Source organism: uncultured Victivallis sp., from assembly GCF_944391105.1.
GTDB lineage: Bacteria > Verrucomicrobiota > Lentisphaeria > Victivallales > Victivallaceae > Victivallis.
The window spans coordinates 1-53,792 of sequence record NZ_CALXSK010000022.1; the positions used below are offsets into that span (position 1 = coordinate 1).

General features: G+C 59.3%; 61 protein-coding genes. 20 read left to right on the forward strand and 41 right to left on the reverse strand.

Annotated elements, in window-relative coordinates; all coding sequences use genetic code 11:
* The 7 genes from Q0K10_RS08240 to Q0K10_RS08270 form a co-directional block, all read right to left on the reverse strand.
* Positions 1-200 (reverse strand): hypothetical protein (locus tag Q0K10_RS08240; RefSeq protein ID WP_294505712.1); only part of this gene is annotated, 200 nt, incomplete at its 3' end.
* Positions 201-398: 198 nt separating this feature from the next.
* On the reverse strand, positions 399-875 hold the full coding sequence (locus Q0K10_RS08245; RefSeq protein ID WP_294505716.1) for a hypothetical protein: 477 nt from the start codon (positions 873-875) through the stop codon (positions 399-401).
* 18 nt (positions 876-893) lie between these two features.
* Complete coding sequence (locus Q0K10_RS08250) at positions 894-2,312, reverse strand: hypothetical protein (RefSeq protein WP_294505719.1); 1,419 nt, start codon at positions 2,310-2,312, stop codon at positions 894-896.
* Positions 2,313-2,954: 642 nt separating this feature from the next.
* A complete protein-coding gene (locus tag Q0K10_RS08255) occupies positions 2,955-3,359 on the reverse strand; it encodes a YceK/YidQ family lipoprotein (RefSeq protein ID WP_294505721.1) in 405 nt (134 codons plus the stop codon).
* Between the two features lie 32 nt (positions 3,360-3,391).
* Positions 3,392-4,027, reverse strand: a complete 636-nt coding sequence (locus Q0K10_RS08260; protein ID WP_294505724.1) for an IMP cyclohydrolase — start codon at positions 4,025-4,027, stop codon at positions 3,392-3,394.
* 85 nt (positions 4,028-4,112) lie between these two features.
* Positions 4,113-6,137: a beta-galactosidase gene (locus tag Q0K10_RS08265; protein WP_294505728.1), complete on the reverse strand. Its 2,025-nt coding sequence runs from the start codon at positions 6,135-6,137 to the stop codon at positions 4,113-4,115.
* 136 nt (positions 6,138-6,273) lie between these two features.
* The gene (locus tag Q0K10_RS08270) at positions 6,274-7,374 is read right to left on the reverse strand and encodes an aminoglycoside phosphotransferase family protein (protein WP_294505731.1); all 1,101 of its coding nucleotides are present in this window, start codon (positions 7,372-7,374) and stop codon (positions 6,274-6,276) included.
* Between the two features lie 131 nt (positions 7,375-7,505).
* Here Q0K10_RS08270 and Q0K10_RS08275 point away from each other — a divergent pair, with 131 nt between their 5' ends.
* Positions 7,506-8,375: a PocR ligand-binding domain-containing protein gene (locus Q0K10_RS08275; protein WP_294505733.1), complete on the forward strand. Its 870-nt coding sequence runs from the start codon at positions 7,506-7,508 to the stop codon at positions 8,373-8,375.
* On the opposite strand, the gene Q0K10_RS08280 is transcribed toward Q0K10_RS08275, so the two are convergent.
* On the reverse strand, positions 8,372-9,265 hold the full coding sequence (locus Q0K10_RS08280; RefSeq protein ID WP_294505737.1) for an amino acid--tRNA ligase-related protein: 894 nt from the start codon (positions 9,263-9,265) through the stop codon (positions 8,372-8,374). The two genes, Q0K10_RS08275 and Q0K10_RS08280, sit on opposite strands and share 4 nt — an antisense overlap.
* 14 nt (positions 9,266-9,279) lie before the next feature.
* The gene (locus Q0K10_RS08285; protein ID WP_294505739.1) at positions 9,280-10,374 is read right to left on the reverse strand and encodes a hypothetical protein; all 1,095 of its coding nucleotides are present in this window, start codon (positions 10,372-10,374) and stop codon (positions 9,280-9,282) included.
* 167 nt (positions 10,375-10,541) lie between these two features.
* Here Q0K10_RS08285 and Q0K10_RS08290 point away from each other — a divergent pair, with 167 nt between their 5' ends.
* The 9 genes from Q0K10_RS08290 to Q0K10_RS08330 all read left to right on the forward strand — a co-directional run bounded on the left by Q0K10_RS08290 (position 10,542) and on the right by Q0K10_RS08330 (position 21,319).
* Entirely contained in the window at positions 10,542-12,683 is a 2,142-nt protein-coding gene (locus Q0K10_RS08290; protein ID WP_294505742.1) for a protein kinase, read from the forward strand.
* A 94-nt stretch (positions 12,684-12,777) separates the two neighbouring features.
* Positions 12,778-13,695 carry a PTS sugar transporter subunit IIA gene (locus Q0K10_RS08295; protein ID WP_294505745.1) on the forward strand — a complete coding sequence of 306 codons (918 nt, stop codon included), beginning with the start codon at positions 12,778-12,780 and terminating at the stop codon, positions 13,693-13,695.
* A 10-nt stretch (positions 13,696-13,705) separates the two neighbouring features.
* Positions 13,706-15,061 carry an ArsB/NhaD family transporter gene (locus tag Q0K10_RS08300; protein ID WP_294505747.1) on the forward strand — a complete coding sequence of 452 codons (1,356 nt, stop codon included), beginning with the start codon at positions 13,706-13,708 and terminating at the stop codon, positions 15,059-15,061.
* A 21-nt stretch (positions 15,062-15,082) separates the two neighbouring features.
* Entirely contained in the window at positions 15,083-15,781 is a 699-nt protein-coding gene (locus Q0K10_RS08305) for a 16S rRNA (uracil(1498)-N(3))-methyltransferase (protein WP_294505750.1), read from the forward strand.
* Entirely contained in the window at positions 15,778-16,479 is a 702-nt protein-coding gene (locus Q0K10_RS08310; RefSeq protein ID WP_294505753.1) for a LysM domain-containing protein, read from the forward strand. The genes Q0K10_RS08305 and Q0K10_RS08310 overlap by 4 nt, the downstream gene beginning before the upstream one ends.
* A 185-nt stretch (positions 16,480-16,664) precedes the next feature.
* Positions 16,665-17,720: a substrate-binding domain-containing protein gene (locus tag Q0K10_RS08315; protein ID WP_294505756.1), complete on the forward strand. Its 1,056-nt coding sequence runs from the start codon at positions 16,665-16,667 to the stop codon at positions 17,718-17,720.
* Between the two features lie 90 nt (positions 17,721-17,810).
* Positions 17,811-18,584: a type II secretion system protein gene (locus Q0K10_RS08320; RefSeq protein WP_294505760.1), complete on the forward strand. Its 774-nt coding sequence runs from the start codon at positions 17,811-17,813 to the stop codon at positions 18,582-18,584.
* A 45-nt stretch (positions 18,585-18,629) separates the two neighbouring features.
* A complete protein-coding gene (locus Q0K10_RS08325; protein WP_294505762.1) occupies positions 18,630-20,495 on the forward strand; it encodes a hypothetical protein in 1,866 nt (621 codons plus the stop codon).
* A 215-nt stretch (positions 20,496-20,710) separates the two neighbouring features.
* On the forward strand, positions 20,711-21,319 hold the full coding sequence (locus Q0K10_RS08330) for a hypothetical protein (protein ID WP_294505765.1): 609 nt from the start codon (positions 20,711-20,713) through the stop codon (positions 21,317-21,319).
* An 8-nt stretch (positions 21,320-21,327) separates the two neighbouring features.
* On the opposite strand, the gene Q0K10_RS08335 is transcribed toward Q0K10_RS08330, so the two are convergent.
* On the reverse strand, positions 21,328-22,152 hold the full coding sequence (locus tag Q0K10_RS08335; RefSeq protein WP_294505767.1) for an AraC family transcriptional regulator: 825 nt from the start codon (positions 22,150-22,152) through the stop codon (positions 21,328-21,330).
* Between the two features lie 125 nt (positions 22,153-22,277).
* Between Q0K10_RS08335 and Q0K10_RS08340 the strand changes: the two genes are divergently transcribed.
* Positions 22,278-23,603: a hypothetical protein gene (locus Q0K10_RS08340; RefSeq protein ID WP_294505769.1), complete on the forward strand. Its 1,326-nt coding sequence runs from the start codon at positions 22,278-22,280 to the stop codon at positions 23,601-23,603.
* A 16-nt stretch (positions 23,604-23,619) separates the two neighbouring features.
* Here the strand turns inward: Q0K10_RS08340 and Q0K10_RS08345 are convergent, their stop codons facing one another.
* Genes Q0K10_RS08345 through Q0K10_RS08355 form a run of 3 tightly spaced genes read right to left on the reverse strand, consistent with a single transcriptional unit; the run spans position 23,620 to position 26,296 of the window.
* A complete protein-coding gene (locus Q0K10_RS08345) occupies positions 23,620-24,381 on the reverse strand; it encodes a Nif3-like dinuclear metal center hexameric protein (RefSeq protein ID WP_294505772.1) in 762 nt (253 codons plus the stop codon).
* Between the two features lie 16 nt (positions 24,382-24,397).
* Complete coding sequence (gene ispE / locus Q0K10_RS08350) at positions 24,398-25,255, reverse strand: 4-(cytidine 5'-diphospho)-2-C-methyl-D-erythritol kinase (RefSeq protein WP_294505774.1); 858 nt, start codon at positions 25,253-25,255, stop codon at positions 24,398-24,400.
* Positions 25,256-25,279: 24 nt separating this feature from the next.
* Positions 25,280-26,296 (reverse strand): Gfo/Idh/MocA family oxidoreductase, encoded by a 1,017-nt coding sequence (locus Q0K10_RS08355; protein ID WP_294505777.1) that lies wholly within the window; start codon positions 26,294-26,296, stop codon positions 25,280-25,282.
* 177 nt (positions 26,297-26,473) lie between these two features.
* Between Q0K10_RS08355 and pyrH the strand changes: the two genes are divergently transcribed.
* Genes pyrH through Q0K10_RS08395 form a run of 8 tightly spaced genes read left to right on the forward strand, consistent with a single transcriptional unit; the run spans position 26,474 to position 34,119 of the window.
* Positions 26,474-27,193 (forward strand): UMP kinase, encoded by a 720-nt coding sequence (gene pyrH / locus Q0K10_RS08360; protein WP_294505779.1) that lies wholly within the window; start codon positions 26,474-26,476, stop codon positions 27,191-27,193.
* 10 nt (positions 27,194-27,203) lie between these two features.
* Entirely contained in the window at positions 27,204-28,034 is an 831-nt protein-coding gene (gene lpxA / locus Q0K10_RS08365; RefSeq protein WP_294505782.1) for an acyl-ACP--UDP-N-acetylglucosamine O-acyltransferase, read from the forward strand.
* Between the two features lie 14 nt (positions 28,035-28,048).
* Positions 28,049-29,260, forward strand: coding sequence for an ABC transporter substrate-binding protein (locus tag Q0K10_RS08370; RefSeq protein WP_294505784.1), 1,212 nt, complete (start codon positions 28,049-28,051; stop codon positions 29,258-29,260).
* 5 nt (positions 29,261-29,265) lie between these two features.
* Positions 29,266-29,928, forward strand: coding sequence for a carbohydrate-binding family 9-like protein (locus Q0K10_RS08375; protein WP_294505787.1), 663 nt, complete (start codon positions 29,266-29,268; stop codon positions 29,926-29,928).
* A gap of 54 nt (positions 29,929-29,982) precedes the next feature.
* Positions 29,983-30,528, forward strand: a complete 546-nt coding sequence (locus Q0K10_RS08380; RefSeq protein WP_294505790.1) for a hypothetical protein — start codon at positions 29,983-29,985, stop codon at positions 30,526-30,528.
* Positions 30,521-32,218, forward strand: coding sequence for a hypothetical protein (locus Q0K10_RS08385; RefSeq protein WP_294505792.1), 1,698 nt, complete (start codon positions 30,521-30,523; stop codon positions 32,216-32,218). The genes Q0K10_RS08380 and Q0K10_RS08385 overlap by 8 nt, the downstream gene beginning before the upstream one ends.
* Positions 32,219-32,268: 50 nt before the next feature.
* Positions 32,269-33,225, forward strand: coding sequence for a regulatory iron-sulfur-containing complex subunit RicT (ricT, locus tag Q0K10_RS08390; RefSeq protein WP_294505795.1), 957 nt, complete (start codon positions 32,269-32,271; stop codon positions 33,223-33,225).
* 3 nt (positions 33,226-33,228) lie between these two features.
* Positions 33,229-34,119: a hypothetical protein gene (locus tag Q0K10_RS08395; protein ID WP_294505798.1), complete on the forward strand. Its 891-nt coding sequence runs from the start codon at positions 33,229-33,231 to the stop codon at positions 34,117-34,119.
* Between the two features lie 21 nt (positions 34,120-34,140).
* Here Q0K10_RS08395 and argS read toward each other — a convergent pair whose 3' ends face one another.
* The 26 genes from argS to aspS all read right to left on the reverse strand — a co-directional run bounded on the left by argS (position 34,141) and on the right by aspS (position 51,598).
* Complete coding sequence (gene argS / locus Q0K10_RS08400) at positions 34,141-35,931, reverse strand: arginine--tRNA ligase (protein ID WP_294505801.1); 1,791 nt, start codon at positions 35,929-35,931, stop codon at positions 34,141-34,143.
* Positions 35,932-35,942: 11 nt separating this feature from the next.
* A complete protein-coding gene (locus Q0K10_RS08405; RefSeq protein ID WP_294505804.1) occupies positions 35,943-36,965 on the reverse strand; it encodes a type I phosphomannose isomerase catalytic subunit in 1,023 nt (340 codons plus the stop codon).
* On the reverse strand, positions 36,958-37,377 hold the full coding sequence (locus tag Q0K10_RS08410; protein ID WP_294505808.1) for a thioesterase family protein: 420 nt from the start codon (positions 37,375-37,377) through the stop codon (positions 36,958-36,960). Before Q0K10_RS08410 ends, Q0K10_RS08405 begins: the two co-directional genes overlap by 8 nt.
* Positions 37,362-38,051 (reverse strand): (d)CMP kinase, encoded by a 690-nt coding sequence (gene cmk / locus Q0K10_RS08415; protein ID WP_294505810.1) that lies wholly within the window; start codon positions 38,049-38,051, stop codon positions 37,362-37,364. The genes Q0K10_RS08410 and cmk overlap by 16 nt, the downstream gene beginning before the upstream one ends.
* A gap of 91 nt (positions 38,052-38,142) precedes the next feature.
* Positions 38,143-39,528 (reverse strand): preprotein translocase subunit SecY, encoded by a 1,386-nt coding sequence (gene secY / locus Q0K10_RS08420; RefSeq protein ID WP_294505813.1) that lies wholly within the window; start codon positions 39,526-39,528, stop codon positions 38,143-38,145.
* 24 nt (positions 39,529-39,552) lie between these two features.
* Positions 39,553-39,999, reverse strand: coding sequence for a 50S ribosomal protein L15 (gene rplO, locus Q0K10_RS08425; RefSeq protein ID WP_294505815.1), 447 nt, complete (start codon positions 39,997-39,999; stop codon positions 39,553-39,555).
* Positions 40,000-40,023: 24 nt separating this feature from the next.
* Complete coding sequence (rpsE, locus tag Q0K10_RS08430) at positions 40,024-40,563, reverse strand: 30S ribosomal protein S5 (protein WP_294505818.1); 540 nt, start codon at positions 40,561-40,563, stop codon at positions 40,024-40,026.
* Positions 40,564-40,573: 10 nt separating this feature from the next.
* Positions 40,574-40,936: a 50S ribosomal protein L18 gene (gene rplR, locus Q0K10_RS08435; protein WP_294505820.1), complete on the reverse strand. Its 363-nt coding sequence runs from the start codon at positions 40,934-40,936 to the stop codon at positions 40,574-40,576.
* 24 nt (positions 40,937-40,960) lie between these two features.
* Complete coding sequence (rplF, locus tag Q0K10_RS08440) at positions 40,961-41,491, reverse strand: 50S ribosomal protein L6 (protein ID WP_294505823.1); 531 nt, start codon at positions 41,489-41,491, stop codon at positions 40,961-40,963.
* 22 nt (positions 41,492-41,513) lie between these two features.
* Positions 41,514-41,909, reverse strand: a complete 396-nt coding sequence (gene rpsH / locus Q0K10_RS08445; RefSeq protein WP_294505824.1) for a 30S ribosomal protein S8 — start codon at positions 41,907-41,909, stop codon at positions 41,514-41,516.
* 14 nt (positions 41,910-41,923) lie between these two features.
* Positions 41,924-42,109 (reverse strand): type Z 30S ribosomal protein S14, encoded by a 186-nt coding sequence (locus Q0K10_RS08450; protein ID WP_294436527.1) that lies wholly within the window; start codon positions 42,107-42,109, stop codon positions 41,924-41,926.
* A gap of 15 nt (positions 42,110-42,124) precedes the next feature.
* A complete protein-coding gene (gene rplE / locus Q0K10_RS08455; RefSeq protein WP_294505827.1) occupies positions 42,125-42,661 on the reverse strand; it encodes a 50S ribosomal protein L5 in 537 nt (178 codons plus the stop codon).
* Between the two features lie 6 nt (positions 42,662-42,667).
* The gene (locus Q0K10_RS08460; protein ID WP_294505838.1) at positions 42,668-42,925 is read right to left on the reverse strand and encodes a KOW motif-containing protein; all 258 of its coding nucleotides are present in this window, start codon (positions 42,923-42,925) and stop codon (positions 42,668-42,670) included.
* Positions 42,925-43,290: a 50S ribosomal protein L14 gene (gene rplN / locus Q0K10_RS08465; protein ID WP_294505840.1), complete on the reverse strand. Its 366-nt coding sequence runs from the start codon at positions 43,288-43,290 to the stop codon at positions 42,925-42,927. Before rplN ends, Q0K10_RS08460 begins: the two co-directional genes overlap by 1 nt.
* Positions 43,291-43,308: 18 nt before the next feature.
* A complete protein-coding gene (rpsQ, locus tag Q0K10_RS08470; protein WP_294505842.1) occupies positions 43,309-43,587 on the reverse strand; it encodes a 30S ribosomal protein S17 in 279 nt (92 codons plus the stop codon).
* Positions 43,588-43,595: 8 nt separating this feature from the next.
* Positions 43,596-43,793: a 50S ribosomal protein L29 gene (gene rpmC / locus Q0K10_RS08475; protein WP_294505844.1), complete on the reverse strand. Its 198-nt coding sequence runs from the start codon at positions 43,791-43,793 to the stop codon at positions 43,596-43,598.
* Between the two features lie 15 nt (positions 43,794-43,808).
* Positions 43,809-44,222 carry a 50S ribosomal protein L16 gene (gene rplP / locus Q0K10_RS08480; RefSeq protein ID WP_294505846.1) on the reverse strand — a complete coding sequence of 138 codons (414 nt, stop codon included), beginning with the start codon at positions 44,220-44,222 and terminating at the stop codon, positions 43,809-43,811.
* On the reverse strand, positions 44,170-44,877 hold the full coding sequence (gene rpsC / locus Q0K10_RS08485; protein ID WP_294505849.1) for a 30S ribosomal protein S3: 708 nt from the start codon (positions 44,875-44,877) through the stop codon (positions 44,170-44,172). The genes rplP and rpsC overlap by 53 nt, the downstream gene beginning before the upstream one ends.
* Before the next feature lie 17 nt (positions 44,878-44,894).
* A complete protein-coding gene (rplV, locus tag Q0K10_RS08490) occupies positions 44,895-45,278 on the reverse strand; it encodes a 50S ribosomal protein L22 (RefSeq protein WP_294505852.1) in 384 nt (127 codons plus the stop codon).
* Positions 45,279-45,305: 27 nt separating this feature from the next.
* A complete protein-coding gene (locus Q0K10_RS08495; protein WP_294505855.1) occupies positions 45,306-46,124 on the reverse strand; it encodes a hypothetical protein in 819 nt (272 codons plus the stop codon).
* Positions 46,125-46,186: 62 nt separating this feature from the next.
* Complete coding sequence (tatC, locus tag Q0K10_RS08500) at positions 46,187-47,125, reverse strand: twin-arginine translocase subunit TatC (RefSeq protein ID WP_294505858.1); 939 nt, start codon at positions 47,123-47,125, stop codon at positions 46,187-46,189.
* Positions 47,122-47,346, reverse strand: a complete 225-nt coding sequence (locus Q0K10_RS08505) for a twin-arginine translocase TatA/TatE family subunit (protein ID WP_294505860.1) — start codon at positions 47,344-47,346, stop codon at positions 47,122-47,124. Before Q0K10_RS08505 ends, tatC begins: the two co-directional genes overlap by 4 nt.
* Positions 47,347-47,425: 79 nt before the next feature.
* Positions 47,426-48,166 carry a DUF3047 domain-containing protein gene (locus Q0K10_RS08510; RefSeq protein ID WP_294505862.1) on the reverse strand — a complete coding sequence of 247 codons (741 nt, stop codon included), beginning with the start codon at positions 48,164-48,166 and terminating at the stop codon, positions 47,426-47,428.
* A gap of 34 nt (positions 48,167-48,200) precedes the next feature.
* Positions 48,201-48,785, reverse strand: coding sequence for a lytic transglycosylase domain-containing protein (locus tag Q0K10_RS08515; protein WP_294505865.1), 585 nt, complete (start codon positions 48,783-48,785; stop codon positions 48,201-48,203).
* Complete coding sequence (locus Q0K10_RS08520) at positions 48,782-49,789, reverse strand: hypothetical protein (RefSeq protein WP_294505868.1); 1,008 nt, start codon at positions 49,787-49,789, stop codon at positions 48,782-48,784. The genes Q0K10_RS08515 and Q0K10_RS08520 overlap by 4 nt, the downstream gene beginning before the upstream one ends.
* Before the next feature lie 3 nt (positions 49,790-49,792).
* Complete coding sequence (aspS, locus tag Q0K10_RS08525) at positions 49,793-51,598, reverse strand: aspartate--tRNA ligase (protein ID WP_294505870.1); 1,806 nt, start codon at positions 51,596-51,598, stop codon at positions 49,793-49,795.
* A gap of 98 nt (positions 51,599-51,696) precedes the next feature.
* Between aspS and Q0K10_RS08530 the strand changes: the two genes are divergently transcribed.
* Positions 51,697-52,395 carry a hypothetical protein gene (locus tag Q0K10_RS08530; protein WP_294505872.1) on the forward strand — a complete coding sequence of 233 codons (699 nt, stop codon included), beginning with the start codon at positions 51,697-51,699 and terminating at the stop codon, positions 52,393-52,395.
* Positions 52,396-52,398: 3 nt separating this feature from the next.
* Here the strand turns inward: Q0K10_RS08530 and thiH are convergent, their stop codons facing one another.
* Positions 52,399-53,496 (reverse strand): 2-iminoacetate synthase ThiH, encoded by a 1,098-nt coding sequence (gene thiH, locus Q0K10_RS08535; protein WP_294478504.1) that lies wholly within the window; start codon positions 53,494-53,496, stop codon positions 52,399-52,401.
* A 17-nt stretch (positions 53,497-53,513) separates the two neighbouring features.
* On the reverse strand, positions 53,514-53,792 hold a 279-nt coding region (locus Q0K10_RS08540), incomplete at its 5' end, for a HisA/HisF-related TIM barrel protein (RefSeq protein ID WP_294505874.1).

Genomic DNA, 53,792 nt, shown 5'->3' on the forward strand with positions numbered 1-53,792 from the left:
AGGATTTTACTCAATTCAAACTCGTAAAAAATTGAGTTTTTCCCGGCATCGAAGTGGAATTTTATCATAGGAGAAAGAGTATGAACAAGATCGCAAAAACTTTGCTGCTGGTCGCCGTGCTGGTTGTTGGAGCAACCTGTGTGCAGGCGGGGGATCATGGACCGAGCGACGGGGTGGAAATCACCCGGGCGATAGTACACGGGATCACGCAGATCCTGAGCCCGCGGCCGACACCGCCGCCTCCGCCGCCGAGATGGGCCCCACCCCCGCCGCCGCGGCACCACCATCCTGCACCGCCGCCGCGGCATCACCAGCCCGCACCTCCGCCGAGACGTTGACGATGATGCGGAAACATCAGAACAGGCGCGATCGGGAAATCCCGGGTCGCGCCTGCTGTCTCAATGGCAGCGCCAGTCGGCATTGCAATCGAGCGAAACGAAGGAGTAACGCAGAAAATAATTTCCCTTCTGCCGGGACAGTTCGGCGATCTCCTCTTTGAGCTGGGCGATGAGGCCGTCGATGTGATAATGCGACAGGGCCTCCAGAATGATCGTTTCGTCGTCTTTCAGAAAATAGACGGATTCTCCGAATCGGTCATAAAACATGCGAACCTCCTCCCTGCTCAACCCGGTTCTGAAAATAACCAGCTGAAAAAAATCGCAATGATTTCCGTTTCCGGTCAGAACTCCGATTTCAGAGAAGGTTTTGCAGACGGCCGTTCCGCCTCCCGGCTTCAGGCATGTCAATTGATCCAGAAAATAGTCGGAGAGAACATCATTCCGGAATCGGGCGGCAAACAGAGGCCAGATCAGAAGCAGCAGAAACAGGCATGCTCCGCCGATTGCAAATTTACGCCAGTGTTTTCGAACGAACAAGATCCCCCCACCTTCCCATTAAAAATTTTCACCGGAAAGCCCCGCCCTTCTCCGTGTTTTTCGGGCAGGCAGCAGGCACGCCTGCGCGGAGAAGCGTGGATCGATCGCGTCGGCCAGCGCCTCGAAAAGCTCGCCGGTCATCGCCCGAATCTCGTCGAGGCCGAGTTTGCTCTGCGTATTCGGATCGACCGCGATCGCGTGGAAAATCGCACAACGATCGCCGGTCAAAGCCCCCTGCGCCCCGAGGATCTGCGCATTGATCATGCCGCGGTCGAGCGCGGCAAGCTGTTCCGGAAAATCTTCGATCCGTCCCGGCACGATGCCGCCGCCGTCAACCAGGCATGGAACTTCCACGCAGGCTTCCGGCGGCAGCGTGGCAATGAGACCGTGATTCATCACGTTCAAATTCGCGCAAATCGGTTCGTTCTTCTCAATCGCCGCAATGATCCGGACGCCATACTCGACGCTCGCGGAGAGATCAGGTTCGCGGCTGCCGTCGAGACAGGCCCGGATCATTTTCTCGTTGCGAATCTGAAGTCCGCGGCAGATCGCGACCGACGCACCGGAGACGCCGCACCCCATCGCCGACCAGTCGATGCCGTTCTCATCCACCTCCGGGAAATCGTTGCAGCAGAAGCGGTCGATCAGATCCTGCCGCTTGCGGAAATAGGGCAGATATTCGCTGTTGTGGCCGCTGCTCTCGGTCGGGAAGTATCCGAAATTGCGCATGATCTCGAACCGAACCTTCTCGCGTCTGTAGATCTCCGGCCTGTCAAGGCATGCGAAGAGCCGGGGATAGACATCCTCCCCGTCAACTTCAAGTTTCAACATGAAAGCCAGATGATTCACGCCCGCGGCGCGGAAGTGGAGTTTTTCGACAGGGACTCCGATCCATTCCGCGATCTGCCGCGACGTGTGCTGCACGCTGTGGCAGAGTCCGACCACTTTCACGGTTTTCGCGCGTTTCGACAATGCGATTGTGTTCATCGACATCGGGTTGACGTAATTCAGCAGATACGCGCCGGGACAGAGCTCCTCCATGCGGTCGAGCACCTCGAAGAGATCCCGCAACGTACGCAGCCCCCGGAAGATGCCTCCGGGGCCGAGCGTATCGGAAACCACCTGATCGACGCCGTACTTCATCGGAATCTCGTACTCAAGCTCCTGATGCCGGAGCGTTCCGCAGCGGAAGATCGTGATGACATAATCGGCTCCCGCGAGCGCCTCGCAGAGATCGGTCGTCGCCCGGGGATGGAATTCGACCCCGAACTTCTTCGCAAGCAGCGCGGCCATGGCAACGGCGTTCGCCAGCCTGCCCGCATCGATGTCCATCAACACCACCTCGTGTGTGCGCAAAACCGGGTCAATCAGAATATCCCGGATGAAGTTCTGCGCAAAAATCACGCCACCGGCCCCGACCAGAACGATCTTCGACATACCAACCTCCTGCCGCTTGTACTGTTCGTGTGTACGGTAGCATGAGTTTCTCGCAAAATCAAGCCCCTGTCGAAATCTCTGTCACGCATTCGCAGCCCGGGATGCAACAGCATCGATGAGGGCGGGTTTCAACTTTTCCGCAATCAGTGAAGAAAAAAAGAATATTTTTAATTTCAGTATAACAAGGTATCCAGAATTACGTTATATGATCAGGCTCGATCCAGTGAAGTCATCAACCTCATCGCATAAGGAGAAAAAGTATAAACAAGATTGCCCAAACACTGCTGCTGGTCGCCGTGCTGGTTGTCGGAGCTGCCTAAAGATCGCGAGCCGGGCGACGGAGTACAGATCACCCGGGCTGTTATGGGCGGAATCGCACAGATTCTAAGCCCGCGTTCCACGCCGCCTCCGCCGCCGAGACGCCAGCAATGATGCGGAGAAATCTGAAAAGACGCGATCCGGAATCCCCGGGTCGCGTCTTTCGTATCAATGACAGCCCGGTTCTCGTTGCCATTCTGAGAGACGAAGGGGCATCACAGAAAATAACACTCTTCCTCATTAAGAATTTTTCATGATTCCTGAAAGCCCCCTGTCTCCGGGGTCGGGGAAACGGTCACACCTGCGCGGAGAGAAACTTTCCGGTCATCGCACGGGATTCTCATCGTCCGCGGGTTTTCCGCTGTATCGGGAATGAACCCGTTCCGCCCGTTCCGCACTCTCCCACAAGTCAACAGGAATCCAGACTGTGTCAAAAGCCAGACACAGCGGAAGATCCACGAGAAAAACCAGAGTCGCAGCCGGAGCAAAACAACAGTAATACTCCCACTCCGGATCACGGCCGCGCGGGATTCCCGGATGAAGCCCCTTCCCCTGCCAGACATAACCGATCGTCAGCGCATCCCGGATGGTGGATCGGAACAGCAGGTCGGAACGCTTTTCCGTATTCAAATCCCGGAAAACCACCCCGCAGCCGGCGACGGCCAGCAACAGAATCGCAATCGCCCCGGCCCCAAGCCGGGAAATAACTCTGCCGGCAAAACGACGCATTTTCGTACCGAAGCCAAATTTTCGCGTCCGGGTCAGATCACGCGGACGGCGAGTTCGTAGCCGTCGCCCGATTCAACCGCCGCGGCGCTCGTGACCGGGTTCGTGAACTCCGCGAAGATTCCACCGTCGACAATGTAGTTCACCGCGCACTTCGCGCAGACACCGTCGAAACCGTCGGTCACCTGATCGTCACAGGGACGGTTCTTCTCATAGGTCGAAAGGTAGCGGATCTGCCCAGGCACAAGATCAAATTCACGCACAAGCAGCGCGTCCTTGCGGATGATGCCGAGATATCCCTTGCGCACCTTGCGTCCGACCACCGCGACGATGCGCGGCGTGTCGAGCGAATCCTTCTCGTAATCCATCGCCAGAAGCGAAAGCGAAATCGCATCGCGGGCAGGATACCCCATCGCGAGCTTCTCGACGATCGGATCGGTCTGCGAACCGTTCGTCGCAACCGCCCACTCCCCCGCGAGCCGGATGCAGTTGTAGGTGATATACGGGTTCTTGCGCAGATCGCCCTCGAATCCCGCCCGCGGCATGATCGAAATTTGATTGTTGTTCAACACCGCCTCCCGATTCGGAAACGAGCGCGAGGATACGCGGTACATCGCCGCGGCTTTGCCTTCCGGCGTCATGCCGATCGCCACAATTCTGCCAAGATACATATTCCAACACCTTCCTGATTGAATTTGAAGTTCGTTTGTCAGCCTATAAAATACGGCAGAAACGGTCGAAATTCAAATTTCCCTCTCACTTTTTCAGGATTTCCGAGCCGAACGGCGCCAGAGTGAGAACCCCGCTCCGGACGGAACCGTCCGCAAGCACCGTGAAACTGCCCTCCGGCAACCGCACTTCACGCTCCTCCGGGGTGTAGTTGAAGAGGAAGAGATACTCCTCCTCCCCGTTGCGGCGCAGAGAAGCGCTGATTCCGGGATTGTCCGCGGGAATGACCGGTTCGATCCCGGCCTCGGCGGCGAGTTTCCCGAGAAACTCCGCGAGAAAATCCTCCTTCGTGCGCACGGCGATGTAATACGCCTTCCCTTCTCCGAAGCGGTTGACCGTCACAGCGGGTTCTCCGGCATAAAGCGGATCGACGGTGCAGGCCGCCAGAGGCTCGGCGCCGCGCAAGTGAATGCGCTCGGCGTAGTCGACCACTTCGAACTCCCGCCCCTCCCAGATGATCGACTGGCGGTCGAACGCGGGAATCCCGCCCATCTCCTCGTTCCAGATGCCGAAGAGCTCCATCAATCCGTCGCCGGGCCAGCCGCCGAGGAAGCAGTTCGCGTCGCGGTCCTCGTAGCCGGAGAGATAACTCATCACCAGCGTTCCGCCCGCCGCGACGAATGCCTTCAGACGTTCCGCCACGCCGGGTTTGAGCATCATCATCATCGGACAGATCAGCAGCCGGTATTTCGAAAAATCCGACAACGACTCGATCACGTCCATCGGAAGGTTCTTCGTCCAGAGCGCGCGGTAGAAGGTCTGAACCGTCTCCGTATATTTCTTCTGCTCCTGGCTGCCGGGCCCCTGGCTGACCTGAAGCGCCCAGAGACACTCCCAGTCCCAGACGACCGCCGCCTGCACCGGATAGGCGCTGCCGCAGATCCCGCCGCATTTGCGGTAGAGTGCCCCGAGTTCGGCGACATCGCGGAACACCCGCGTATTCTCCGTGCCGACGTGATCGACGACCGCGCCGTGGAACTTCTCAAGGTTGCCGCGGCTCTTCCGCCACTGGAAGTAGAGCGTCCCGTCGGCGCCGTGACCGATCGCACAGAGCTCCTCAAGTTTATGTTGATTCGGCCGCTTCAGCCGGTGTCCCGGCATCCAGTTCGTCGCACTCGGAGCGGACTCCATGATGAGAAACGGCCTGCCGTCCTTCATCGCGCGGTGCATGTCGTGCCGCATCGCGCATTCGGACAGGATCTTGCGGACATCCGGCTCGATTCCCCAGCCGGGATAGACGTCGTCGGAGATGAAATCGCACACCTCCGCCACTCTCCAGTAGTCGAGCCCGTCGAAAAAGCCCATCATGTTCGTCGTCACCGGAATATCCGGCGTGTAAGCGCGCAACGCGTCGACCTCAAACTTCATGAAGTCGCAGCACTGAAAGGTCGTGAACCGTTTCCAGTCGAGCGTATTGCACTCCGAACACCCCCAGGGGGTGATCTCGGCCCAGTCGGTGTGAATGTGGCTCCAGAACGCATTCCACCACGCGCGGTTCAGGTTCTCCAGCGTGCCGTACCGTTCCCGCAGCCAGCTGCGGAAGCGGTCGAGGCAGAGGTTGCAGTAACAGCTGCCGCTGTATTCGTTCGAGATGTGCCAGCCGGCAAGAGCCGGATGATTCGCATACCGCTTCGCGAGCTTCGAATTGATCTCGCGCACTTTCGCACGATAGACCGGCGAACTCCAGCAGTGGTTGTGGCGCCAGGAGTACGGCTGTCGCAGTCCGTTTTCATCGACGCGGCAGACTTCGGGATGCGCAGTCGCGAGCCAGGCGGGTTTCGCACCGCTCGGCGTCGCGAGAATCACGTGAAATTTGTGCTCGGCCATGCGATCCATGATCCGGTCGAGCCATTCGAAACGGTACTTCCCCGGCGCAGGCTCCAGCGCGGTCCAGCTGAAAATTCCGACCGAAAAGGTGTTGCAGCCGGATTTCTCCATCAGCTCGAAATCCCGGTCGATGATCTCCGGCGTCTCCAGCCATTGATCCGGATTGTAGTCGCCCCCGTGCAGAATCTCCGCCGCATTGCGGATGACCGGCCCGAATTTTTCCATGATCCCATCTCCTTCATAAAACGGTTTCTGGTGCGGTGCTCCATCGTAACGTATCACGTCTCGCAGCAAAAGGAAATAGGCTCTTTGGGAAAGTTCCTGTGTTTTCCGGGAAACAAGCGGAAAAACCGGAGAAAAATCACAACTGTTCCGCAAGACGCCGCATCGCGTCGTACTGCGACTCGATCGATTTCACGAGCGCAAGCTGTGTCCGGCAGCGGTCGAGGTTGTGACCGGGGCGGTGGACGCGGAAGTAGACGTCCCCTTCCAGATAGTCCGTCAGAAACCGGATTCCGATCTCCAGCGTGATGAGCTTCCCGGAGAAAGGCAGCAGCGACTTCTCCAGCGGTGAGAGGAAACTCCCCGCTCCCGCGAGGTAGCCGCGCAGCAGCGCCTCGTACATGGGGAACCGCATTGTCACTTTCGAAACATCGCGCTCATCCTCGGCCGCAGGGCTCGTTCCGGTGCGCACCATGTCGCCGAAGTCGTAGTGCGGAAGCCCCGGCATAACCGTGTCGAGGTCGATCACGCAGCAGCCGGTTCCGGTCAGGTCGTCAATGAGAACGTTGTTGAGTTTCGTATCGTTGTGGGTGGTCCGCTCGCGGATCTCGCCGGCGGCCTGGAGATCGAGCAGGGTCGAACACTCCGAAGCGCGGGCGCGGATGAAGTCGAGCTCCGCAGAAACTTCCGCGAGGCGTCCGGCGCGGTTCTCCTGCACGGCTTTCTCAAGCGCACCGAGGCGCGACACCGTGTTGTGAAACTCCGGAATCGTTTCGTTCAGCCGTCCGTCGAGATCCGCGAGGTCGGACTGAAAACCGCCGAACGCCGCAGCCGCTTCATACGCCTGCTTTTCGGTCTCGAGAATGTCGTAGGTACGGGCGTTTTCGACGAAGACGTAGCAGCGGAAGAAGTTCCCCGCCGCGTCGCGCACGAACGGCCGACCGTCCTTTGCAGGAACAAGTTCAAGCGTCCGGCGGCGGGTCGCGGGATTCGTCTCGCGTTCGCGCCGGAGTTTCCCGCGGATGTGCGAAGTCACGCGCTCGAAGTTCTCCATGAGCTGTTCCGGCTGCCGGAAGACATTCGTATTGATCCGCTGCACGATGTAGCGCACGAGCGTGCCGCCCTGATCGAAGGTCACGGCGTTGGTATCGTTGATGTGCCCGGTTCCGAACGGCATACCGATCACGTAGTCGCCCCGGAGCTCGAAATTTCCGCATACGTCCCGCAAATCGTAATTCATCGAAAAATCCTTTCCGTTATTTCGTTTTCAAACAATATAAACCGGAGAGGCCGTTTGCAAAATGGAAATTTTCACATCTCCTATGGATTTTTCCGCATTCAAAGGATATAGTAGAGAAAAAGGAGGCAACCATGTTCACGGCGTTTGAGCTGTTTCTGAGCGACGAGGTGCAGTCGCTGATCGACCATTTTGCGGCGGTGCTCGATCTGCGCGTGACCTTTTTTTCGGCGGACGGACGGGAACTGCGCCGCGGCCGCCACATGCGCAACAGCGACTACTGCGCGATGGTTCAGCAGGAGATCGGCACGCTGAAAGAGTGTCTCTCCATGGATACGGCGAAACGGGCCGAGGCGGTCGCAAAGCGGGGCATCATCGACTACCGCTGCCACGCGGGGTTGCGCGAAGCGATCGCACCGGTCTTCATCCACGACAAGCTCGCGGGCTTCCTGATGATTGGACAATTCCGGACCGGAGACGAAGTGCCGGGCTGCATGCTGAGCCGCTGCACGAGCGCCGAACAGCGTGAACGGCTTGAAAAGGCGTTCCACGATCTTCCGGAGTTCAACGCCGAAAAGCTCGAAGACATGCTCGGACTCTTCAAGATGCTGATCGACTACATCGTCGTGCGCGAACTGGCCGTGCTGCAGGGCGACCGGCTCCGCCACGAGATCGACCGCTATCTGGAACTCCACTGCACCGAGGATATCCGGCTGCCGGAAATGGCGCGCAAACTCGGGCGCAGCGTCTCGACCATTTCGCAGTTTCTGCGCCGCAACTACCAGACGAGCTTCAAGGAGCTGCTCATCGAGCGCCGGCTCGAAAAGGCCGAGGAGTTCTGGCGCGCAAATCCGGAGGCAACCGTCGGAGAGGCGGCATTCGCGGCGGGATTCACCGACCAGTTCTACTTTTCGCGCGTGTTCCGCAAACGGCGCGGGATTCCCCCCGGCGAATACCGCGACCGCAAACGCCGGGAGTCTCAACCCGACAAACGCGACAATTAGGCCCGCACCATGCCGATGTCATCCGCGTCGCAGAAGATCATCGCGAGCCGGTCGAGACCCATTGCGCAACCGGAACTCGCGGGCAGTCCGCGCTCCAGCGCGGCGAAGAACTCCACGGGTTCAGGGTATGCGTGCATGCCGGCTTCGGCGCGGAACTTCAGCGCAGCCCGGAACCGCGCCTTCTGTTCGGCCGCATCGGTGAGTTCGCCGAACGCGTTCGCCAGTTCGATCCCGGCGATGTAGAGTTCCCAGCGCTCCGCCACCGTCGGATCCGAGACGCTCAGCTGCGCGAGCGAGGCGCGGTTCGCGGGGTAGTCGCAGAGAAACGTGAGCTTTCCGCGCCCGAGTTGCGGTTCGATCTTCGTAACCATGAGTTCATCGAAACGATCCGCCGCATCGGCTTCGGCGGCCGTACATCCCGCATAGCGCCGGAACGCTTCGTCGACCGTGACGAATTCATAACTTCCGAGGTCGACGGGCATGCCGCCGTATTCGATCCGGGTGGAGCCGAGCACCTGTTCCGCCGCGCGGCGGACAAAATCCGCGGTGAAAACCGCCTGTTCACGGTACGCCATGCCGCGGCAGTAGAATTCGAGCATCGTGAACTCCTCGCGGTGTTTGCGGCCGAACTCATTCGCACGGAAGCAGACGCCGATCTGGAAGATCTTCTCCATTCCGTCGGCCAGCAGTACCTTCATCGCAAGTTCGGGGCTGGTCCGCAGAAAATCCCCCTCGGCGCGCACCGATTCGATGTACTCCTCCGGCGCAGGCGCGTGGATCTTCACCGGAGTCTCGACCTCAATGTAACCGGCGTCGTAGAAAAAAGCCCGAATCGCCCGGAAGAGTTCGGAACGAAGTTTCAAATTCCGCAGTTTTTCCGCATTCATCATCGTCCCCCTCGCCGTCACTTCCGGTTGCGCCGGAAGCAGTCCGTGTAAGGCTTCGCGGCAGGAGCGGGCGTCACCCACTCCCAGCCGTTCTTCTCGGCCTCGTCAATGAACCGCTTCGGCTTCTTCACGTCGAACGCGCGCAGAAAAATCCGCGCCCCGTAGCGACGCTGAAACTCCAGAACCGGTTCAACCGCCTCCTCCGCAGAGCGCGGAACCGCAACCGTGTAACTCACATCCGCAAGCGGCAACGGCCGGAACTCCCGGAAATCCTCCGCCACGCCGAACGGCGCGGGAGCGACGAAGAGCGGCAGATGTTCCGCCCGGGCGCGCACGATCCGCGCCCGTTCCAGGGCGTCCGGAGCCGCGCCGAGATCGATCCCGGCCAGAGCCGGATGTTCTCCGACCTGCTCCGCAACCACCGCGAGCGAAGCGGCCGGCAACGCCGAACAGTCGAGCAGCGCCGGGACGCCCGCGGCCTGCGCCGCATCGAGCCGCGCCAGCGGATTCTCCCCCGGCGTGAAACGCAGCAGATTCGCACCGGATCTCACTGCGCTCCGCACCGCTTCCGCCGTAAACGGTTCCGGCAGCGTGCAGCCGCGCCGCAGCGACGGGCCGGTCACGCGCGCGGAATATTCCGACTTGAAGTGTTCCGGCAGCTCCCAATCGGCAAGCTCCGCGTTTACAAGACGATAAAACGCCTCACGCACATAGGGTGCGGCGAACGGATCATCCGGGAACTCACCGAGCGCCTGCTTCAGCCGCTCGCTTTCCGGAAGCAGACAGACCAGCTCTCCGACCTCCCCGTAAACCTCTCCGTCATACAGAAAGAGACGCGCCGCCGCAACCGGATATTCCACGAGGAATTCCTGGCCGTCTCCGGCCGGGAGAAACCTCCGGCGCATCAACGGGACCGTCTCTTCGGCGGAAGCGAGAAACCGCCAGGGGCGCGGCCCCGGTTCCACCAGCCACAGCACCGGGCAGGAGTCCGCAAGGCGGCGGAGCGCCTCCCGCTCCGCTTCCCCGGGCAGCGTGCAGCGAAACTGCGCCGCGGCCGCGGCCGGAACGGCGGCGGCAAACATGGCGAACAACAGCAGCAGCGGGATCTTCATGATCGAAACCGGATTCCTTTCTTTCGTTTCGACTTAAGATAACGTTTCTCTCCCTGAAAAGCAAGCCGCACCACGGATTTTTATCTCCTCATCTGCAGGATTTCCGGTTGTAATTCCGCCAAAAACGATTATACTATTCTGAATAAAAAGACGCAATAGGAGGAGAAATGAGGCAGGACGATGCGACACAACCGGTCGGGACGGCACAGAACGACGCCCCCGACGCGACACTCGTGCTCGCCCCCGGAAAGGAATCCGTGACAGCGGGAGCCTCCGCCGATGAGATCGATCAGATCGATGCGCCGGATTTCGCGCACCGGTTCGAATTCATCTGCAACTTCGCCGCCGGCGGAATGGGACGGGTCGCCAAGGCGCGGGACATCGTATTCAACCGCATCGTCGCGGTAAAAACGCTCAAGGAGCCGTTCAACCACGATCCGCATGCGATCCGGGCGTTCATCGAAGAGTGCCGGCTGAACGCGAGTCTCGACCACCCGTCGATCGTGCCGATCTATGCGATGGGACGCGGGCAGGACGGCAGCTGGGAAGCGGTCATGAAACTCATCAACGGCGCTTCGCTCCATGCGCTCATCGAGTCGGCCCGCGCCGCGGAAGAGAAGACCCGCCTCTCCTTCCGGCAGCGGCGCGCGGCGGTGATCGGCCGACTCGAATATTTCCTGAAGGTATGCGAAGTGATCGAATACTGCCACAGTCTGAAGATCGTCCACGGCGACATCAAGCCGGCCAACATCCTGACCGGCCGGTTCGGCGAAGTCTACGTCATGGACTGGGGATGTGCGAGGCCGTTCGGAACCGTCCCGGAACGGCTCAGCGGAACCCCGAACTACCTGCCGCCGGAATTTCTGCGCGACCGGAAAGTGACGCCGCAGGTCGACGTGTTTTCCCTCGGCATGCTGCTTTTCGAAATGGTCACGCTCCGACGCGGCTGGAACGGGAGTCCATCCGCAAGGGAGGAGGATGCCGACAGCGGGACCCGCTGCGACGTGCGGGCTCAGGCGGCGTTCCGCCGTTATCCGGACAATGCGAAAATCAACCGGCAGCTCGAAGCGATCATCCGCAAGGCGGTCCATCCCGATCCGGCACAGCGATACGAGAACGTCCATGAACTTGCTGCCGACGTGCGCTGCTGCATCTACGACGAGGAGGTCAAGGCCGCGCCCGACAATCCCGTCCGCAAACTGTTCCGGACCCTCTACCGCCACCGCACGACGACGATCCTTGCCGCTGCGGGAATCGTGCTCTTCTTCTGCGGCTGGCTGTTCCTGCTCTACTTTCACGCGAACGAGCGCGAACAGGAACGGACACGCAACCTGATGCAGCGCCTGAAATTCCAGTCCTACAACGACGAACTTGCGATCGCGGTGGAGAAGAACGTTCTGCTCGCCCAGGCGCAACTGCTTTTGTTCGCAGACAATCTGATCGAGGACATGCAGGAGCCGAAGGAACGCGACAGCCGCTTCATCGACAACGAACATTACCGCGATCCGGCGGCAGCTCCACCCGGCATGACCGTCTCGGAGCTCTATGCGCGCCCGGTCAATCTCGACTACATGGTGCGGATCGCCCCGGAAAATGCCGCCGCGTCTCCGCTGGAACTCCCCGGGGCGAAGCAGTACGTCGACATCTGCCGGAAAATCCTCTGCTACAATTTGAGCAGCCACGACGTGAATGAAAACCGTCCGGTCGCGGACGAGCTTCTCAGCGGGAAGCGGCCGATTCTGCGCCTTTTCGTGCGCTGGGCGAATCAGATCTGTTACAGTTATCCGGGCACGTACGAGGATCCCCGCGAACGCTCTTGCCAGCTGCGCTGGCGGGAACCGGGGGATTTCGGAAAAGGCAAACGAATCGTCTGGTCGGAACCGTATCCGGGCGAGAACGGAGAACTGCGCGTGAACTGCCGTTATCCGATGTTTGACCGCAAGGGAGAATTCCTCGGCGTCGCCGGGCTGGAACTCCGGCTCGACAGATTGTTCGAACCGGTCATACGCGGCTACACGCTCGACCCGATTCACGAATTCTATTACGTCGGCGAACGCAATACGGTCGTAACGGTTCTCGACGACCGGCTGGGCGTCTGGAAGGAGGGGGACGCACTCCCCGGGAAAGTTCCTGCCGCCGAAATCATCGCGATTGCGGACAAACTCAGACGGAGCGGTCGTCCGCAGCTTGAGACCACCGTCGGCGGCGCGAGCTACTTCGTCTCGGGAGCGCCGGTCGCCACCACGCGCGGAATGCTTGTGCAGCTGATCGAAACCGGCGTAATGGCGACCCACCATCATCAGGATTGAAGACGGAACAGGAACTTGAAAACAACCGCATTTCATGGTAAAGTAAAGGAAAAAACGGAATCCATCCCAGTTCTTCCGCGAGGAGTCTGAAACGATGAGTGAAACCCCATACAACATCGCCTGGAACATCATCAACCGGCTTTCAGCCGCCGACCCGGCGGAACTGTTCCGGAAACTCGCCTCGGATGCGGCCAAACTCGAACCGCTGCGAAAACGGGGAATCACGTCGAGCGCGATTCTCGACCTGGTCTGGGAACGCGAAAATCAGAGTCCTACCACAATCGGCTGCGGCCTGATCCTGCCGCACGCCCGGATTCCTCAGCTGGAATCGCTCTGCGCGGTCTGCGCCGTTCTGGAGAATCCGCTCGACTGCGAGACACCGGACGACATTCCGGTGATGTTCGGCTGCATGCTGCTGATTCCGGAGGAACGTCCGATGGAAGGGCTCCGCTTTATGGCGGACATTGCGGCGGTCATGCACAACCCCGCCCGGCGCGACCGGCTGCGCAGCTGCGATTCGGCCGACGAGATGCTGCGTTTGTTCCGGGAGGTACGGAAACAGCGGCCGCCCGTGGTCATCGCTTCAGACATCATGGCTCCGCCGCGTCTTGTGCTGCCGCCGGAGATGCCGCTGCATGAGGCGACCCGCATGATGGCCGACATCCGCGCGTCGGCGGTTCCGGTTCTCGACGGAGAAACGCTCGTCGGAGAAATTCTGGCGGACGATCTCTTCAAGATCGGGGTCCCGGATTTCTTCTCGCAGCTCAAGAGCGTCGGATTCATCCGTTACTTCGATCCGTTCGAGGAGTATTTCTCGGTGGAGGCCGCCTCGAAGGTGGCCGACGTCATGAACAAGAGGTTCCACACCCTTCCGGAAGACGCGACGCTGATCGAAATCGTCTTCGCGATTTCGGTGCTGAAGTGTCCGCTCGTCTACATCGTCGGCGAACGCAACAAGCTGCTCGGAATCATCGACCGCACACTGCTTCTGAAACGAATCATTCATCTCTGAGGAGTCTGCCATGTTTCTCTCATCCGCTATGACAACCGGAGCGATCGAAGCTGCGAACGGCGCCGGAACCGGCACTCACATGTGGCTGGGGATTGCGATCTTCGTTCTCGCCTATATCCTCATCGCCTCCGAAAAGATCGACAAGACGATCGCCTCCATCCTCGGTGCGGGACTCATGGTCGCGGTCGGCGTCGCCGGTTTTTCCGAGATGCTCGGGAAAATCGACCTGAACGTGCTCGGGCTGCTCATCGGCATGATGGTGATGGTGAACATCATGGCGACCACCGGGGTCTTCGAATACCTCGCCGTGAAAATCGCGCGCCAGACGCGCGGCAACGGCGTGCTGGTCGTGCTTGAATTTCTGGCCGTAACCGCGTTCATTTCGGCCTTTATGGACAACGTCACGACGGTCATTCTGATGGCCCCGGTGACGATCCTCATCACGCAGCTGCTGCGGCTGCCGACGGCGCCGGTCCTGATCCTCGAAGCGATCTTCTCGAACATCGGAGGAACCGCGACGCTGATCGGAGATCCGCCGAACATCCTCATCGGCGCGAGCTGCGGGCTTTCGTTCAACGACTTTCTGCTGAACCTCACTCCGGTGGTGATTCTCATCGCGGCGGCGAGTCTCGCGGTCGTGCTTTTCCAGATGCGCAAGAGTCTGCGGACCTCCCCGGGCGCCGTCGCCCAGGTTCGGATGACCGAACCGAAACTCGCGATCCTCGATCCCGGACGGCTCTCGCGGTCGCTCTGGGTGTTCGCAATCGTGCTGCTCGGATTTTTCACGAGCCGGGCGACCGGGCTCGAACCGGGACTCATCGCGATCTGCGGTTCGTTCATCATGGCGCTGGTATGCAGAATCGAACTCTCCCAGATGCTCGAAAAGGTCGAGTGGAACACGATCCTCTTTTTCTGCGGGCTCTTCATGATGGTCGGGGCGCTCGAAATCGGCGGCGTATTCGAGAAACTCGGCGCCGAAATGATCGGCCTCACCCGCGGCAATTTCGCATTGACGATGATGGTCATCCTCTGGGGCAGCGCGCTGCTCTCGGCCGTGATCGACAACATTCCGCTGGTCATCTCGATGATTCCGCTCATCACGTCGATCATCCCGGAGCTGGCGGAAAAGACCGGCATGAGCCCGGACCAGGTCCGCGAACCGCTCTTCTGGGCGCTCGCGCTCGGAGCCTGTCTCGGGGGCAACGGAACACTCATCGGCGCATCGGCAAACGTGGTTGTCTGCCAGATTGCACGCCGCAACCGATATCCGGTCAACTTCCGGCAGTTCACGCGGTACGGGTTTCCGCTGATGATCCTGTCGGTGGTGATCAGTTCGATTTATCTCTATTTGCGGTACATTTACTGAAAGGCCCGGAACTTTTTCGCCATGCACACCTTTTTTACGGAAAATCTTCTCGCACCGGGAGCGTCCGCGGAACTCAATGCGCGCGAGCGCGATCACCTCTTCAAAACGCTGCGGGCGCGGCCCGGCGACGCGGTCGAACTCCTCGACGGGCGCGGCGGCCGCATGACGGGCGTGGTTCGCGAGGGGCGCACGATCGAAATCCTCACGGCGGAACGGACGCCGGAACCGGAGAAAAAACTCCATCTCTGCTGCGCCGTGCCGCGCCGTGCGAAATTCGACGTGCTGCTCAAACAGGCCGCCGAACTCGGCGTCTGGTCGATCCGGCTCATCGAGTGCGAGCGTTCGGTCGCCAAACCCGAGGGCAGCGACCGCTGGCAGACGCTGCTGCAGGAGGGGTGCAAACAGTCGAAGAACCCGTTTCTTCCCCGCATCGCCGCGCCGGTTTCCCTCGCAACGCTGCTTGGGCAGCTCAAGGCGGAACGGATCCGGGGCTTTTTCGGCGCGATCCGTTCCGCGGGGAGCTGCGCGTGCGCGGATGATGCCGATCAGTTCGCCTGGCTGGTCGGCCCGGAAGGGGGATTCACCGACGAAGAGGAAACCGCAATGCGCTCCGCTGGCGTATGCGGACTGAATCTCGGCCCATACGTACTCCGGCTCGAAACTGCCGCGGTCTGCGGACTGGCGGTACTGCGACAGAAAATGGAGGCAACGCAATCATGAGAATTCCGGCTGTGACGGGAGCGGTTCTGGCCGCTCTGCTGCTCGCGTCCGCAGGGGGGTGCGGGCAGAACGATCCCAAAAAACATCCGCTCTATCTCAAGGGGCTCCAGCTGCGGGACGAGGGAAATCCGCTTGAGGCGGAGACCTATCTGAAGCGTTACGTTGAGAAGGAGCCGGACTCGCCGCACGGGCATCTGGCCCTCGCGAGTCTCTACGATGAGGCGCTGAATCATCCGACTGCGGCGCTTTACCATTACGACGAATACCTGCGCCTCGCGCCGAAAGACGATCCCGACCGCCCGACGGTGGAGAATTACCGTCTGCTGACCCGGGCAAAACTCCTGAAGCTGCTCTCGGGCGAACCGCTGCCGGAGCTTCCGGCCGCCGCTCTCGCCGCCGAAAACCGGCAGCTGCGCAGAACCATCGAACAACTCCAGCGCTACATCCGGAATCAGAACCGGCGTCTTGCAGAACTCCGGAATACACCGGCCGCCGCCTCCGGACGGCAGCCGGCGGCCGGAACAACGGCGGGAAACCGGCTTTACACGGTGCAGAAGGGGGATACGCCCGGCAGCATCGCGCGCCGTTTCTATGGTTCCGCCTCGAAGTATCCGCGGATCATGGAGGCGAACCGCCTGACCGGAAACGGCAACCTCCAGGTCGGCCAGCAGCTCGTGATCCCCCCGGCCGAACCCTAGCGCGAAACAAAGTTCCCGGCCTGAGCCGCACTTTTTTTCATCATTTTTCAATCTGTGCTCTTGACAAGTGCACAGAAGTTTGGTATAATATTTGTGTATCGATCAGAAATACAGGATTGAACCTTTTTTATTTCGCCAGCCTGTATCTCTATTCGATACACAAAGAGGAAAACGGAATCGAAGTGATGGAAAAAACAAGTAAAAGCGATCTTCTGTACAGCCGGCTCTATCGCCGGGTGGCGGCGATGGCGGACGGCTCTCCGTTTCCGACCGTGCGGAAGCTGATGGCGGAATATGGAGTGAGCCAGGCGACGGTCGCTCCGGCGATCGCGCAGTTGAAGGAGCGTGGCTTTCTGGAAGCCGTACCACGGCAGGGTTTTTTCGTGCGCCGGAACCGGAAACCGAAACTTCTGCTCGTACAGTCGAACTGGAACAGCAGCGACCAGCGCTGTATGGCTGAACTGTTCGCCGAGGCGGCGGAACGGTCGGGATTCACGTTTGAACGGTTTCTGTTCGATTATCACCGGGAAATATGCGACTATCTGGATGAACTCTCCGCGGATGTGATCGTGGCCGATTCGATCACGAACGACCTCTTCACGCCGGAGCAGATCATGGGCATCGTCCACTCCCCGGCGCCGGTGATCCTCTGCCGCAACGCGGTGCAGGTCAGTCAAATCCACTACGTCTGCGGCGACAATGCCGCGAGCGGTTCACTGGCGGCACGTTACCTGCGCCGCTGCGGTCACACGAAGATCGGCGTGCTCCACTGCGAGCCGCATCTTCTGACGCCGGAGACAATCGTTCGCAATTTCCGATCCGCAACCGACGTTCCGGAGTGCCGGCTCACCCTGCTCGACTGCAACCTCCATTCCGGCGAAACTCCGGATAAGAAGATCCGGGAATTCGCGGCGCGCTATGCGCGTGGGGAGTATGATTTCACTGCGCTTTTCGCGGTCTCCGACCACGGGGCGCTGATCGCGCTGCGGGAGTTCGAGGCGCTCGGAATCTCGATTCCGGACGAGCTCAGCATTCTCGGCTTCGGCAACATCAAAGAACCCGGCATTGAACGGCTGACCACCATCGACACCCCCCGCGACCAGATGGTCGACGCGGTAATCCGCATGGCGACCCGTCTGGTGAACCATTCCGAAGAAACCAGGGAATATCAGGTGGACATCATGCCGAAACTGGTCGTACGAAAAACCGTCAAAGAACGCCTTGTTCCGCAACTGGTGTAAAAGTGAGTGAAGGGTTCCTCCCCTCAACAAAAACACGATGGGGAAAACCCTGCTGAATCATAAAAGGACCTTAACAGAAGGAAAAGAACGATGAAAAGAAGTGACAAAACGTACTCCATGCTTCCCGGAACACGATCAAACTTCACATTAATCGAACTTCTTGTCGTAATTGCAATTATCGCGATTCTTGCGTCGATGCTGCTCCCGGCGTTGAATCAGGCGCGCACGAGAGCCAAGAAGATCAGCTGCACGAACCAGCTGAAACAGTGGGGAATGGTTCACCACTCCTACGCGTCGGACAACAACGGATTCTTCATCTACACGGGCGCCTCCCAGTACAAGAACAGCGAAGACGGCAATGGAACGATCGAATACACCCAGCCGCTGTGCGTAGTCGGACGGTTCGCCTGGTTTGCCCTGCCGTATCAGAACAACCGCAAGATGCTGCGCTGTCCGCTCGACAATGTTACTCCGCTTTACAGCGAAAGTGAATGGGCCAATCTGGAAAACAACCAGTGGTCGACAGTCGGCAACAAAAAATGCAGCTATGCCTACAACGGCGTGTTGAATCCCGACAAAGGCTTTGGCGTTCCCCGCCGCACCGGAGAAAGGTACATCACCGGCCTCATGGTTGACGGTCGCAGCTGGGACAAATCGATTGGATTTTACAATATGCACACGCAATACTACAATTCATTCAATTTTTCGTCGGATGTGAATGTGCTCTTCTCCGACGGTCGCGTTCAGAACGCCCGGATCGGCAATCAGTACTGGTCGTTCTGGTGGGCATTGAGAACCTCTGTTACGGATTCTACAACCCTTCCCCGCAAAGGTGATGCCTGGAGCGGTACCATCACGCCCTGAGTTTCATGCTGAAATCAGAAAATTATCCAACATCAAGGAACTGAAATGAAATTTGCTTCCTCTTTCGTAACTCTATTCTCCTTATTCTCTCTCATGCTGAGCGCGGGTGACACCATCTCCCCCTGGGGGGTGTGCGCCCATTTCAACCGAGCGGACGCGGAGTTCAACTATCGCACCGACGAACAGCTCAAGCTGATGAAAGAGGCGGGAATCAAATCCGCCCGCATGGACATCGGCTTCGGATTGATCTGCCCGCGCAAGGGGGAGTTCCATTTCGAGCACATGGACAAGGTGTATGAGAAACTCCATGAGAACGGCATCACGCTTCTGCCGATCCTCTCCGGCTACGCCTGGGAGCTCCAGAACAGCCGCCCGGATGTCGTCCCGATGCACGATCACCCGGAAGAGTGGCGCAATTTCATCCGTGCACTCGCGGAACATTTCAAGGGGAAGATCAAGGTCTGGTCGTTCTGGAATGAGCCGCACGGAGGCTTCTGGCATCCGAAACCCGATCCGGAACAGTATGTCAAACTTCTGAAAATCACCTGCGAGGAGTTGAAGAAAGCCGATCCGGCCAACCAGGTCATGCTTGGCGGCATTGATGCGAATTTTCTCAGAGATGTCTGCAAACTGGGCGGGGACAAATACTTCGATCTGGTTTCGTTCCACCCCTACGGGTGGGGCGGAGACCGCAACCCGGGCTTCGACCGCGCCCTCGACGAAATGCGGGAAACGCTGCGCCGCTACGGCTGCGCCGACAAACCGGTCTGGTTCACCGAATGCGGCTCCTCCTGCGCCCGCAATGAATTCCTCGAACAGCAGCCGGAGGCGATCGCTGACGCCCTGCGGATCGCGTCGGAAAAGATCGGCCGTCCGATCGATTTCACGAAGCCGGTCAAAATCGGAGTGCCGTACCTCACCGACGTCACCACCGCCCGGGTTGAGGGAGGCCGCCCGTGGCTGCCCGACGCCGAGTTCGTCCCGGTCTCGCTGAACCAGCTCAAAAACCTCGATCCGGCGGAAATCCCGGCGGTCGTTTCCTGCGAATCAGAATCCATCGATGAAGAGTTCGTCGAGCCGTTGCGCAGCTACATCCGGCGCGGCGGAATCGCGCTCGCGTTCGGTCAGATTCCGTTCTATACGCTGCGTTACACGAACAAGTTCGGCAGCCGCGCAATGCGTTCCGCCGCAGACGAGCTCTACCCGGCATTCCGCATGGGGTGGCACGCATTCTGGACGCGGCCCGGAACGCCGGAGTCGACGTTGAACGTCAAACCCGCTCCCGGGATGGAGAAGGAGGGATTCAAAGCTTCGCTCGGCCACGTGAACCGTTACCTGAACGGCGACACCAGCGACAAAAAGATGCACTACACGCCGCTCCTGCAGTCCGTCGCGAACGGGAAGGTGGTGGGAGACGCGCTCTCGATCTACACCTACGACGACTGGAAAGGTGCGATCATCGGCAGCACGCTCATCAAATTCACGGATTTCGTCACGCCTCAGCAGCAGGCGGATCTTGCGCAGACTTTCAGCTGCCATGCGCTTTCGCGCGGTGTGCCGCGGTTCTACTTCTACGTGTTCCGGGACACCGGAATCCGTGTCGGCGAACGGGAAGACAACTTCGGAATGGTGACCCGCGACCTGCGGCAGAAGCCGTTCTACAAGGCGTTCAAGGCGATGACCGAAGCGCTCGGTTCCCGTCCGGTCTTTGTGGAAAATCTCCCGGCCCCCGAGGGATTCCGGATGATGCGCTTCAAACGCGCCGAGGACGGAAAAACGGTCTGCGCTTTCTGGTCGATCAACCCGAAAAAAGCGTACTCCGTCGAGGGCGTCGGCACCTTCAAAGACGGCAGCGTCCACTTCGTCATCGAGGATGGCGCGCCGAAAGAGTACCGCCTCACGCCGCAGTGATCCTGAAACGGACTCCATTTCCGCCGGAATCCGGATTTTTCCGGACTCCGGTGGTATTTTCCGGCCCTCCAGCCGGAATTTGAAAAATATTATTCCCATAATTTGCAAATTCCTCCCGAACCCATTTGAAAACTACGACAATCAGGATTATTTTAAAAGAGGGAATTTTCGTTTCTTTGTTGTTTCGGTATCGCAAATTTGAGCAGTAGCGCTTTATGCTGAAGAAAATCTGGACACCCATGCTCGTCGAGGAACATATCCTTGCGAGAGTGGGGAAGGAGCCTTTGAACTCCTACTATTACGCCACACACTATCCGCGCGTCTATGCCGCAGCAGAACGTCTCTTCGGCTCCTGGCGCGATGCGATCACCTCCTGCGGACTCGACTACAACGAAATCCGCAAATACAAAGCCTGGAGCCGGGAACGGATCCAGGAGGAGATCAAGAAACTGGCGGAAGCCAACGAGCCGCTCTCGAGTTTGCTTGTCCAGAACAATCACAAGGCGCTCTACATGGCCGCCGTCCACCACTTTAAAAGCTGGGGGAAGGCCATCCAGAGTTCCGGAATTTCCTATAAGAAAGTGCGCCAGCGCCGCAGCATGACTCCGGACGAAGCGAAGGAGGAGATTCTGTCGCTTTTCCGTCAGGGCGTCGACCTCGCCTATCCGAACATGCGGAAAAACCATCAGTATCTGCTCGCCTGCGGCATGAAGAAACTCGGAGAAGGCAGCTGGGTCGCCGCCCGTTACGCCTGCGGAATCCGGATCAACTACCGGCTTTCTCCAGAAAAACGCAAGCTCCAGATGGAGAACTTCTCCGCCTGAACATTCCGCTACCGGCTTTTGCGGCGGAACTCCGCGGGAGAACAGCCGTGCTTCCGGCGGAAACTCTGATAGAAATAGAGCGGAGTGCTGAAGCCGCATAATTCCGAAATTTCCTTGATCCTCAGCGGGCTTGTCGCAAGCAGATGTTCGGCGGCGGCCATGCGTTTTTCCTGGAGCATCACGATCGGAGAATCCGGGAAACAACGCTTCCAGAGCCGATAGAAGGTTCGCACACTCAATCCGCTGCCCTCGATCAGTTCCGGAATCGAAACCTGCTCCTGAAAGCGCCCCGTCAACCGGGAGGCGATGCCGCGGATGATCTGCTCCTCCCGGCTTTCGCTCTCCCGCCGCTCCTCAATCCGAACTTCCAGAAGCAGCTGCAGGACGAGGCAGTCGAGTGCATCCGCCTGCCCCGGCTCATGCAGATGACTCATGCGCTCGAAAAACTCTTCCAGAAGCTGTTCGAACCGCCCGCCCCGCCGGAACCGGAGCTTCCCTTCCGGGAAAAACGCCCGCCAGAACGACGCCGTTTCCGGCGGATAGGAGAAGAACAGTTCATCATGACGCACCGCCTTCAGCGTGGTGATCACGCATCCCGGCCAGACCGCCGACACGCGGGGAGCCGGCGGCACATCCTCCTGCAACAGGCCATTCACAATGGAGCGGCATTCCCCCGGCTCCTCCTCCCGGAGACAGAAACAGAGGAACATCTCATCAATCCGTCCGCCCGTATGGTAATAAATGTGATCCGGCATCCAGCCGACCGAACGGATCGCCGGAACTCCCCGCGTCAGACGCGGAATCGCGGCAAGCTGGTAAACTCCTTTTTTCATTCACTCCCCGATTCGGCACAAAATCGATATTTTTTGGCAAACATTGTTCTTGGAGAATCTCGCAATGTTGTCTATAATATAGATAGATCCCGAGCGGAATCAACCTCCACAAAAGGAAAAAGAACATGAAAAATGAAATTCCGACCGTCGACTTCACCCGTAAAAACGGCCTTATCCGCCGGTTGAACGGCGGTAATCTCGGTCCTCAGTTGACCCGGGGAAACATCGACAACGGGCAGAGCGTAACCGATTTTGCCGAACTGGAAGTGCCGATCACCCGGCTGCATGACGCGCCGCTCGGGAACCCGGGCATGCGGCTCGTCGACACGCAGCACATCTTCGGAAACTTCCGCGCCGACGCACAGAATCCGGACAACTACTACTTCATCGCGACCGACGACTATCTGCGCGCAATCCGTGCCGCCGGCTCGGAGATTTTCTTCCGGCTCGGCACTTCCATCGAACACACGGCAAACAACTATTTCGCGTTCCCGCCGCAGGATTTCGAGAAGTGGGCGGAGGTCTGCGTAAACATCATCCGCCACTACAACGAGGGTTGGAACAACGGATTCTCCTGGAACATCGTCTACTGGGAGATCTGGAACGAACCCGATGTCGTCAAGCAGATGTGGAACTCCTCCATGGAGGAGTACTGCCGCTTGTACGAGGTTGCCGCCAGAAAAATCAAAGCCCGTTTCCCGAACGTCAAGGTGGGCGGCCCGGTGCTCTCCTACGTTCATCCGGGCGGCAACGACACACTTGCCAGAATCTTTCTCGAATACTGCCGTGACCACCAGGTTCCGCTTGATTTCTTTTCCTGGCATCGCTACGCCTCTGATATGCAGGAGCTTTCCGTCGAACCGACGCTTGTCCGCGGAGTTCTCGATGAGTACGGATTCACAGAGACCGAACTGCATCTGAACGAATGGCACTACTGGATCGGCGGCTTCAGCAAACCCGCCTATTTCGATCCGGTCGACGGGCTGCCCGGCATCAACGCCGCCGCATTCGCCACGGCGATACTCACGGCATGGCAGGATACGCCGCTGACCATGGGGTATCACTACACCATCGGCCAGCTCTCGAACGCCTGGGGCGCCTGGAACAACTGGGGAGAACGGCTCAAACTCTTCTACACGCTCAAGGCCTTCGCGCTGACCGCCCGCTGCAAAGAACGCGTCGTCTCCACTTCGGACGACATCAATGTGCAGATTCTCGCAGGAATCGGCCCGGACGGGAAACGCGCCGTGCTCGTCTCGAACTTCAAATCCAACCGGAAGGAGATCGAGCTGCAGCTCAAAGGCGCGGAAAACACCCGCTTCTCCCTGGTGCGGATCGATCTCGACCACGACTGGGAAGAGTCCGAATGCTCCACCGATGCCCGGGGAACGGTGAAACTCCCCGGCGCCGGCACGGGACTCTCCTGCGTGATTCTGCTGCAGGAGCGCTGATGCAATCCGGCCGGGCTCAAAGCCCGGTCGGCAGATCCGCAAATTCGCATTCGAGGCCGAACACCTCGCGGATTCTCGCCATGACCGCCTTCGGACCGACCGTCTCGGTCGCATAGTGACCGAGAGCGAGCACCGGAATCCCGAGCTCGTACGCGGGATGGAACATCACGTGTTCGAGCTCGCCGGTGATCAGCAGATCCGCTCCTGCGGCCGCCGCCTGTTCCAGAGCGTCCATGCCGCCGCCGCCCGAAACGACCGCGACGCGCCGCAGCATGCGGCCGGTGTCGGCAATGAGCCGGGCGTGACCGTTCAACGCGGTTTCCAGCTCGGAAGCGAGGTCGGAGGCGGTGACGATCTTCCGGGTTCGCCCGAGAAAGCCGATATCGTAACCGTGATAGTTGCAGAACGGTTCAAGTTCAACCAGATCCGCGAGCGCGGCAAGCTGCGCGTTGTTGCCGAGTTCCGGATGCGCGTCGAGCGGCAGGTGAACGCCGTAAAGGCTGATGTCGTTCCCGAACATCGTGCGGAATCGCCGGGCGTGCATGCCGGTCCAGCGGCGCGGCTCTCCCCCCCACGAAATCCCGTGATGAACGAAGACGAAGTCGAACTTCTCCTCCGCCGCGCGCCGGAAGAGCGCCTGGCAGCCGTCCACACCGAAGAGCACGCGGTTCACCTCATCCCGTCCTTCGATCTGAAGTCCGTTGTTCGAAGCGTCGCCGGAAAAGGCGGCAAGGTTCAGTTCCCGGTCGAGATAGGCCGTCAATTCAGACCGTTTCATAACGGATTCTCCTTCTTCAATTGGTGAAAACTGTGATCGAACGGAACGCGCCGGAGAGCGCCAGAGCCAGCTCGTCGCGCTCCTCCACCGTCGCGCAGACGGCGAAGATCGACGGCCCGCTGCCGGTAATCTCCGCATTGAGCGCGCCGTTTTCGCGCAGGAAATCGCGCAGAATCGCCAGCAGCGGAAATTTTTCATAGAGCGCGAACGCCAGATCGTTGTGCAGATTCGCCGCGACGCCCGCCGGATCGTTCCGCCGCAGTGCGTCGATCAGCTTTTCGAGCCGTCCGGTGCAGTCCGACCCGATATGTTCCGGAGCGAGATGGGTGTACGCCCACTTCGCACTGACCGGAAAATGCGGATTGGCCACGAGCAGCGGCGGAGCGAAGAGCGTTCCATCCAGATACCGGAACACCTCCCCGACACCGGTCGCGACCGCGGGACGCCCATGCAGGAAAAACGGCACATCCGCGCCGAGCGTGAGGGCAAGTTCCGCAAGCGCACTCTCCGGAAGTGCTCCGTACTGATCGTTCAGAAGGCGCAGCACGGCGGCGGCATTCGAACTGCCGCCGCCCATTCCGGCGGCAACGGGAATCTCCTTCTCGATCCGGATCGTCCAGTGAGCGGGGATTTTCGCCATGTCGGAGTAGGCGAGCGCGGCACGCCCCGCAAGATTTTCGAGATTTTCCGGCAACCCCGGGATTGTGGAGGAGACCCGGATTCCCGGCACTCCTTCAAAATCGATCTCGACCCGGTCGGCCGGCGTGTCGAGCGGAAGAAACAGCGTCTCAAGCTCGTGATACCGGTCCGGCCGACGCTTCAACACCTTCAAATAGAGATTGATCTTCGACTTCGAGAGCACAGCAGCCGACATGGGACACCCCCTTTCCCGACCCGTTCAGTTCAGTTCGTTCGGGGTGCATGGGGCGAATTTGAAACCGTACTGCTCATTGTACCGCCGGGCTTCAGCCTCGATCTCCAGAGCGATCCGCAACGCGCGCAACCCGGCCTCACCGGGAACCTTCGCGTCGCAGAGGCGTCCCATGACCCGGCTCTTGTTCACGGCGAGGATGAAATCCTCCAGCTCGGCTGCGAGCGCGTTCTTCTCGTCGAGATTCACATCCTTGCGGGCGAGCCCGATCCGGTTGCGTTTGAGCACCATGCCGAAGTGCTTGCCGTAATCCATCGAGATGTAGCAATCCTCCTGGAACACGCGGAAACGGCGCATCGGCTCCTGGCTGACACGGCTGGCGGTGAGACTCGCGCAGCTGCCGTTTTTGAACTTGATTCTGGCATTGACGATATCCTCGGTCTTGCTGAGCACAGGGATTCCGACCACGTCGAACCGCTCAATTTCCGAATCGACCATGGTCAGCACGAGATCGATGTCATGAATCATCAAATCAACCACGACGCTGACCTCGGTTCCGCGGCGCGGCAGACCCGGGCGCGGCGGCGGATACTGTGCGAGCCGGTGCGCCTCGATAAACCGGGTGTTGGCGGCATATTTCTCCAGAAAATCCATCGCCGGATTGAACCGTTCGACATGGCCGACCGCCAGCACGACATTGTTCTTCCGGGCGGTGGCGACCATCTGTTCGGCAAGTTCGAGACTCGCCTCGATCGGTTTTTCGACAAGCACATGCTTGCCCATCTCCAGAAGCGGCAGGGTTGTGGCCGCATGGAAATTGGCGGGGACTGCGACACTCAAAGCGTCGCACTTTTCCGCAAGTGAGCGCCAGTCGGAAAAGACCGGCAGATTGAATTCGGCCCCCACTCTCGCGGCAGTTTCGGGCTGAACGTCGAAGATTCCAATCACTTCCGCGTTGGGGCTCTGGGCATAGAGCCGTGCATGATGTCTGCCGAGCGCGCCGACGCCGAGAACACCGACTTTGAGCTTTGTATCGCTTTCCATTCTGCTTTTCCTGTTGCGTTCCGGATTTGTTTTGTGTTCTGTTTTCAATAATATACACGTTTTTTTCATAAAAACACCTTTCCGACGCGCTTTTTCTTGGCGAAATCGGGTTTGACGGGGTATATTGCTAACAAAAGAAGAAATCCACCCCTTTTTCGGGAGTGAAAGGAGCCAGTCATGAATGAAAAATTCCGATTCAACCGGGTATTGCTGAAACTCAGCGGCGAAGCCCTCAAGGGTTCACAGGAACACGGGTACGACGCCGACGCGGTCAGAACCATCGTCGAGCGGGTCAAAGCGGTCGCCGATCAGGGCGTGGAGATCGCGCTGGTCGTCGGCGCCGGCAACATCTGGCGCGGCGTAATGGGGCGCGCCGGCGGGATGGACCGGGTCAACGCCGACTACATGGGAATGCTTGCAACCGTAATGAACGCGCTCTGCCTGCGCGATTTCTTCCGCTCCGCCGGAATCGAAGCGATCGTGCAGTGCTCGATCGGGATGGAGCCGATCGCTCCACGCTTCAACCGGGAAGAGGCGATCCGGGCGCTCGAGGCGGGAAAGATCGTGATTTTCGCGGGCGGCACCGGAAGCCCGTTCTTCACAACCGACACCACCAGCACGCTGCGGGCGCTCGAAACCGACTGCGACGCGGTTCTCAAAGCGACGAAGGTCGACGGCATCTACACGGCCGATCCGTTCAAGGATCCCGATGCGATCCGGTTCCCGGAACTGAGTTTCGACGAGGCGCTCGCCCGGCAGCTCAAGGTCATGGATTCGACGGCGTTCTCGATGTGCCGGGACAATGATCTGCCGATTATCGTATTCAACTTCTCCGACCCGGACAGCCTGGAGCGAATCCTTGCAGGAGACACCGGGGCCGGAACCATCGTAAGCTGAGAGGCGGATCATGACCGACATTCATCCAACCGCGGTCATCAGTCCGAAGGCGCAGATCGGCGAAGAGGTCAGGATCGGCCCCTATTCGATCGTTGAGGACGATTGCGTGATCGGCGACGGCTGCGTGATCGATTCGCACGTCAAAATCGCACGCTACACGACGCTCGGGCCGCGCTGCCGGGTCTACCTCGGGGCACTGGTCGGCGAGGAGCCGCAGGATCACCGGTTCACCCCCGGAACCGTCGCCTGGACGACGGTCGGAGCCGATACGACGATCCGGGAGTACGTCACGATTCACCGCTCCCCGTTCGCGGAGCGTTATACCCGGATCGGCAGCGGCACGCTGCTCATGTCGTTCGTCCACATCGGCCACGATGCGCAGATCGGCGACCGGGTCACGATCGCGAACCAGACGGCAGTCTCGGGGCATGTGATCATCGAGGATCAGGCGGTGCTTTCCGGATACATTCTCATTCACCAGTTCTGCCGGATCGGACGGCTTGCGATGGTCGGAGCGCGTACCATCATCCGTCAGGACATCCCGCCGTTCTGCATGCTTGCCGAGAACGAATGTGTCTGCGGGCCGAACGTCATCGGACTGCGCCGGGCGGGCTTCGACAGCTATGCGCGGTCGGCGATCCGGCGCGCGATCAAGACCTACTTCTTCCGCGGACTCAATGCGACCAACGCTCTGGCCGAGATCGAAGCCATGCCGATGCGCCCGCCGGAGGTCGACCATTTTGTGGAATTCATCCGCAAGACGGAACGCGGCATCATGCCGGGTGATCCGGAACTTGCCGCTCTCGGAATTCGCGGTGCGGATCCCGAGGAAAAAGAGTGAAGGAGCCTTTTGCAATGATGAGACATCTGATCGTATTGTTCACTGTTGCAGTTGCCGCGGCATTCGCGGCGGGCTGCAGGCAGGTCACGCCGCTGCCGAACCCGACCGTGCAGGGCTCGCTGAACCAGCCGGTTCGGATCGGCGTGCTGCTTCCGCTCACCGGAGACGACGCGGAGTTCGGGGAGCGGACGCTGCGCGGCATCAGACTGGCCTGTGACGAACTCAACAACGGGCGCGGGATCTCGGATCGCCGCGTCGAACTTCTGATCCGCGATACGAAAAGCTCGCCGCTGGAAGCGCGACACCAGACCGAAGAGCTTTCGGAACAGGGCATCGCCGGACTGGTCGGACCGTACAGCACGAACGAGGCGCTCGCGATCAAACCGGTTGTGGAGGCGCTCCTGATTCCGACCGTCATTCCACTGGCAACCAACGATGAGGTCACCAATGGGACAAGGATGATCTACCGTGCCTGTTTCACGGATTCCCAGCAGGGGGAGGCGATTGCGGCCTACGCGTGGTACTGGCGCAAGCTGCTGCGCATGGCGATTCTGGTGAATGTGGACAAACAGGCGACCTACTCCCGCAGCGTCGCCCAGGCGGCGGGGAAGGCCTTCGCGGAACTTGGAGGCGAGGTCGTTCATTCGGTCGAGTTCAAGGGGGACAAGGAGGAGTTCGTCAAAAAACTTCAGGAACTGGTCTCCTACGGGCCGCAGGCGATCCTGGTTCCCGGAGAACCGGGGAATTCGGGCCGGGTGGTGAAATACATCCGTGAACTCGGCTACCGCGGATTGCTGCTCGGCCCCGAAAGCTGGGACGATCCGGCCTTTCTGCGGGAGTGCGGGCCGCGGCCCGGCGACTGTGCATTCATCGGTTTTTACTCGGATGAGTTCGACCTTCCGGAGCAGCATGCATTCCGGAAGGAGTTCCGACGCACGAATTTCATCTTCCCCGGCAGTTGCGAGGCCCAGGGGTACGATGCGTTGAAACTGCTCGCAATCGGGCTCAGCCGGGCCGCCAGTGTGGAGGATTTCAATCGGAACATGCTTTCGATCCGCAATCTTCCGGGCGCGGCCGCACTCTACACGATGAAACCCGGCGGCGGAATCGACCGGACCATGTTCATCAAGACGATCCGCCCGGCCGCGACCCCGACTTCGGAAGCGGAATTCCGGCTCGGCGGAAGTTTCAATATGAGTAAGATCTACCAACTCAAGGAAGATTGAGCAACATGGGTTATCTGATTTGTCGCACTTCGACTCCTCCGGAGCTTTCTGCCGGATTCGATTCCGATGCCTGGAAGAAATGCGGGACGATCCGCGTCGCATGTTTCCGGCCGGAGGGCAGCGGCCATCGGCCGGAAACCAGACTCAAACTGCAATATGACAATGCGGGACTCTACGGGCTTTTCTCGGTCCGGGATCGTTTTGTCCGCTGCGTGGCGGAGCGTTTTCAGGACATGGTCTGCGGGGACAGCTGCATTGAGCTCTTCGTGCAGCCGGCCATCGGGACAGGCTATGTGAATTTCGAATTCAATGCCTCCGGCGTCCTGCTCGCACACCATGTCATGGACCGGCGGCGGCGCCCCGGTTCCGATGACGTTCGTCCGCTTTCCGACCAGGAGGCGGAAGGGATCCGGATCTTCCACACGCTCCCGAACCGGGTGGAGCCGGAGATTGCGGAAGCGACGGATTATGAGCTCGGCTTCTTCATTCCGTTCGCGCTTTTCGAAAAAACCCATCATGCACCGGTTCCGGTCTCCGGCACAGTGTGGCGCGGGAACGCGTTCAAGTGCGGAGACAACACGAGCCATCCGCACTGGGCATCATGGCGGCCGGTCCGCCGGGTCAACTTTCACGAGCCGGACTGCTTCGACATCCTGGAGTTCGAATAATCCCTCCGGGCAGCAAAACAGCGGCTCCACAACGCATAAGGATTCTACACAAACATGGCAAACGGATTCAGCCGTTCGATCGTCTCGCAGGCAGTCGCTCTCGCGATGGTCGAAGCCGCCCGGAAAAGCGGCTGCATCAAGGGGGCGCTGGTCGCCTCGCCCGTGCTGGCGGAGGCGGAGAAGGAGCTCTTCCTCAAAATGCTCGCCCGGCTCAATGAACGCAGGAAAAACGGCAGCGACACACTCTCCGATGATGAGATCGCTTCGCTCTTCACCTTCGTCTACGCAAAAGCCGCCGAAGCGGTTACGAATCTGGTCAACGGCCAGCCGGACAACTTCGAGCTGCTCGGCATGCTCGACGGCAAGATTCCACTCTACGCCGACGAGCGGCTGACCGGATATTTCAAGAAGCTCAATCTGGCCACGGAGTGCGCCCAGGCCTACGTCGACTGGCATGCGGCGAACGCCTCCGGGGAGCAGCTTCAGGCCTACGACCCGATGCTGCCGCTCTTTGAAGCGCTGAAATGGTGTTTCCGACTGAGTTGCACGGTCGCAGTCGAAAAACTCGAAGCCGACGGAAAGGTCGTTCCCGGTGTCTGAACGCTGGAGACGGCGGATTCCGATTCTTACGGGAGCACTGGTGCTGCTTCTGCTGGAGGCTGCGCTGTTGCCGTCCGGTCCGGTCTGGATCACGGACAATGGGAACAAGTACATGATCCTGCGCAACCTCGCGGAACACGGGACGCCCGCGATGGAGAATCCCGCAGCGGAACTCGACCCGGAAAACCGGTTCTTTCCGGACGGCGGATTCCATTTTCAGCGGCATGGCGGCAAGATTTTTTCGGTCTACCCGGAATTTTTCTCCATTCTCGCGCTGCCGGGATATCTGCTGGCCGGCGACGCGGGGCTCCTTCTGATTCCGATCGCCGGCACGCTGGCGATGCTTGCGCTCTTCCTCGCGCTGCTCGATCCGCTGCGGCTCACCACCCGAATCGAAGCGCTGCTCGCGGTACTGCTTCTCTGCGGAACGCCGTTTCTCTTCTACTCCGGAACCTTCTGGGAGATGACCGTTTCGGCAGTGTTTCCGCTCGCGGCGCTCCTTGCCGCACGCAGAAAAAAACTCTTTCTCGCGGGCATCTGGCTCGGGCTGGGACTCTGGCTGCGGGAAGAGTTTTATCTGATCGCGCTCGTTTCCGGCGCAGCAGCTCTGGTGTTCCTTCCGCGGCAGTGGCGGCGGAACATTCCGTTCGGGGCGGGATTTCTCCTCTGCGCCGTGCCGCTCTGGCTCTGGAATCTGCACAGTTACGGGCATATCCTCGGTCTGCACGGCGCGCTCTACTACACGCACAACGCCGAAACGACGCAGACACTCGCGCAGCAGATTGCGGGAGTTTTCGATGGATATTTCATCTATCTCCTCCAATTCAACTCGGGCAATCCGGAGATGGTCTGGTACTACTACCTCCTGCTGCTGCCGATGGTTCTGCTGCCCGCAGCGGGAGCGTTCGATTCCCGCCGTCTCCAATGTGCGGCGGCTGCGGCGGCCGTGGTCTCCTGGGCGGTTCTGCTCGCACTCTACTGCGGAAATCCGGAACCGGCCGCGGCGGCGGGGCTGACGGTCGGCTTCATCACGGCCTCCCCGCTGCTGGCGGGATTTTTTCTCAAATGGAGAGATCTGCTCACGCGTGGACCGTACCAGATCCGGCTGCTCACACTCGCGGCACTGCTCTACTGCGTGGTGCTTCCTCCGGTCCTGACCAGAAGCGACATCGGGATCATCTGGGGGCCGCGTCACTATCTGCCGGTCTATCCGCTCCTTTTTCTCCTGAGTTTTCTCGGATTTGCGCGGCTCGGCTGGTTGTCGCACAGGAGGCGTCTGCTGCTTGCGGCGATTCCGGCGGCGGCGCTGGTTCTGCAGCTGATCGGGATGCGCTGCCTCTTCGGAGTATCGGCCGACGCGGCCGCGGCGGAACGGGCAGTCGCTGCAAGTCGGACGGAAACGATCGTTTCCGATGTGTTCTTTCTGCCGGAGATGACACCCCGGCTCTTCTTTGAAAAGCGGTGGCTCTTCGTGAAGAACGACGCCGACCTGGAAGCGGTTCCGGAACTGCTCCGCGCCCGGGGAGTTCATGAGTTCACGCTCGTCCTTTCCCCGCGTTTCCGGCAAGTGAGCGACCAGGCGGTTGCCGCATTGCTCAAGCGAGCCCCGCTCGCAGCGCCGCCCCGGGTTCAGGAAGCACCGGGCAGCGGATTTCTTGCGCTTCTCATCGGGGAGTGTCGTTTGCAATAACCCCGATTCCTGCTATATTTATAGAAATGAATTTTAACTGGGAGACCGGAATGGATCGACTCTTCATCATAAAACTCGATAACGGCAGCACGTTCGAGGCGAAAGCCCCGTCCGGGGTCGAAGTCAAACTTCACGACACATGCGTGTTCCGTCGGGATTTCTATACCGATTCGGGAGAGATCGTGCGCGAAATCGCCGAACCTCCGGCGGAGACCGCCTGGAGCGAACTGCCCTCCATCCAGCATGTGGCCGACAATCGGGAACTCGCGACCGCGAATGATAATTATGTCCGCTCCCGCAGCGCCATGCGTACCGCGCGGGAGCTGGTCGGCAACCTCGGGCTCGCAATGAAACTGCTGAATGCCCACTATTCGCTCGACGGAAAACTTGTGGTGATCCAGTTCAGCGCGGACGGCCGTGTCGACTTCCGCGAACTGGTCAAGGAGCTTTCGCGTACGCTCTGCACCCGGATTGAACTGCGTCAGATCGGCGTGCGCGACGAAACCGGCATCTACGGCGGAATCGCCGTCTGCGGCCAGAAACTCTGCTGCTGCCGCTTCCTGAAGGAGTTCAACTCCATCAATGTGAAAATGGCCAAGGAGCAGGACCTCTCCCTCACGCCAGCAACGATTTCCGGAGCCTGCGGCCGTCTGAAATGCTGTCTCAAATTCGAGCATGAGGGGTATCAGGAGCTGGAAAAAAATATGCCCAAACGGGGCAACTGGTGCGAAACGCCCCAGGGACGCGGCCGCGTCTGTGACCGGAATCTGCTCACGCAGAAAGTCTCCGTTCAGCTTGAAACCGGCAACATCGTTCATTTCCATCGTTCGGAAGTGACGGTATTCACCCCGGAACAGCGTCCCCGCATCAGCAACGAACGCCAGCTCGGACGTAACGGCGGCAACAACAACCGCAACCGCAATCAACAGCGGACCAACCGGAACGACAACCGGCAGCCCAGACCCGAAAATGCGCAACCCGCCGAAAACGGGAAGCAGGAGAAATAACCCATGGAGCCGCATCCCGAACTCGAACGCTATGCGGAGCTCGATGCCGCCGGGTTCCTGCCCGGCGTCGGAGAAGCCGCCGCCGACTTCGAGTCGCGAATCGCCGCCATCCGCGAAGCGCACCGGCAGTTTGAAGAAGAGCTCTCGGCCAATGGGGAAGTCAAGGTTTTTCAGGAGTTTCTGCTGAAGGAGTCCGAGCGGATTCCGGCTGAAATCATCGCCGAAGCGGACGACCTGACCGGAGAGCTCTACGATTTCCGGACGGTTCACGTGCCCGGATTCTTTCTCTCGCGCGACGTCGGGCTGCTCTGGGGCGGCTGCATAATCAGCGATACGGAGTTGCCGTTTTCCTTTTTTCTGATTCGCGGGGCGTTTCGCAAACGGCAGAAATGGTTCCTCTACAACCGCAAGGAGCTGCTCGCGCATGAGCTCTGCCATTCGATGCGGCAGCCGTTGCGCGATGTACCGCTGGAAGAGTTCTTCGCCTACCGCACGAGTCCGAGCCGTTTCCGCCGTTACCTGGGCAATTGTTTCATCCGTGATTACGATGCGCTGCTTTTTGTGATTCCGGTGTTCATTCTGCTCGGCGCGGTGATTGTGCAGTCGTTTCTGCTGCCGGCACTGCCGGCCTGGCCGTTCTGGATTCTTGCGCTCGCGTATCCCGCCTATCTGCTCTACCGGAACGCCCGGGCACGCCACTGGGTGTTCAAAGCGGCAAAGGCTCTGAAGGGATTCGGCGTTGAAAAACCGATGGCCGTACTGTTCCGCTCCACAACGCCCGAGATCCGCGAACTCGGCAAACTGAAAAGCCCGGAGAGTCTCCGGGCTTATGTCGATGGGAAACAGGAGCTGCGCTGGCAGATCATCCGCCGGCGCTTCCTCCCGAATCTGTGAGGCCGCAGCGCGGCGAATGCGTCACATCGCGTCGGGGATCCCGATGGTCAGGGTACCGAGCCCGTCGGCAATGATTTCCCGTACGGCGCTCGAAAGCGCGAGCCGTGCGGCTGCGAGTTCCGGCGTCTCCGCCGCAAGCACCGGACACTCCCGGTAGAAGCTGTTGAACGCCTTCCCGAGATTGAGCAGATACTCGACAAGACCCGAGCAGTCACGCCGCTCGGCCGCAAGCTGAAGTACGCTCGGATAAAATGACGCCGTGACGGCCAGAAATTTCTCCGTCTCAGCCCCGAGCAGACTCCAATCGACCTTCTCCGGGCTGAACTCTATGCCGCGCTCCGCCGCCTTGCGCCGGATCGACTGGATTCGCGCCGCGACATACTGAACATACGGCCCGGTGTCTCCTTCGAACCGCAGCGATGCGGCCGGATCGAACATGATCGTGGTTTTCGGGTTGAATTTCAGAAGCATGAACTTCAACGCGCCAAGCCCGATGATTTCGCCGCGGGCCTTGAGCTCTTCCGGAGAAAGCTCCTCGCCACCGCGTTCCCGGCACGCCTCCATCGCAAGCGAAGCCATCTCATCGAAAAGATCGTCCGCATCGACCACCGTACCCTCGCGGCTCTTCATCTTCCCGGTCGGAAGATTGACCATACCGTAAGAGAGATGATAGAGATCCTTCGCCCAGGAGTATCCGAGCCTCTCCATGATCGTAAACAACATCTGGAAATGCAGATTCTGCTCGTCTCCGACCACCCAGATCATCGACTCGGGATGGTAATCCTCATACTTGCGCAGCGTCGTGCCGATGTCCTGCGTGATGTAGACGCTTGTGCCGTCGCTGCGCAGAACCACCTTCTTCCCGAGCTTGCCGAGGTCACAGATCACCGCGCCGTCCTCGCGCTTCGTGAACACCCCCTTCTCCAGTCCGGAAGCAATAATGTCCTTGCCGAGCAGATAGGTCTCGCTCTCAAGATAGGTGTGGTCAAAGTGAATCCCCATGCGCTCGTAGGTTTCGGCGAAACCCGCAAACACCCAGTCGTTCATCTTGCGCCAGAGCGCCCGGACCTGCGGATCGCCCGCTTCCCACTGCTGAAGCATCTTCTGAGTCGCCGCCCCGAGTTCCGTATCGAGAAACAGCTCTTCACTGCTCTTTTCCGCGAGTTCCGGGTGTGCCTCCTTCAGAGCCTTGATCTCCTCAGACAGCGCTTTATTGTAGTCGACGTAGAATTTCCCGACCAGATGGTCGCCCTTCATGCCGGTCGACTCGGGAGTGCAGCCGTTGCCGAACCGCTCGTAGGCGATCATCGATTTGCAGATATGGATTCCGCGGTCATTCACAAGATTGATCTCGATCACATCGTGCCCGACCCGTTTCAGCAGCGATCCGAGCGACATGCCCAGCGTATTGTTCCGGACATGCCCGAGATGCTGCGGCTTGTTCGTATTCGGCGCGGAAAACTCAATGAGGATTCGGCGGCGGCACTCCTCCGGCAGCTTCGCCGATGCGAGCAACGCAGTCACATCCGCCACCGAATCCCGGTAAAGCGCGGCCGGTTTGAGCGTCACATTCACAAACGCCTTGACTGCCTCGGCATGAGCCACGTCGGCATGTCCGTTCAGATATTCCGTCACCTCCGCCGCAACCGCCATCGGATTCCCGCAGCTCTTCGCAAATCGGAAACAGTTGACCGTAAGATCACCGTTCATCCCCGCGGGACACGGTTCCGGAGCGATCACGCTCCCGGCCGGAAACTTCTCATACTTCCCCCGGAGAAACCCTTCGAGGTCCGCCACAAACTTGTATGCCATCCTGCTGCCTTTCAAAGCGTCGTTTTCACCACGGTGGTCTCGCCCTCACTCTCAGGGACAATGACGTAACTGCCGAAACAGGCCGGAATCAGCGCCGTTTCGCCCGCCGCAAGGCGAACGCTCCGCTCCGGATCATCCGGTTTTCCGAGCGTAACCGCACCATTGATCGCACTGATCATGTGAAAGCTGCCGAACGATCCCGTATCATCCGACCAGAGCGATGTCAACCGCAGATCCGTCACAGTGAAGAACGGGCAGTTGCTGACCACGTCGAACTTGCGGTTGTGCGAAACATAATCGGTCACGCCGACGATCCGCGGCGAAGTACGGTTCATGAAGTTGATCGACTGAATCCCCTTTTCAATGTGCAGTTCACGCGGATTGCCGTGCGCATCAACCCGTCCCCAGTCACTGACCCGGTAGGTCGTGTCGCTGTTCTGCTGGATCTCGAGAATCAGATTGCCGCCGCCGATCGCATGCAGCGTCCCGGAAGTGATGAAATACGCATCACCCGGCAGCGACGGATAAACCTGAAGCAGATTCTCCACGTCCGGCGAATCGAGCCGGCTCACAAGTTGCTGACGCGTCGCCCTCCCCTGAAGTCCGGCAAGGATCTGTGCTCCCTTGCGCGCCGCGACGATGTACCACATCTCAGTCTTGGGCTCGGCTCCCTCGCCGATCCGGGCACAGGCCGCCTCGTCCGGATGCACCTGCAAACTCAACCGGTCACCCGCATCGATCAGCTTCACCAGCAGCGGAAAACGCTGAATCGATTTCGCGCGCCGCCCGACCAGCTCCCGGCCGTAATGCTGAAGAAGCTCATGCAGACTCTTCCCCGCCATGGGGCCGTTGGCCAGCACACTGTTCTCGTCCTCGCGGTCGACGATCTCCCACGACTCGCCGATCGGTTCCTCCGAGGCGGGAACCTCGCGGTGAAGCACCTCGGACATCTGCGTTCCACCCCAGATGCGCGCCTGATAAATCGGGACGAACTTGAGGGGATAAAGCTGATTGCTGTTCAGAAAATCACTCATTCTTGCTCTCCGGTTCAAAGGAAAACTGTCTGCACGTATCGATAAAGTCACCCGGCATACGGGTCACCTTGCGGTCGCCGTTCACGCTGACCAGAACGACATGTCCGGAAACCAGCAGCTCATCGCCACGACGAACTTCCGAGGCGATCACCATGCGCACGCCGCGCACCTCCTTCACCCATGAGCGGAATGTCAGCAGATCGTCGTAACGAGCCGGAGCGTGGTATTTGCAGTACGCCTCCGAAACCGGCAAAAACAACCCGCGCTTTTCAAGTTCACTGTACGGCAGCCCGGCCGAACGCAGCATCTCCGTCCGGCTGCGCTCGAAATACTCCAGATAGTTCGCATAATAGACCACTCCCATCTGATCGGTGTCGGCATATGGAACCCGGTACTCTATTTCATGATACATATTCCACTCTCCTGCAGCTTGCGGGCAGTCAGCCCGATGATCGTTTCCACCGCTTTGTCAAGCGAAAATCCGGTCGTATCGACCAGAATCGCATCCGGAGCTGGCTTGAGCGGAGCTACCGCCCGCTCCGAATCCTGCTTGTCGCGCGCAGCAATCTCGCGGGCGACTTCCGCAAGCGTCGCACCGTCGGGCGATTCACCATCCTGGGCAAGCCGCCGCCGCGCACGCTCCTCCGGCGAAGCCGTGAGAAAAATCTTAACCGCGGCATCCGGAAAAATCACCGTCCCGATATCGCGTCCTTCCATCACGACCATCCGCTCCCCGGCAAATCCGCGCTGAACTCCGAGCAGAAAATCGCGAACCACTGGTTGCGTCGCCACCAGACTCGCCCCGGCCGCCACCTCCGCAGTCCGCAGTGCCGCCCCGGGAAACGCCCCGTTCAACTTCAACTCATAAGCACCTGACTCATTTTCCGCATATTCGAGCTTGAGCGTATCAAGAAAACTCCGGTCAAGCGACGAGAGATCGCGACCCGCCCGGATCGCGGCCAGAGCCACGGCCCGATATAAGCTGCCGGTGTTGATATAGGCTATATTCAGTTTTTCGGCGACCCGTCTGGCTATGGTGCTCTTCCCGGATGCCGCCGGGCCGTCGATCGCAATACAATTGCTCATGAAACCATCTCTTCCAGAATATAAAAAGGACTGATTCGACCAGCCGCAACCGGTCGGACCAGTCCGACATCTCAAATGTTCGTCGCGGAAATCAGTTTCCGCTGCGGCTCCGCAACCGTCCGCTCTTCAGGAATCCCTCATAATGCCGCATCGTAAGATGGGATTCCAGCTGGCTGACCGTATCGAGCACCACGCCGACCATAATGAGCAGCGACGTACCGCCGAAGAACTGGGCAACCATGAACGGAATGTTGAAACTGCTGTACAAAAACATCGGGAACAACGCCAGAATCATCAGGAACACCGCCCCTCCGGCAGTGACACGAGTCATCGCCGTATCAAGATAATCCGCGGTCGGCTGTCCGGGGCTGATGCCCGGAATGAAAGCACCCTCCTTCTTGAGGTTGTCCGCGATCTGAATCGGGTTGAACTGATTCGCCACCCAGAAGAAACTGAACGCGAGAATCAGAACCGCATAGGCGATCATGTACCCGGTTCCATCCTGCTGAAACGTCTGCGCAAGCGTAATCCAGATGCTGCTGGCATCCGGACGATTCGCCATATAGCGGAACAAATACTCCGGCAGCATCAGGATCGCACCGGCGAAAATGATCGGCATGACGTTCGCGTAGTTGACCTTCAACGGCATGTAAGTGCTGCCACCGGTCATCTGCTTGCCGACCGTTTTGCGAATCATCTGAATCGGAACCCGGCGATACCCCTGCGAAAGAAGAATCGTCGCAGCCGTCACAACACAGAACACCACCAGCAGCAACAACAGCTGAACCGCATTGAAGCTCGTGCCGCTCGGAGTCTCTCCAGCCCAGGCCATCTGGACCAGCTCGATAACCGACTGCGGCAACCGCGAGACGATGTTGATTGTGATGATGAGCGAAACACCGTTGCCGATGCCCCGCTCCGTGATCTGCTCACCGAGCCAAGTGAAAACCATCGTCGTCGTGGTCAGCACCAGAATCGTCATCAGAATGAAGATCTGCTCATTCCCCAGAAAAAGGGGACGCCCCGGCGCCGGCAGACCAATCTTGGTCGGGTTGATCATCGCAAGCGCAACCATCATCCCCTGAACCACACAGACCAGCAGCGTCAGGTAACGGGTATACTGGGAGATCTTCTGGCGACCCGTCTCCCCCTCGCGCTGGAGCTTCTCCAGCGAGGGGATCACAGGCACCAGAAGCTGAACGATAATCGACGCGGTGATGTATGGCATGATACCGAGAGCCCCCAGCGCGAAGTGCGTAAGCGCTCCGCCGGAAAACAGGTCGATAAACGCCATCAATCCGCCGCCGTCCTTGTTGCTGGCACTCAGTTCAGCCATAAAACTTTCCAGTGCCGCCGGATCAACCCCGGGACACGGAATGCTGCTCGCAAAACGCACCAGCACAATAATCAGTGCGGTGAACATCAGGCGATTCCGCAGATCTTTCACCTTCAATGTGTTGACAAATGCCTGCAACATAACTTACCGTCTTCCCCGGTTTTTTTATTCCACGACTTCGACTTTCCCGCCGGCGGCTTCGATCTTGGCCTGCGCCTGCGCGGAGAATTTCTCCGCCTTGACGGTCAGCGCCTTCGTGATCTCACCATTCGCAAGAATCTTGATCATCTGGACCTTCTTGCCCAGAAGATTCTTCGCACGGAGCGCCTCCTGATCAACCACGTCACCCGCGTTGAAATTCTCTTCGAGAATGTTCAAGTTGACCAGCTGGTACTCGATATGATCCGGGCTGTTGAAGCCGCGCTTCGGCAGACGACGGAACAACGGAATCTGTCCGCCTTCAAAGAACGGACGCACCGACGAACCGGTACGGGACTTCTGCCCCTTCTCTCCGCGCCCGGCCGTCTTGCCGAGACCGGAGCTGTCGCCGCGCCCGACCCGCTTGCGCCGCTTCCGCGAACCGGCGTTGGGGCTGAGTTCATGCAGTTTCATAATCCAAAACTTCCTATCTGTAGATTAGTTGTTTTCCGTCGCGGGAGCAGCAACCGGCGCAGCCTGCGGCAACGCAATACCACGCCGCGCATACACTTCCTCGCGGCTCGAAAGCTGCGAGATCGCCTTGAACGTCGCCTTCGCAACATTCGCCGCATTCGCCGCACCGAGCGACTTTGCAAGCACGTCCTTCACACCGGCAAGCTCGAGAATCGCACGAACCGCACCACCGGCAATCAAACCCGTACCAGACGAAGCCGGACGGAGCAACACACGCGCTCCACCGAATTTCACCTCAATCTCATGCGGCAGCGTCTGACCGTTCATCGGAACCGTCACGAGATTGCGCCGGGCGGCCTCGCCACCCTTGCGGATCGCATCGGAAACCTCGTTCGCCTTGCCGTAGCCGTAACCGACCCGGCCGTTGTGGTCTCCAACCACAACAAGAGCGCCGAAACTGAAGTTCTTGCCGCCCTTCACGACCTTCGCACTGCGGTTGATCGAAATGACGTTCTCGTCGAATTCGCTCTGAACCGCTTCATTGACATTTTCACGTTTCGCCATGGGAATTCTCCTAGAACTTGAGTCCGTTTTCGCGGGCGGTCTCGGCAATCGCCTTCATCCGGCCGTGATAGTTGTAACCGGAACGGTCGAAAACAACTTCCGTGACGTTCGCAGCCTTCGCAGCCTCCGCCGCGAGTTTCCCGAGCAACACCGCTCCAGCCATATTCGGCTTGGCATTCTCCGCCTTGAACTTCGGATCCAGGCTGGAGGTGCTCGCCAGCGTCACACCCTTCACATCGTCAATAAACTGACAGTAAATATGATTGGCGGTGATGCTCACGCAAAATCTCGGACGGGCCGCCGTGCCGGAAATCTTCTTGCGAATCCGGAGATGGCGGCGCACACGCATCGTTTTTCTATCTTTGACAGCCATGTTATAAGCTCCTTAAACCCGGGATCAACCCACGGATTTGCCTTCTTTGAGGATGATCCGCTCGTCGGAATAACGAATGCCCTTGCCCTTGTACGGCTCGGGCGGACGGAAACGACGGATCTCGGCGGCAACTTCGCCCACCGCCTGCTTGTCCGCACCCTCGACCGTGATCTTCGCGCCTTCCACAGCAACTTTCACCGTGTCAGGAATCATATATTCGATCGTGTGCGAATAACCGAGGTTCAACACCAGCTTCTTACCGGAAAGCTGCGCCTTGTAACCGACGCCAACAATCTGAAGCTCCTTCTTGAATCCCGCAGTCACCCCGATCACCATGTTGTTGATCAAACTGCGGGTCAACCCCTGCATCGCGCTCGCCTTGCGGTCGTCTGAAGCCATCGCGACGTGGACGTGCCCGTCCTTCACCTCAACCGCAACCAGCGGCGGAAGCGGCATCGAAAGCTTCGACTTGCCTTCGACCGTCACCCCGGCAGCGTCGACCGACACCTTCACGCCGGAAGGAATCGCGATCGCCTTATTGCCAATTCGAGACATATTTCAAATTCCTGTTCTTTAATTACCAGACGTAGCAGAGAATTTCACCACCGACGTTCTCTCTGGCTGCGGCACGACCCGAAAGCACACCCGAGGGCGTCGTCAGAATCACCGTGCCGAGGCCGTTGCGCACCCGCGGAATCTCCCGGCTGCCGCAATGGATCCGGCAGGAGGGCTTGCTCACGCGCTCAATGCCTTCGATCACAGACTTGCCGTTCGCATACTTGAGAACAATCGACAGAACCTTCTTGACTCCATCCTCGCTCACAGCATAGTCGCTGATGTAACCCTCTTCCTTCAGAACCTTCGCGATGGCCGCCTTCTCACGCGAACTCGGCATCTCGACCTTCTTCAACCCCGCGGAACCCGCGTTGCGGATCCGGGTCAGCATATCAGCAATGGGATCTTGCATGCTCATTTGTCATTCCTCCCTTACCAGCTGGCCTTGGTCACACCCGGAATCTGGCCCTTCGACGCCAGTTCGCGGAAACAGATACGGCAAAGCTGGAACTTGCCGATATATGCACGGGGGCGGCCGCACGCCTTGCAGCGCGTGTAGTTCCGCACCGGGAACTTGCTCCCGCGTTCGGCTTTCACTATCAGACTGAGTTTCGCCATAATGCAATCCTTCCTTTATTCCTCGAACGGAACTTCCATCATCTTCAGAAGTTCACGCGCCGCCTCATCGGTCTTCGCCGTGGTCACAAACGTCAGATTCACACCGAGCGGATACTTCAGCTTGTCCGCATCAACTTCCGTGAACACCGACACGTCCGCAACTCCGAGATTGTAGTTGCCGACCCCATCGAACCCGGTCTTCGGAATCCCGCGGAAGTCACGCACACGCGGCATCGCGTTGTGAACGAAACGGTCCAGAAACTCGTACATCCGGTTGCCGCGAAGCGTCACCATCACACCCACCGGCATGCCGACGCGCAGCTTGAAGTTCGAAACGTTCTTGCGCGCCTTCGTGATCACCGGCTGCTGACCGGTCATCGCCGCAATGTGCTTCTTCGCCTCAGTGAAAGCATCCCGCTCGGCATCCGTTCCGATACCGGTCGAAACCACGATCTTCTCAAGCTTCGGAATCTGCATCACGTTCTTCAGACCAAGCTTGGCCTGCAGAGCACTGCGCACTTCCTCGTTGTATTTTTTCTTCATATCAGGCATTTTTCACTACTCCGTCTTGTCCGCAGCAACGGGATTGACGTTCGAGACATGCACCGACACCGAACGCTCGATCATCCCTCCGTTCGGATTGAGCTTGCTCTTCTTCAACGTCCGCTTGCCGATCTTGCGATCCTTGCTGGACGTGAACGAGAGAACAACCCGGTCCTTCTTCGTGAGAATCGCGGAAATCGTCGCTTCCTCACCCTTGAAGTTGCCGGAGTTCACCACAACTTTGTCGCCTTTTTTGACGTGATATTTTTTCATCAAAGCACCTCCGGCGCAAGCGAGATGATCTTCATGAAATCCTTGTCCCGCAACTCACGCGCCACCGGCCCGAAAATACGCGTACCGACCGGGTTTTTGTCCTTGTCGATGAGCACAGCGGCATTCTTGTCGAAGCGGAGATACGAACCGTCCGGACGACGAATCTTCGCCGCAGTACGGACAACCACCGCCTTCACCACCTGCCCCTTCTTCACCGAACCGTCCGGAAGAGCCTCCTGCACGGCGCCGGTGATGATGTCACCAACTCCCGCAATCGTACGACCCTGGCCCAGAACCGACATCGTCAGAATCGACTTCGCTCCGGAATTGTCGGCGACCTCCAGAATTGACTGCATCTGAATCATTGCACGATCTCCTGAAGGTTATTCCTGCTCCGGACGGCTGATGATCTCCAGCAGCCGCCAGCACTTGTTTTTGCTCATCGGACGCGTCTCGGCAATACGCACGGTATCACCCTTCTTCGCCTCGTTCTTCTCATCGTGGGCCGTAAATTTCTTGCTGACCTTCACGATCTTCTGATACAGCGGATGCGGCGTGCGGCGGTCGACCTTCACAACAATGGTCTTATCCTGAACGTCGCTCACAACCACGCCGACCCGTTCCTTCCGGTGTCCCCGGACTTCAACAACAGCATCACTCATTTTATCCCTCACTGGACTTTCGCCGCCCGGGCGGTCTGTTCGGTGTAAATGCGCGCGATGTCACGGCGGATCTGCCGGACTCGGGCGGTCTTCTCAAGCTGACCGGTACGGGACTGGATCTTGAGGTTCAACTTCTCCCGCTGCAGATCGGCAACCTTGCTCACCAGCTCCGCATCCGAAAGCTCACGGATTTCCTTGATCTTCATTTTCATTGACCCCAATTAATCTTCCCGGGACAAGAACTTGCAGCGCAAGCACAGCTTGTTCGCCGCACGGCTCATCGCTTCCTTCGCCACCGACTCACTGCAGCCGGACACCTCAAACAGCACCCGACCCGGCAGAACCGGAGCAACCCAGCCTTCCACCGCACCTTTTCCCTTGCCCATACGGACTTCCAAAGGCTTCTTCGTAAACGAACGGAACGGGAACATGCGGATCCACACTTTGCCACGACGCTTCAGATGACGGTTGATCGCAACACGCGCGGCTTCAATCTGATTATTCGTAACGTACCCGCGGGTCAACGCCTGCAACGCGAAATCGCCAAAGTCCAGCTTGTTGTTGGACGTGGCCAGTCCGGCGTTACTTCCGCGCTGAACCTTTCTGTACTTTACTCTTTTTGGCATTAACGGCATAATCTTGTTCCTCAGTAGAGTCCTTGTGACAAATCCAAACCTTCACACCGATCTTACCGGCAGTGGTATTCGCCTCGGTGAAACCGTAATCGATATTGGCCTTCAGCGTGTGAAGCGGAACGCGGCCTTCCTTGTACTGCTCCTCACGCGCAAGCTCAGCCCCGCCGAGACGACCGGCGCAGTTGATCTTGATGCCGTCCACACCCATCTCCATCGCGGTCTGGATGGCACGCTTCATCGCACGGCGGAATCCGATACGGCGCTCCAGCTGCTGCGCGATGCTCTCGGCAACCAGCTGCGCATTCGTCTCGGCACGCCGGATCTCGACGATCTCGGTGAACACTTCCTTGCCCGCCACCAGCTTCGAAATCTCAGCACGCAGCGCATCGAGTTCCGCGCCCTTCTTGCCGATCAGAAGCCCCGGACGCGCCGAGGAGATGATTACCCGCACACGGTTCGCAAACCGCTCAATCTGAATCCGCGCGATCGCGGCGGCAGCAAACTTCTCCTTGATGTACTTGCGGATCGCAAGATCCTCATGGAGCCATTCGCCAAACAGATTCTTGCCGCCAAACGCCTTGCTCGGAAACCAACGGGATTCCCAATTCTTGGTGAGGGCTGTTCTCAATCCAATCGGATTAACTTTCTGTCCCACGATTCAATCCCCTATCTCTAGTTATCCGTCAAAATAATTTCCAGATGGCTGGTCCGCTTGCGGATCCGGCCCGCCGACCCCCGCGCCTTCGCGCGGAAACGCTTGATGATCGGACCCGGAGAGACCAGCGCCGCCTTCACGGTCAGCTCTTTCCGGTTCACATCAAGGTTGTTCTCAGCATTGGCCACGGCGGAGCGCAGCGTGTCTCCCAGCAGCCCGGCCGCTTTGCGCGGGCTCAGATCGACGATCGCCAGCGCCTCGACTGCGGATTTCCCCTGGATCAGGCGGGACACGTGCCGCGCCTTCTCCGGACTGATCCGCACATTCCTTGTCAAAGCTCTTACTTCCATAATCTGGTTCTCGAGTTTCCGGAACGGACCGCTCTTGGCCGTTCGTTCCATATTTTTTCTTGTTTCAGGACCGGATGATCACCTTCCCGATTCATCACCGGCCCTCTCTTCGCCCGCCGCAGCCTCCATCCCGGGAGACAGCTTTTCGATACTGCCCCGGATCAAAACAGCCGCCGCGACGGATGGTCGCACACTGACCACTTTAAGCTGTTCCTCCCGGTCCTTCCCGACATGGTAGATCATTCCGGCAAAAGCCCCCTTGACCGACCCCACGGACAGTACCACGACGCGTTGTTCCCGATTCACCGCAAGGATCCGACACGTTCGCAGCGCATCCATCCCCGTCCCCGGCTCATCCGGCCCTTCCGCCATCGCAATGAACCGGCGCGCCTTCCTCGCAAGATTGTCCAGCTTCAGCCGGTACTGCGCCTGCCTCACCTTCCCGATCGGCAGCTCCTGCAGAAGAATTTGCACCTGGTCGCAGAAATCAACGGCATCGAGGGCAAGCCCGACTCCGTCCTCCGAAAGCTTCCCGATCGCCTGAAGCTGCTGTTCTTCCCGCTCGCCGGTTTTTCGCACTGTCCCCTCTGCCCGGACACCGGCGAGCCACAGCTGCAGCTGACGACCCCTTTCGTTTTCCGCTTGTAGTTTATTTCTCAACTCAATCAACTCGGCTTCGAGTTCCGCCGAGGCTTTCCTGGAAGCCTCCAGCTCAAGCTCAAGCCTTTTCATCTTCTCCGCATTCAGCATCGCCTCTTCGCGCAGCCGGTTCAACTCCCTCAGCCGTTCAGCATCGTTCGGCCGGATCGTCACCACTGCACCCGCGGCTCCACCGCCGGAGACCGTCTCGTCTGCGCAGGTCTTCTCGACACCGCACACCACAAGAATACTTAACATAAACCCGAAAGTACATTTTCGCAAGCGTAAATCGTTAAAAAAGCGAGATTTTCTCTTTTTTTTCACTTTTTCACCCCTCTTTTTCCACGATAATGGCCACTTATCACTCCGAAGCGACGGTTTTTCCGCCGTTTTTTTCGATAGGAATCGCGATAAACGACATCCATCGCAGTTTCCTCCGTCTCATCCAGGTGGTTTTCGCCTTCCGCGGCGAACTCCTCGTCCCGACTCTTTTCGGACGCGATGGAGGCTGAAACGGAATCCTCGTGCTCGACGGCGGAGGACTCCCCCTTCCTCTCCCCGTGTGCGGCAATGAGAAGCGCGATTTCGAACAGCAGCCAGGTGGGAATCCCGAGCAGAAGCTGGCTCACGATATCCGGCGGAGTCAGAATCGCCGCCAGAATGAAAATCACCGTCACCGCAATCGGACGGCTCCGCCGCAGCGTCGCAACTCTGACCACGCCGAACCGCACCAGAAACACCATCACCACCGGAAGCTGAAACATGATGCCGAAACTCAGCGTGAGCAGCCCCACAAGATTGACGAATCCACCGATCCCGATCACCGGGGCAAGAGAGTCCGACGCAAATCCCGCCGAAAAACGCATCATGAGCGGCGTCACCAGAAACAACCCGATCGCCGCCCCCGCCAGAAACAGCAGCAGCGCCGCCCAGATCACCCGGCGGCAGGCACGCCGCTCATGCTCATACAATCCCGGTGCGACAAAACCGGCCAGCTGATGCAGGATCACCGGCATGGCCGCGATCACCGCGAGAATCAGCCCGAGCTTCAGCTGCACCAGCAACGGCTCCATCGGCGTGAAATAATTGAGCTTGACCCCCTCCGGACAGCTGAACCGCACCAGCCATTCCAGCACAGGAAGCGCAGCAAAGACCCCGGGGATCAGAAACAGGGCGATCGCCGCGACACCGCGCCACAGCGCCCGGCGCAGCGCCTCAAGATGATCGAGAAAACTTGAGTCGGAGCCGTTTTTGCTCATTCGTTCTTCTTTTTGTAATCGGGAAGCTGTTTTGCAACCTTCTGCGGATCCTCTTCCGTGAAGTTTTCCTTCACTTCGCCGACCACCGAATCGCGCGCATTTTTGAATTCACGCGAGGCTTTTCCCAGCGCCCGCGCCACCTCGGGAATCCGTTTCGCCCCGAAGAAGAGCAGCACAACGCAGAAAATCACGATCAGTTCCATCCAGCCGATATTTCCCATTTCCGATCTTCTCCTTCCGTCTGTTTCCTGCTTTCGTCCTTAAATCCTGTTGTCACAGCGAACAACCCGTGATCATTCGTTATCTGGCGGGCTCCTTCTTCTCCCGCTCCGGAATAAACTCGATGAAATCGATCTCCGCCCGGCTGGTCGAACCGGAATACTGGCTGTTCGCCCCGACACTGATGATGAAATATGAGTCCGGCATTTTTCCGAAGGCCTTGCGGTAATCCTCGACCACGTTGCGCTCCTCCGTCACCCAGACTCCGGGCGGAGTCGTCCGGTTTCGCACCGTCTTGTGGCTGACGGTCATCATTCCCGCGGCATATTTCCTGAGCCCGCTGTTTCCGACCGGCGTATCCACCTCCCAGCGGTAGCCGACGCAGCGCTGTTTCAGCAGTGTTCCATCTCCGAAATAGAGCACGACGGCCTGGTCATCCGGCTCCTCCTCCCCGGGTTTGAGCACGATCGGCTTCACAACCCGCCACCTCCACCGCATAACCGGCGTTTTCGTCAAATCCACCTTCGACGGAGCGGCAAGCATCACCCCGGTCGATTTGTCGGCGTCCACCGCCATGATCTTTCCATCCGAAGCGCTCTCCTCTGAATCCACAGAAAAACGCGTCCGGGGAACCAGAAAACGGCTGCCGTCGAACTTCCACTCCTTCTCCAGAGTCTCCGGGTCATTGAACTGCGTACACCAGGACGCATCCGGCGACGGCTTCGAATCGTCGGAAACCGCCGCGACATCCGCGGCTCGAAGACATGGGACCAGACACAGCGCCGTCCCGAGCAATATCAATCTCATTTTCACTCGTCTCACATCCTCTCCCTGACTGTCCGGCGCATGACTCCCGTCAACGCATCCGGCTTCTCTCGTATCTCTTGTATTCCTGGTAGCGCTCCATGATTTTCGCCACATAGGTTTTCGTACTTGCAATCGTGATCCGGCCGATCACATCGCCGTTCTTCTGTTCCGGCTTCCACTTCTCCGAACGGCTCTCGCCGGCGTTGTAACGGGACAGCGCCAGTTCGGCCGCCTTCTCATACGTCGCATATTTCCGCATCCCGCACGCCAGATACCAGCAGCCGATGTCGAGATTCACAGCCGGATCGTACAGTTCATTCACATCCGGCGCCTTCCGCTTTTTCACCCGTCCCCATTCCGCAGCCGCGCCGGAAGGGAGAACCTGCATCAGACCGACCTCCCCCGCCCGCCCCCGCGCGAAAGGATCGAAGCGGCTCTCCTGAAACACCACCGCCCGGACCAGCTGCGGATCAAGTCCATGCCGCCGCGCGGCGGTTTGAATCTCATTGGCAAACCGCGTGTCGTCCACCGTAAAATCACGCAGCTCCTCGCGAAACCAGAACACGGCCAGCACAAGCGCCAGCAATGCCACCCCGGACCAGCGGAGAGCCAGAATCAACCTTTTCCGATTCAATCGCGCCCTTCCCCGGAACGTTGCGTCCCGATATCGCGCGGCACCGGATCCGGCGGAATGATCCGTTTCTTCGCCTGTTCCCCCAGATAACGGACGAGCCGCTCCGCAAATGCGCGGGAAACCGCCAGCTCAAGGATCACCCGGTTCCCGTCCGGCATGATCTTCAATTTCTGCAGAAACTCCCTCCCCAGAACCGGATCGTCGGAAAAAAGCAGCGACGCTCCGAGGTGCAGAAAGCCGGGAACCGCAAACGCAAACTGCTGTGCACTTTTCGCATCGACGCAGCGGGCTGTGGCGTCGAGACGCCAGAATTCGCCGTCTCCAATCACATTGAGCTCGGCGAATATATGGTTCACCCCTTTGAACATCGTGCTGCCGAAACCGCCGGAACTCCTCTGTTTCGACTTCGACAGAATCGATTTCAGATCGACATAACTCCAGACCAGGGGGTCTCCGTCCGGGGCAATCGCCCGGAGCCTCCGATTTTCCGCCGGAACGGAGGACCGGCCGAGAAACGGCGCGACATATTTGCGCTCTGTCGCCAGAACGACGTCCGGAGCAAGGTAAGTGACTCCAACGGCGACGGATCCCCCCGCCGCCGGATTGTCGGTTCGAATGCAATAAAGTCTCCGCCCCGCTTCCCCTTCGAGCGAAAAGCGGTTGCCGAACCCTCTCAACCGACGCGCCAGCTCCGCCTCGGGAATCGAAACTCCGGCAAGCAAACCGCGCAGCCGGGAGCCGCCACCGACAAACAGCAGTTCCCGACAGTCGGTAAAACGCAGATTGTAATCCTGCTCAAATTGCGTTAAGACCTCCCCCGCCTCCGATCGCTCCCCCGTCAGTTCCCGGAAGAGCGAAAGTTTGCGCAGGGATTCCGCATTGACGCCAACGACATATTCGGCTCCGGCCGGAACAAATTCCACAACCCCCTCTCCCGCGAACGCGAAACCAGGCGCGAACGCGAAAACGAAGAGAAGGATGAACCGGAACCGAATTCTCTCCATGCGTCACCCCTGCGGCGTTTCCGCGGCCGGCTTCTCCTGCCGCTTCGGCAGTTTGACTTCGATATGGAGTTCGCGCAGCTGTTTGATCGAAACTTCCGCCGGCGCGTTCATCATCAGATCCTGCGCCTGCTGATTGAACGGGAATGCAATGACCTCGCGGATATTCGGCGAATCGGTCAGCAGCATGACCATGCGGTCGACACCCGGGGCAATGCCGCCGTGCGGGGGCGCGCCGAGCTTGAATGCGTTGATCATTCCGCCGAACTTCTCGTCGACCACGCTGCGATCATACCCGGCAATCTCGAATGCCTTGTACATGATGTCCGGGCGATGGTTCCGGATCGCGCCGGACGAAAGTTCAATGCCGTTGCAGACGATGTCGTACTGATACGCGAGAATCTCAAGCGGATTCCTGTTCAACAGCGCATCCATGCCGCCCTGCGGCATCGAGAACGGATTGTGCGAGAAGATGATCTGGCCGGTCTCCTCGTCCTCCTCGAACATCGGGAAGTCGACGATCCAGCAGAATTTGAATTCGTTCGGATTGATGAGCCCGAGCTGACGCCCGAGTTCCGGAATGACCGCCCCGCCGATCTTCTGCACGACCTTCTTCTTGTCCGCGAGGAAGAAGAGCGCGTCGCCCGGCTCAACCTTGCCGGTCTCTTTGAGTGCGGCAACGATCTCCGGAGTCAGGAATTTCACGATCGGGCTCTTTTCCCCCTCTTCCGTCCAGATGATGTAGGCCATGCCTTTCGCGCCGTTCTCCTGTGCGAACTTGATGAGGTCATCGAAGAACTTGCGCGGCTTTCCCGCCACCTTCGGAGCCTTGATCGCGCGAACGACGCCGCCCTTTTCGACGGTTCCGGCGAACGCCTGGAAACCGCAGCCGCGGAAGTGTTCAGTCACGTCGATCATCTCGAGCGGATTGCGCAAATCCGGCTTGTCCGAACCGAAACGGTCCATCGCCTCCAGATACGGAAGCCGCACGAACGGCGGTTTCGAGAACTCCTTCGTGCTGAACTTGCGGAACACATCTTCGAGCAGACCTTCGATCACCGCGAAAATATCATCCTGCTCGACGAAACTCATCTCCACATCGAGCTGATAGAATTCGCCGGGGCTGCGGTCCGCCCGCGCATCCTCGTCGCGGAAGCACGGCGCAATCTGGAAGTAGCGGTCGAATCCCGCCACCATCAGCAGCTGTTTGAACTGCTGCGGCGCCTGCGGCAATGCGTAGAATTTCCCCGGATGCAGACGCGACGGCACGAGATAGTCGCGCGCGCCTTCCGGGCTGCTCGCGGTCAGGATCGGCGTCTGGAACTCATTGAATCCCAATGCAGTCATGTAGCGGCGAATCTCCGCGATGACCTGGCTGCGCAGGATGATGTTCCGGTGCAGCTCCTCGCGCCGCAGATCGAGGAAACGGTATTTGAGGCGCAGCGCCTCGGGCGCCTGATCGTCCTTTGCGACGAGGAACGGCAGGACCTCGGCTTCCCCGAGGATCTCCATATCAGTCGCCTGCACTTCGATTTCGCCGGTGGCGAGCTTCGGGTTGACCGTCTCGGCCGAACGGGCGACGACCTTGCCGTCGAACCGCACGACCGTCTCCACGCGCCAGCGTTCAAGCGACTGGTAGAACGCGCACTCCGGATCGATCACCACCTGGGTGATCCCGTAATGGTCGCGCAAATCGATGAAGATCACGCCGCCGTGGTCGCGGACACTGTGAATCCAGCCGGAGAGGCGGACGGTTTTGCCGACCTCGGACTTGCGGAGCTCCCCGCAGGTGTGGGTGCGATAGATGCTCATCTCAAAAATTTCCTTGCATCATTTGATTTATGGGTGTATCTATACTATTGTAAACTAATATAGCACGGTTTTGGTAATTTAAAAGCGGGATTTCCGGCATGTTGAGTGATCGTATCGCGAAAATTCTCGGCGGAATTCTTTTTCTGTTCCTGTGCGGCCTGACCATCGGCTGTGTCGCCATGGCCGGCATCAGCGCAAAAAACGGCAACTCCCCCGGCGTCATCATGTTTATGATTGCAACCATGCCGTGCGGATTCGTCACGGGGGCGCTCTTCGTCCGGCTCTACCTGCCGCAATTCGCGGACGGTTTTGTCGATTTTCTGCTCGCCCCGAAACGGTGGCGGGAAAAACCCGCCCCGCTCATGGGACCGGTCAACGCACTCATCAAGCAGCAGAAATATCTCGCGGCCCTCGACCGGGTCGATCAAATGCTCGAGGAGTCACCGGAATATCCGCAGCTGTGGCTGATCCGGTTCGATCTCTTCCGGCAACACCTCGGACTGCCGGAGGAGGCGCTGCGTACCGCCGAAAAATATCTCGTCCGCCCGGAACGGATGCGTTCCCCGGTGAACGTGCAGCTCGTGCTGCGATATGCCGAACTCGCACGCGAACTCGGACTCTTCGATCAGGCCGAACGGCAGATCGATCTGGAACTCAAACGGATCGGATCCGGCTACTCCCGCCACGACCGCATGCTGCTGGTGAACATGCTCGATTCGATCCGCGCCGTGAAGAACGGCTGCACACCGGCGGAGGAGTGCTGGAAACCGCCGACCCCCTCCACTCCGGCGCAGTGATCGTTACAGCGCGCGATCCCAATACTTCCGGACGACCTCCTGGCCGTTCCGCCGGATCGCGGCTTCGACCTCCTCGACGCTGCGCGAATCGTTCAGCGTGAACTGCCCGACCTCGTCGGCGAGCACCGCGTAACCGCCCGGCGTCACGCGGGAACCTGCGCTCATGTTGTCCGCGCAGAGCTGGACCATGCGGTCGCGGAACTCCGGATTCTCACGCGTCGAAATCGTCATGCCGCATTCGGGAAAGACGATCCGGAACGCGAGCATCATGAGTTCGAGATCCGCATCGTCGACCGGATGCGCGGGCTGGAATCCCCCCTCCGTCGCCGTGATGCGCGGAAACGCGAACTGCACCTTGCTCTCAAAGCAGTGCTTCTGCAGATAGATCGCGTGCGCCGCGAGGCTCGCAGCCTCCATGCGCCACTCGTCGAGCCCGAGCAGGAACGCCATGCCGAGGTTGCGCATTCCGGCACGGCCCGCCCGCAGCTGACTCCAGACCCGGAAGTCGTAAACCCGCTTCGGCCCGACCGGATGCAGCTCCTTGTAGAGCTCCTGATTGTAGGTCTCCTGGAAGAGCGTCAGTCCCTCGTAGCCCGCTTCGAAGAGGCGGCGATACCCCTCCTCCTCCTGCGGCGCGATCTCAAGACTCAGATAAGAGAACTTCTCCTTGAGCATCCGGCCGACTTCGCAGAGATAGTCGACGCTCATGCGGACGGGATCCTCCCCCGCCACGATCAGCAGCGAATCGATCCCCATCGCGAGAATCGCGTCCGCCTCCTGCCGGATCTCATCGAGCGTCAGGCTCTTGCGTTCGTACTTGTGCCGGATGTTGAAGTCGCAGTATTTGCAGCCGTTCACGCAGCTGTTCGAGATGTAGAGCGGCGCATAGATCGTGACCGTCTTGCCGTAGTAGCGCAACCGGCACTTGCGCGACACTTCGCGCATCTGCGGCAGACACTCCATCGCCGCGGGCGAGATCAGATTGAGCAGATCGAAGTAGTTGCGTTTCTCCTTCGCGAGCGAATTCAAAACCGCCTCCGGCGTCGCGGAGTCAATCATGCGGCGGATTTCAGATTCGGAAAAGCGGAGTTCAGGAAACATGATTCATCTCCCTCCTCTCACCGGAAAATGTCGAACGTGTCCTGCGGACTCGTCGCGGAAGCGCCCGAATGCGGCGCCGGCGGCCCCGCCTGCACGCCGAGTTCGGCCGCGCGGATCGCAAGCTTGAACGCCTCGGCCATCTTCGCCGGATCGTCCGCGGCGGCGACAGCGGTATTGATGAGCACCGCATCCGCACCGAGCTCAATCGCGGCGGCCGCATGAGAGGGCAGACCGATCCCCGCATCGACCACGACCGGGATGTTCGACTGTTCGATGATGATCTCAAGCATCGACTG

What these genes read in the sequence shown, in the direction of transcription:
- rplR (WP_294505820.1), bottom strand. Translation starts at nt 40,936, where the DNA reads ATGGCTGTCAAAGATAGAAAAACGATGCGTGTGCGCCGCCATCTCCGG.
- Q0K10_RS08355 (WP_294505777.1), bottom strand. Translation starts at nt 26,296, where the DNA reads ATGGAAAGCGATACAAAGCTCAAAGTCGGTGTTCTCGGCGTCGGCGCG.
- Q0K10_RS08330 (WP_294505765.1), top strand. Translation starts at nt 20,711, where the DNA reads ATGCTGAAGAAAATCTGGACACCCATGCTCGTCGAGGAACATATCCTT.
- rpsQ (WP_294505842.1), bottom strand. Translation starts at nt 43,587, where the DNA reads ATGAGTGATGCTGTTGTTGAAGTCCGGGGACACCGGAAGGAACGGGTC.
- rpmC (WP_294505844.1), bottom strand. Translation starts at nt 43,793, where the DNA reads ATGAAGATCAAGGAAATCCGTGAGCTTTCGGATGCGGAGCTGGTGAGC.
- ricT (WP_294505795.1), top strand. Translation starts at nt 32,269, where the DNA reads ATGGATCGACTCTTCATCATAAAACTCGATAACGGCAGCACGTTCGAG.
- Q0K10_RS08300 (WP_294505747.1), top strand. Translation starts at nt 13,706, where the DNA reads ATGTTTCTCTCATCCGCTATGACAACCGGAGCGATCGAAGCTGCGAAC.
- Q0K10_RS08460 (WP_294505838.1), bottom strand. Translation starts at nt 42,925, where the DNA reads ATGAAAAAATATCACGTCAAAAAAGGCGACAAAGTTGTGGTGAACTCC.
- rplE (WP_294505827.1), bottom strand. Translation starts at nt 42,661, where the DNA reads ATGCCTGATATGAAGAAAAAATACAACGAGGAAGTGCGCAGTGCTCTG.
- argS (WP_294505801.1), bottom strand. Translation starts at nt 35,931, where the DNA reads ATGGCATACAAGTTTGTGGCGGACCTCGAAGGGTTTCTCCGGGGGAAG.
- Q0K10_RS08405 (WP_294505804.1), bottom strand. Translation starts at nt 36,965, where the DNA reads ATGAGTGATTTTCTGAACAGCAATCAGCTTTATCCCCTCAAGTTCGTC.
- rplN (WP_294505840.1), bottom strand. Translation starts at nt 43,290, where the DNA reads ATGATTCAGATGCAGTCAATTCTGGAGGTCGCCGACAATTCCGGAGCG.
- secY (WP_294505813.1), bottom strand. Translation starts at nt 39,528, where the DNA reads ATGTTGCAGGCATTTGTCAACACATTGAAGGTGAAAGATCTGCGGAAT.
- Q0K10_RS08250 (WP_294505719.1), bottom strand. Translation starts at nt 2,312, where the DNA reads ATGTCGAAGATCGTTCTGGTCGGGGCCGGTGGCGTGATTTTTGCGCAG.
- Q0K10_RS08395 (WP_294505798.1), top strand. Translation starts at nt 33,229, where the DNA reads ATGGAGCCGCATCCCGAACTCGAACGCTATGCGGAGCTCGATGCCGCC.
- Q0K10_RS08290 (WP_294505742.1), top strand. Translation starts at nt 10,542, where the DNA reads ATGAGGCAGGACGATGCGACACAACCGGTCGGGACGGCACAGAACGAC.
- Q0K10_RS08320 (WP_294505760.1), top strand. Translation starts at nt 17,811, where the DNA reads ATGAAAAGAAGTGACAAAACGTACTCCATGCTTCCCGGAACACGATCA.
- lpxA (WP_294505782.1), top strand. Translation starts at nt 27,204, where the DNA reads ATGACCGACATTCATCCAACCGCGGTCATCAGTCCGAAGGCGCAGATC.
- rpsE (WP_294505818.1), bottom strand. Translation starts at nt 40,563, where the DNA reads ATGGCGAAACGTGAAAATGTCAATGAAGCGGTTCAGAGCGAATTCGAC.
- pyrH (WP_294505779.1), top strand. Translation starts at nt 26,474, where the DNA reads ATGAATGAAAAATTCCGATTCAACCGGGTATTGCTGAAACTCAGCGGC.
- Q0K10_RS08410 (WP_294505808.1), bottom strand. Translation starts at nt 37,377, where the DNA reads ATGTATCATGAAATAGAGTACCGGGTTCCATATGCCGACACCGATCAG.
- Q0K10_RS08495 (WP_294505855.1), bottom strand. Translation starts at nt 46,124, where the DNA reads ATGTTAAGTATTCTTGTGGTGTGCGGTGTCGAGAAGACCTGCGCAGAC.
- Q0K10_RS08370 (WP_294505784.1), top strand. Translation starts at nt 28,049, where the DNA reads ATGATGAGACATCTGATCGTATTGTTCACTGTTGCAGTTGCCGCGGCA.
- ispE (WP_294505774.1), bottom strand. Translation starts at nt 25,255, where the DNA reads ATGTCGGCTGCTGTGCTCTCGAAGTCGAAGATCAATCTCTATTTGAAG.
- rpsH (WP_294505824.1), bottom strand. Translation starts at nt 41,909, where the DNA reads ATGAGCATGCAAGATCCCATTGCTGATATGCTGACCCGGATCCGCAAC.
- aspS (WP_294505870.1), bottom strand. Translation starts at nt 51,598, where the DNA reads ATGAGCATCTATCGCACCCACACCTGCGGGGAGCTCCGCAAGTCCGAG.
- Q0K10_RS08380 (WP_294505790.1), top strand. Translation starts at nt 29,983, where the DNA reads ATGGCAAACGGATTCAGCCGTTCGATCGTCTCGCAGGCAGTCGCTCTC.
- Q0K10_RS08345 (WP_294505772.1), bottom strand. Translation starts at nt 24,381, where the DNA reads ATGAAACGGTCTGAATTGACGGCCTATCTCGACCGGGAACTGAACCTT.
- Q0K10_RS08275 (WP_294505733.1), top strand. Translation starts at nt 7,506, where the DNA reads ATGTTCACGGCGTTTGAGCTGTTTCTGAGCGACGAGGTGCAGTCGCTG.
- rplV (WP_294505852.1), bottom strand. Translation starts at nt 45,278, where the DNA reads ATGGAACGAACGGCCAAGAGCGGTCCGTTCCGGAAACTCGAGAACCAG.
- rplF (WP_294505823.1), bottom strand. Translation starts at nt 41,491, where the DNA reads ATGTCTCGAATTGGCAATAAGGCGATCGCGATTCCTTCCGGCGTGAAG.
- Q0K10_RS08295 (WP_294505745.1), top strand. Translation starts at nt 12,778, where the DNA reads ATGAGTGAAACCCCATACAACATCGCCTGGAACATCATCAACCGGCTT.
- cmk (WP_294505810.1), bottom strand. Translation starts at nt 38,051, where the DNA reads ATGAGCAATTGTATTGCGATCGACGGCCCGGCGGCATCCGGGAAGAGC.
- Q0K10_RS08325 (WP_294505762.1), top strand. Translation starts at nt 18,630, where the DNA reads ATGAAATTTGCTTCCTCTTTCGTAACTCTATTCTCCTTATTCTCTCTC.
- Q0K10_RS08340 (WP_294505769.1), top strand. Translation starts at nt 22,278, where the DNA reads ATGAAAAATGAAATTCCGACCGTCGACTTCACCCGTAAAAACGGCCTT.
- rplP (WP_294505846.1), bottom strand. Translation starts at nt 44,222, where the DNA reads ATGCCGTTAATGCCAAAAAGAGTAAAGTACAGAAAGGTTCAGCGCGGA.
- Q0K10_RS08530 (WP_294505872.1), top strand. Translation starts at nt 51,697, where the DNA reads ATGTTGAGTGATCGTATCGCGAAAATTCTCGGCGGAATTCTTTTTCTG.
- Q0K10_RS08335 (WP_294505767.1), bottom strand. Translation starts at nt 22,152, where the DNA reads ATGAAAAAAGGAGTTTACCAGCTTGCCGCGATTCCGCGTCTGACGCGG.
- Q0K10_RS08265 (WP_294505728.1), bottom strand. Translation starts at nt 6,137, where the DNA reads ATGGAAAAATTCGGGCCGGTCATCCGCAATGCGGCGGAGATTCTGCAC.
- Q0K10_RS08375 (WP_294505787.1), top strand. Translation starts at nt 29,266, where the DNA reads ATGGGTTATCTGATTTGTCGCACTTCGACTCCTCCGGAGCTTTCTGCC.
- rplO (WP_294505815.1), bottom strand. Translation starts at nt 39,999, where the DNA reads ATGAAACTGCATGAACTCAGCCCCAACGCCGGTTCGCGGAAGCGGCGC.
- Q0K10_RS08260 (WP_294505724.1), bottom strand. Translation starts at nt 4,027, where the DNA reads ATGTATCTTGGCAGAATTGTGGCGATCGGCATGACGCCGGAAGGCAAA.
- thiH (WP_294478504.1), bottom strand. Translation starts at nt 53,496, where the DNA reads ATGTTTCCTGAACTCCGCTTTTCCGAATCTGAAATCCGCCGCATGATT.
- tatC (WP_294505858.1), bottom strand. Translation starts at nt 47,125, where the DNA reads ATGAGCAAAAACGGCTCCGACTCAAGTTTTCTCGATCATCTTGAGGCG.
- Q0K10_RS08505 (WP_294505860.1), bottom strand. Translation starts at nt 47,346, where the DNA reads ATGGGAAATATCGGCTGGATGGAACTGATCGTGATTTTCTGCGTTGTG.
- Q0K10_RS08255 (WP_294505721.1), bottom strand. Translation starts at nt 3,359, where the DNA reads ATGCGTCGTTTTGCCGGCAGAGTTATTTCCCGGCTTGGGGCCGGGGCG.
- Q0K10_RS08310 (WP_294505753.1), top strand. Translation starts at nt 15,778, where the DNA reads ATGAGAATTCCGGCTGTGACGGGAGCGGTTCTGGCCGCTCTGCTGCTC.
- Q0K10_RS08315 (WP_294505756.1), top strand. Translation starts at nt 16,665, where the DNA reads ATGGAAAAAACAAGTAAAAGCGATCTTCTGTACAGCCGGCTCTATCGC.
- Q0K10_RS08450 (WP_294436527.1), bottom strand. Translation starts at nt 42,109, where the DNA reads ATGGCGAAACTCAGTCTGATAGTGAAAGCCGAACGCGGGAGCAAGTTC.
- Q0K10_RS08285 (WP_294505739.1), bottom strand. Translation starts at nt 10,374, where the DNA reads ATGAAGATCCCGCTGCTGCTGTTGTTCGCCATGTTTGCCGCCGCCGTT.
- Q0K10_RS08270 (WP_294505731.1), bottom strand. Translation starts at nt 7,374, where the DNA reads ATGAATTACGATTTGCGGGACGTATGCGGAAATTTCGAGCTCCGGGGC.
- Q0K10_RS08280 (WP_294505737.1), bottom strand. Translation starts at nt 9,265, where the DNA reads ATGATGAATGCGGAAAAACTGCGGAATTTGAAACTTCGTTCCGAACTC.
- Q0K10_RS08305 (WP_294505750.1), top strand. Translation starts at nt 15,083, where the DNA reads ATGCACACCTTTTTTACGGAAAATCTTCTCGCACCGGGAGCGTCCGCG.
- Q0K10_RS08520 (WP_294505868.1), bottom strand. Translation starts at nt 49,789, where the DNA reads ATGGAGAGAATTCGGTTCCGGTTCATCCTTCTCTTCGTTTTCGCGTTC.